Raw genomic sequence first — 55,703 nt, 5'->3', positions numbered from 1 at the left:
GGGGTGGAGGTGCCCAACCAGTTTGCCGACGGCTTTCCGGTGCTGGTGGCCAGCGAGGCCTCGATGGACAGCCTCAACGAGCGCCTGGCCGCCGCCGGCCACGCGCCCGTGGGCATCGAGCGCTTTCGCCCCAACGTGGTGCTTGCCGGCGTGGAGGCGCACGACGAGGACCGCGTGGACCAGATCCGCATCGACGCCGAGGGCGGCGAGCTGCAGCTGGTGCCCGTCAAGCCCTGCGCGCGCTGCCCCATCCCCGACATCGACCCCACCACGGCCGAGAGCACCCCGGTCGTGGGCGACACCCTGCGCAGCTACCGCCAGGACAAGCGGCTCGATGGCGCGATCACCTTCGGCATGAACGCCATCGTGCGCCAGGGGGCGGGCCAGATGCTGCGCGTGGGCCAGCGCGTGGCGGCCGATCTGCGCTTCGATTGAGGGCTTGTCCGGGGTGCGTGGAGTGGGGTGCGCGGCGGGCCCGTAAAATCGGGGTTTGTCTCCCGAATTCCAGAAAGCCCTGCCATGAGCCTCCAATGCGGCATCGTGGGCCTGCCCAACGTCGGCAAGTCCACCCTCTTCAACGCGCTGACCAAGGCCGGCATCGCCGCCGAGAACTACCCGTTCTGCACCATCGAACCCAATGTGGGCGTGGTCGAGGTGCCCGATCCGCGCCTGGCCCAGCTGGCCAGCATCATCACGCCCGAGCGCATCGTGCCGGCCATCGTCGAGTTCGTGGACATCGCCGGCCTGGTGGCGGGTGCCAGCCAGGGCGAAGGCCTGGGTAACCAGTTCCTGGCGCACATCCGCGAGACCGATGCCATCGTCAACGTGGTGCGCTGCTTTGAGGACGACAACGTCATCCACGTGGCCGGCCGCGTGGACCCGATCTCGGACATCGAGGTCATCCAGACCGAGCTGTGCCTGGCCGACATGGGCACCGTGGACAAGGCGCTCAACCGCTACAGCAAGGCCGCCAAGTCGGGCAACGACAAGGACGCCGCCAAGCTGGTGACGCTGCTCACGCGCATCCAGGCCGCGCTCAACGAAGGCAAACCCGCCCGCTCGGTCGAGATCACCAAGGAAGAGCAGCCGCTGCTCAAGTCGCTGTGCCTGATCACGGCCAAGCCCGCGATGTTCGTGGGCAACGTGAGCGAGGACGGCTTCGAGAACAACCCTTTCCTGGACCGCCTCAAGGAATACGCTGCCAGCCAGAACGCGCCCGTGGTGGCCATCTGCGCCAAGATGGAAGCCGAGATGGCCGAGATGGGCGACGAGGACCGCGACATGTTCCTGGCCGAGATGGGCCAGACCGAGCCGGGTCTGGCCCGCCTGATCCGCGGCGCCTTCAAGCTGCTGGGCCTGCAGACCTACTTCACGGCCGGTGTGAAGGAAGTGCGCGCCTGGACCATCCACATCGGCGACACGGCGCCCCAGGCGGCCGGCGTGATCCACGGCGACTTCGAGCGCGGCTTCATCCGCGCGCAGACCATCGCCTTCGACGACTACATCGCCCTCAAGGGCGAGCAGGGCGCCAAGGATGCGGGCAAGATGCGCGCAGAAGGCAAGGAATATGTCGTCAAGGACGGCGACGTGCTGAACTTCCTGTTCAACGTCTGACCCCTGGCAGATTCCCTGGCAGGCGCTCCTGGCTCCTGCCCCGCATCCCTGCAGTGCCCCGTGCCTTGCAGGGATTTTTTTCATATGCATCCGGCGATGCGCCGTGTGCCGATGCCTTGATGGACCCATGAACACCGGAATCCTCTACGCCAGCCTGGCCTATGTCGCCTGGGGCCTGTTGCCCCTGTACTTCCGCCAGGTGGCTGACGTGCCGGCGCTCGAAGTGGTGGTGCACCGCACCGCCTGGGCGCTCATGTTCCTGCTGGTGGTGCTGGGCCTGCGCCGGCAGTGGGCCTGGCTGCCGGCGCTGCTGCGCCAGCCGCGGGTGGTGCTGGCCTTCGGGCTGTCGGCGCTGCTGCTCTCGTCCAACTGGCTGACCTATGTGTGGGCGGTGCAGAACCAGCATGTGGTGGATGCCAGCCTGGGCTACTTCATCCTGCCGCTGGTCAACGTGGCCATGGGTTTTTTCTTCCTGCACGAGCGGCCGCGGCGCGGGCAGTGGGCGGCGGTGGCCGTGGCGGCCGCTGGCGTGCTGTGGCTCACCGTGCAGACCGGCCGCCTGCCGTGGATTGCGCTGGTGTTGGCACTCACTTTTGGTGTCTACGGCCTGCTGCGCAAGCTGGCCCCGCTGGGCGCGCTCGAAGGCCTGACGCTGGAGACGCTGATGCTCGCGCCGCTGGCTTTTGGCGCCATGGCCTGGTGGGGCTGGCAGGGCCAGGGCGTGCTGGTGCAGGGCGATGCCGCCGCCATCGGCTGGCTGGCGCTGGCGGGGCCGCTCACGGCCATCCCGCTGCTGCTGTTTGCCGCCGGTGCCCGCCGGCTGCCCCTGGCCACGCTGGGCATCCTGCAGTACATCTCGCCGAGCCTGCAGTTCGCGTTGGGGGTCTGGCTGTTCCATGAGCCCCTGCAAGCGTCCCGGCTGGCAGGTTTCGTGCTTATCTGGGCGGCATTGCTCGTCTACAGCCTGGAGGGCTGGTGGCAACTGCGCGTCGGCGCCGCCGTGGCGGCAGGCCGCTGATGCGGTCGCTACTGGAAAACACGGGGGTGATGGCGATAGGCTGTACCTAAAATACCGGGTCCCGTGATCGGGACCCTCGACTGGGGGGCGCGCGCCATAGGTGTGCGGCAAGCCCTGCTGGCTGTCCATTGACTGAAAAAACGAACGTTTCCAACCAAGTGTACAGACCACCATGGGCGCCACCTCCCCTTTCACGACGCTCTTCGGGCGCAAGAAGCCGCTGTTTGCCAACACGGACGCCTTTCCGCTGACAGATGCCATCCTGGAGTTCGATGACTCCAGCGACGAGACGGCCGCCGCACAGCGCCACCACTCGCGCCGCGAAATGGACCTCTCGGGCCAGCCGCGCGACAGCGCCGCCGCACGGCGCTGGTGGGTGGCCAGCGGCCTGATCGCGCTGTACTTCCTGGCCCTGTTGGGCTTTCATGCCATGGACCTGGTGCAGGCACGCACCGTGTTCGTCGCGCTGGCGCTGGTGGCCGTGTGCGTGCCGGGCTTTGCCCTGGCGTTTGCGCTGGGGCTGCACCACCGTGCCAGGGAAAAGCAGCTCAAGCTGCCCATTTCCATGGTGGCCTGCGCGGGCCTGCTGCTGATCTGCTACCTCGACCCCATCCTGCAGATCCTGATGGCGCCCTTCGCCTTCATCGTCGTGGCCTATGCCATGTACCGGGTGTCGGGCCGGGCGCTCATGGCCCTGGCCGGCATGCTGATGGGGGGCTACGCCCTGGTGATTGCCATGCACTATGCAGAGCAGGGCAACCCGGCGCTGCTGCGGCTGGAGCTGGCGCACTGGCTGGCGCTGGCGCTGGCGCTGCCGGCCTTCATCCTGCTGATCGGCAAGGTGCAGAAGCTTCACCGCGTGCTGCACCGCGCCAGCCGCAAGATCCGCAACATCCAGGAAGACGCCCAGCGCGACACGCTGGTGGGCTGCTTCAACCGGCGCTACACGGTGGCCGCGCTCGAAGAGCAAAAGCAGCTCGCCGATGAGAGCGGCATCCCGCTGTGCCTGGCGGTGATCGACCTGGACCATTTCAAGCGCATCAACGACGAGCTCGGCCACCTGGGCGGCGACGAGGTGCTGCGCACCTTCTCGCGCGTGGCGCAGGACAACGTGCGTGCCGGCGATATCTTCGGGCGCTACGGTGGCGAGGAATTTCTGCTGATCTTCCCGGGCACCTCGCTGCTGCCCGCGCTCAACACCTGCGAGCGCATCCGCGCCCACGTCGAGTCGCACGCCTGGACCGGCGCGCTCAAGAGCCGCGTGTCGGTGTCCATCGGCGTCACGCAGTACATCCTGGGCGAGTCGGTGCTCGAGTTCTTCTCGCGCGCCGACACCGCCATGTACATGGCCAAGGAAGGCGGGCGCAACCAGGTGGTGGTGGAGGAGCCCGTCTCCAAGGGCGACTCGTCCATCACGCCCCTGGGCACCGAGAAGGATTTCCTGGGCACCCCCGCGCCCTGATCGCTCGGTCGTTCGCTCGATCAGGTGCCGATCTGCCCCGGCATGAAGTGCAGCAGCACCGTGGTCATCACCAGGTAGCGCATGAACTTGCCCACGGCCATGTAGGCCAGGCAGGGCCAGAACGGCAGCTTGAGCCAGCCGGCCACGGCGCACAGCGGGTCGCCCACCACGGGCAGCCAACTGAGCAGACAGGCGCGGGCGCCGAAGCGTTCCAGCCAGGCCAGCGCGCGCACGTTGGTGGCATGGCCGCGGGCCTTGTCCACCGCCTTGTGGGCCCCGAGACCCATCCACCAGCTGACCCCGCCGCCCAGGGTATTGCCCACCGTCGCCACCAGAATGGCGGGCCAGTACATCTCCGGGTTCAGCTTGATGAGGCCGAACACCGCCGGCTCGGAGCCCAGCGGCAGCAGCGTCGCCGAGATGAACGAAACGACGAAGACGGTGCTCAGGCCGAACTGCGGCAAGGCCAGCCATTGCATCAGCTGGTGCATCCATATTTCCATGCACCAGAGTTTAGGGGCGCACCACGCACGATGAACCGGGTGAAGGTTCCGTCCTACACCGGTGCGCGCCATCGGCGCATGGCCCCTGGCGGGGGCTGTTTGTATCGTTCATGGACGCTACCGCTCAAGCAGGAGGCCCCCATGCACACCATCCCCCGCACCCCCACCGCACACCACCGCAGTCCCTGGCTGTCGCTGGCGGCGGCTGCACTGCTGGCAGCCTGTGTGCAGAGCCCGCAGGCGGCGGTGCCCCAGCCAGCGCCACCCGGCGCGGCCAGCGTGGTGCAGGAGCGTGGTTGCGGTGCCTCCGGCCAGCCAGCCGCCCTGCGCTCCCTGGAAGAAGGCCTCAAGGCCCAGGGCCTGGCACTCAAGGCGCAGTGCAATGCAGGCACCGGTGCCTGGGTGGTGCAGGTGGTCGTGGTCGACGGTCTGCGCGCCAGCAAGCTCGTGCGCGGCCCTCTGGCCGACGGTGGCGAGGTGGACATGGGCACGCCGTCCGGTGTGCTGACGGCGGCCACGCAGAACTTCTCGCCCGACGTACACCACAACCGCCAGTGGCTGCGCGCGCTGATGGCGCGCCACCAGTTCGACAACCTGCCCGACGCTTGGTGGCACTATGCCCAGCGCGGCCTGCCTGTGCAGGCTGGCGACACCGACCTCGCGGCCCGCTGACAGGGGCGTCCCCTGGGGGCAGGGGCGGTGTGTTGCACTGCAGCACAAGTCGGCGTCAAAAGTCGCGCAGATTTCATTTGCTGAAATTTTAAGCAGGTACAATCCTGCCTCCTTTTTCGGCAATCGCGACGTTCGCGCACTCCCCATCTTTCCATGCACATCGGCCACATTCCTTTGGCGAACCAGCTGTTCGTCGCCCCCATGGCGGGCGTCACGGACCGGCCCTTCCGCCAGTTGTGCAAGGCGCTGGGGGCGGGCTACGCCGTGAGCGAAATGGTCACGTCGCGCAAGGACCTGTGGAACAGCCTCAAGACCTCGCGCCGTGCCAACCACGAAGGGGAGCCCGGGCCGATCGCGGTGCAGATCGCCGGCACCGAGGCGCAGATGATGGCCGAGGCCGCGGTCTACAACGTGGAACGTGGCGCGCAGATCATCGACATCAACATGGGCTGCCCGGCCAAGAAGGTGTGCAACAAGTGGGCGGGTTCCGCCCTGATGCAGGACGAGGCGCTGGCCGTGTCCATCGCGCAGGCGGTGGTCGAGGCCTGTGCGCCGCACAAGGTGCCCGTCACGCTCAAGATGCGCACCGGCTGGTGCCAGGAGCACAAGAATGCCGTGGCGCTGGCGCGCCAGTTCGAGGCCGTGGGCATCCAGATGCTCACGGTGCATGGGCGCACGCGCGAGCAGGGCTATAAGGGCCACGCCGAATACGACACCATCGCCGCGGTGAAGGCAGCGGTGCGCGTACCGGTGGTGGCCAATGGCGACATCACCTCGCCTGAGAAGGCGCGCGAGGTGCTGGCGGCCACCGGCGCCGATGCGATCATGGTCGGCCGGGCGGCCCAGGGGCGGCCGTGGATCTTCCGCGAGATCGGGCATTTCCTGGCCACGGGCGAACACCTGGCACCACCGCTGGTGGCCGAGGTGCGGCGCCTGCTGCTCGAACATCTGCACGACCACTACCGCCTGTATGGCGAGCTGACCGGGGTGCGCAGTGCGCGCAAGCACATTGCGTGGTACCTGCGCAGCATGCCGGGCGGCGAAGCTTTTCGACAACACATCAACACCATAGAGGACTGCGCGGCCCAGTGGCAGGCGGTGGCGGACTACCTGGATGCCCTGGCGCAGCAGATGGACCGCTTTCCCGCCGCCAGCACATTGGCCGCCGACGCAGACCCCAGCGAAGAACAAGAGGGATTGGCTGCATGAGCAAGAAACATATTGAAGAATGCGTGCGCGAGAGTCTGCAGGGCTACTTTCGCGACCTGGGCGGCGAGACGCCCGATGGCATGTACGACATGCTGGTGCGCGTGGTCGAACGCCCGCTGCTGGAGGTCGTGATGCAACAGGCCGACAACAACCAGTCGCGCGCCGCGGAATGGCTGGGCCTGAACCGCAACACCCTGCGCAAGAAGCTGGTGGAACACAAGCTGCTCTGACCCGCTGTACCGGTGCTTGCCGGCGCCCTTTGCCACCAGTGCAGTTGCCGGCAACTGCACCCCACCCGATTCCAAACTCCCTTACCGACCTGCCATGAACGCACTTCTTTCCGTCTCCGACAAAACCGGCATCGTTGAATTCGCCCAGGCGCTGCATGCCCTGGGCATCAAGCTGCTGTCCACCGGGGGCACGGCCAAGCTCCTGGCCGACAAGGGCCTGCCCGTGACCGAAGTGGCCGAGGTCACGCAGTTCCCCGAGATGCTGGACGGCCGCGTGAAGACCCTGCACCCCAAGGTGCATGGCGGCCTGCTGGCGCGCCGCGAGCTGCCCGAGCACATGGCCGCGCTCAAGGCGCATGGCATCGACACCATCGACCTGCTGGTGGTCAACCTCTACCCCTTCGAGTCCACTGTGGCCAAGGCTGGCTGCACGCTGGCCGATGCCATCGAGAACATCGACATCGGCGGCCCCGCCATGGTGCGCAGCGCCGCCAAGAACTGGAAGGACGTGGGCGTGCTGACCGACGCCTCGCAGTACCCGGCCGTGCTGGCCGAGCTCCAAGCCGCGGGCAAGCTCTCGGACAAGCTGCGCTTTGCGCTGTCGGTGGCCGCGTTCAACCGCATCGCCCAGTACGACGGCGCCATCAGCGACTACCTCTCGTCCGTCAGCTTCGAGGAAGACAAGCTGTCCGAAACCTACGTGCCTGCGCGCGCCCAGTTCGCGGGCCAGAGCAACGGCATCTTCACCAAGGTACAGGACCTGCGCTACGGCGAGAACGCCCACCAGCAGGCCGCGCTGTACCGTGACCTGTACCCCGCACCTGGCTCGCTGGTCACCGGGGTGCAACTGCAGGGCAAGGAGCTGTCGTACAACAACATCGCCGATGCCGATGCCGCGTGGGAATGCGTCAAGAGCTTCGAGGCCCCGGCCTGCGTCATCGTCAAGCACGCCAACCCCTGCGGCGTGGCCGTGGGCCTGGACGCGCTGGACAGCTATGGCAAGGCCTTCCAGACCGACCCCACCAGCGCCTTCGGCGGCATCATCGCCTTCAACCGCCCGGTGGACGGCAAGGCCGCGCAGCAGATCTCCAAGCAGTTCGTCGAGGTGCTCATGGCCCCGGACTTCACGGCCGAGGCGCTCGAAGTCTTCAAGGCCAAGGCCAATGTGCGCCTGCTCAAGATCGCGCTGCCGGCCCACGGCGGTACGACCGACTGGCAGCGCGGCCGCAACGCCATGGATGCCAAGCGCATCGGCTCGGGCCTGCTGCTGCAGACCGCCGACAACCAGGAGCTGTCGCTGATCGACCTCAAGGTGGTGACCAAGAAGCAGCCCACGCTCGAAGAGATGGAAGACCTTCTGTTCGCCTGGAAGGTGGCCAAGTATGTCAAGAGCAATGCCATCGTCTTCTGCAAGGGCGGCATGACCATGGGCGTGGGCGCCGGCCAGATGAGCCGCCTGGACTCGGCCCGCATCGCCAGCATCAAGGCCGGTCATGCCAACCTGAGCCTGCAGGGCACCGTGGTGGCCAGCGACGCCTTCTTCCCCTTCCGCGACGGCCTGGATGTCGTGGTCGATGCCGGTGCCACCTGCGTGATCCAGCCCGGCGGCTCCATGCGCGACAACGAAGTCATCGATGCCGCGAACGAACGCGGCGTGTCCATGGTGTTCAGCGGCGTGCGCCACTTCCGCCATTGAGGAGCGCGGGAGGCCGCAGGCCTCCCGGCATGGATGCACCGCAATGCAAAAGGCCAGGGCCTGGAGGAAACTCCAGGCCCTGGCCTTTCTTCGTGGGCAGCTCTTTTCAGGTGCCGAAGTCCATCGGCAGCCCCACGTAGTTCTCTGCCAGCGCGGTGGATGCGGCGCGCGAGTGGATCAGGTAGTCGAGCTCGGCCTCCTGCATCTTCTGGCCGAACTCGCCGGTGTCCGGAAAGCGGTGCATCAGTGAGGTGAACCACCACGAGAAGCGCTCGGCGCGCCAGACGCGGCGCAGGCAGCGGTCCGAATAGGTGTCGATGCCGGCATCCGACTTCTCGCCGTAGTGGTCGGCGAAGGCATTCCACAGGTAGCCCACGTCGCTGGCCGCCAGGTTCAGGCCCTTGGCGCCGGTGGGCGGCACGATGTGGGCCGCGTCGCCCGCCAGGAACAGGCGGCCGAAGCGCATGGGTTCGGCCACGAAGCTGCGCAGCGGCGCAATGCTCATCTCCAGCGCCGGGCCGGTCACCAGGTTGGCCCGCGCCTCGGGGTCGAGGCGGTTGCCCAGCTCGGCCCAGAACTGGTCGATGCTCCAGTTCTCCACCTTGTCGGTATCGGGCACCTGCAGGTAGTAGCGGCTGCGCGTGGTGCTGCGCATGCTGCACAGCGCAAAGCCACGCTCGGTGTTGGCGTAGATCAGCTCGTGCGAGACGGGCGGCACGTCGGCCAGCACCCCCAGCCAGCCGAAGGGGTAGACGCGCTCGTAGGTCTTGAGCGCATCGGCCGGCACGCTGGCGCGGCACACGCCGTGGTAGCCGTCGCAGCCAGCAATGAAGTCGCAGCTGATCTCGTGCGTCTGGCCGTCCTTCTCGTAGGTCACGCGCGGCTTGCCGCCGTCGAAGTCGTGTACGCGGACGTTGCCGGCTTCGTACACGGTGACCAGGCCCGCGGCGGCGCGTGCATCCATCAGGTCGTGCGTGACCTCGGTCTGGCCGTACACCGTGACGCGGCTGCCGCCGGTCAGTGCATGCAGGTCGATGCGGTGGCGCTGGCCCTTGAACAAGAGCTCGATGCCGTCGTGCGGCAGGCCCTGGGCATGGGCGCGGGCGCTCACGCCGGCCTTTTCCAGCAGGTCCATGGTGACCTGTTCGAGCACGCCGGCGCGGATGCGGCCGAGCACGTAGTCGGCGCTGCGCTGCTCGATGATGACGGCGTCGATGCCGGATGTGTGCAGCAACTGGCCGAGCAGCAGGCCGGCCGGGCCGGCGCCGATGATGGCAACCTGGGTACGCATGGGTGAACCTCGCAAAGCTGGGGAAGTGAAGGCCCCGAGCACCGGCTCGAAGGCATGGCCCAAGCGTAGGTTGATGCAGGTCAACGCGGGGTGCCGCCCGGCCGGTTGCGTGCGATGTATGGACGCTTTGTGCGATCATCGCGCAATCCTTGCCGTGCTGATCGCTTTACCGACCATGACCTCCAGCGCCACCCCCATCGCCAAGGCCGACCTCATCGAGGGCATGGCCAAGGGCATGGCCGTGCTGGAGAGCTTCGACACCGAGCGCCAGCGCCTCAATGCCTCGCTGGCGGCGCAGCGCACAGGGCTCACGCGGGCGGCGGCGCGCCGGCACCTGCTCACGCTGGCGCACCTGGGTTATCTGGAGAGCGATGGCAGCTATTTTTGGCTGGCGCCCAAGGTGCTGCGCTTCTCGGGCAGCTACCTGGCATCGGCCCGGCTGCCGCGCGTGCTGCAGCCCACGCTCAACCGGCTGGCCGCGCAGACGCAGCAGTCCTTCTCGGCCGTGGTGCTCGACGGCAGCGAGGTGGTGATCGTGGCGCGCAGCGGCGTGTATGGCGCACCCTCGCGCGTGCTGGCCTATGGCCTGCACCTGGGGGCCCGGCTGCCGGCGCACCCCACGTCCACGGGGCGGGTGCTGCTGGCGGCGCTGCCGGCGGTGGCACTTACCGCCTGGCTCAAGGGCGCCACGCTGCAGCGGCTCACGCCGCATACCCTCACCCAGGTGGGCCCGCTGCGCCAGGCCATCGCGCGTGCGCGGCGCGACGACTATTGCCTGGCGGTGGAAGAGCATGAGCTGGGCGTGCATGCCCTGGCCGTGCCGCTGCGCAACCTGCAGGGGCAGACCGTGGCGGCGCTCAATGTGGTGGCCTCGCCCAGGCAACTGGACGAGGGCAGCCTGCAGAGGGAGATGTTGCCCTTGCTGCAGGAAGCCGCGCGCGAACTGCGCGGCCTGCTTTGAGTGCCTACTTCGCGAGAAGCTTGAACACTTCGCGCGCAGCCGCCACCGTGGCGGCGATGTCGTCCGCGCTGTGGGCCGCGCTCACAAAGCCGGCCTCGTACAGCGCCGGTGCTATATAGATACCGCGGTCCAGCAGCCCATGGAACAGCTGGTTGAAGCGCGCGCTGTCGGTGGTCAGCACCTCGGGGTAGCTCTGGGGCAGCGTGGGCAGGAGGAAGAAGCCGAACATGCCACCTTCGCTGTCGGCGCAAAAGGGCACGCCCTCGGCAGCGGCAGCAGCCTTGAGGCCATCCACCAGCGACTGGGTGCGCGCCGACAGGGCGTCGAAGAAGCCGGGCTTGGTGATCTCGCGCAACGTGGCCAGGCCGCAGGCCGTGGCCACCGGGTTACCCGACAGGGTGCCCGCCTGGTACACCGCGCCGATGGGGGCCAGGTGCTCCATGATGGCGCGCGGCCCGCCGAAGGCGGCCAGCGGCATGCCGCCACCGATCACCTTGCCCAGCACCGTGATGTCGGGCTTGAAGCCGGGGATGTCCTTTGCGTACACGCCCTGGGCACTCGTGAGGCCGACGCGGAAACCGGTCATCACCTCGTCCAGCACCAACAGCGCGCCGTATTCGGTACACAGCTCGCGGCAGCGCTGCATGAAGGGCACGCTGGCGCGCACGAAGTTCATGTTGCCGGCAATCGGCTCGATCATCAGGCAGGCCAGTTCCTTGCCGTGCAGGGCGAAGGCTTCTTCGAGCTGGGCGACATCGTTGTATTCCAGCACCAGGGTGTGCTGCACCACCTCGGGCGGCACGCCCGCGCTGGTGGCGTTGCCGAAAGTGGCCAGGCCCGAGCCGGCCTTGACCAGCAGCGCGTCGGCATGGCCGTGGTAGCAGCCGTTGAACTTGATGATCTTGCTGCGGCCCGTGGCGCCGCGCGCCAGGCGGATGGCGCTCATGCCGGCCTCGGTGCCCGAACTGACCAGGCGGATCATCTCCATCGAGGGCACCAGACCGATGATCTCCTCGGCCAGCTCCACCTCGCGCTCGGTCGGCGCGCCAAAGCTGAAGCCTTCGAGCGCCGCCTTCTGCACCGCCTCAAGCACGGCCGGGTGGCCGTGGCCCAGGATCATCGGGCCCCAGGAGCCGATGTAGTCGATGAAGCGCTGGTCGTTGGCGTCCCAGAAATAGGCGCCCTGGGCGCGCTTGACGAAGCGCGGCGTGCCGCCCACGGCCTTGAAGGCCCGCACGGGCGAGTTCACGCCGCCGGGGATGAGCGCCTTGGCGCGTTCGAAAAGGGGGATGTTGAGGTCAGTGCTTGGTGTCATGGGGGGGCATCACGAAGCCTTCGATGGCTGCTGTGTCGTCAATCGGTGCGTCATCGTCCCCGTCCTCGTCATCGGGCTGGGCCCAGAACATGCGGTCGGGCACGATGTGCCCCATTCCGGGGCGAAAACCGGCGTCCAGGCAGCGGTCCAGGTAGCCCAGCGCCTCGCTGGTGGCCTCGCCCAGGTCGTTGCCGCTGGCCACCAGGGCCGTGAGTGCGGCCGACAGGGTGTCGCCCGCGCCCGAGAACGTGGCGTCGAACAGCTCGAACTTGCCGCTGCCCAGCACCGTCTGCGGCGAGGCCAGCACGTTCTCGACGAATTGCTCGGGCAGGGGGATGCCGGTGACCAGGGTGTAGGGCACGCCCATCTCCGAAGCGGCCCGGGCAATGTCGCGCGCGGTGGGGCTGCGGTCGCTCTTCCAGTCCGGCAACAGCCAGCGCCACAGCGTACTGTGGTTTCCTACCAACACTGAGGTCTGCGGCAACAACAGCTCGCGGAAGGCGTCCAGGTACTCGTCGATCTGCTCTTCCGTCCACCAGGACAGGTTGGGCATGTACGCTATCACCGGGACTTCATCATAGTCTGTGGTTATTTCGGCGATGGCGCTGATGTTCTCCGGGCTGCCCACGAAACCCACCTTGATGGCCTGCACGGGCATGTCTTCGAGTACCGCCCGGGCCTGCTCGGAGACGGCCTCGTCGTCGAAGCTGAAATGGTCGAATATCTGCGCCGTATCACGCGCGTAGGCGCCTGTGACCACCGCGATGGGGTGGCCACCGACGGATGCGATGGTGGTGATGTCGGCCGTCAGGCCACCCGCACCGCTGGGATCGCTGGCGTTGAAAACGAGCACGCAGGCCGGGCTCGCTTCGTCGCCGGATTCGTCATCGGCGTGTTCGGTGTCGGGAGGGGGAAGTGCGGAAGATGTCATGGGCCAGTGGCAGCATAGGGGGTGGCAAGGAAGCCGCAGCCCGGGGAGATGACTAGATACAATCGTTGCATTCTATGTGAAGGCCCTTTAAGCTGTGATCGACTCTAAAACTTGGATGTGTTTGATCTGCGGGTGGATTTATGACGAGGCAGAGGGTGCGCCCGAGCACGGCATTGCCCCCAACACTCCATGGGACCAGGTGCCCATGAATTGGACCTGTCCTGAGTGTGGCGCCCGCAAGGAAGATTTCGAGATGGTTCAGATTTGATGCGCGGCTCGGGCCGCGCTGTTTGTTTTTCCATCGGGAGCATTAGCAATTGACTACAACAGGCGCATCTTTCAAAGTGCTCGTGGTGGATGACAGCAATACCATCCGCCGAAGCGCCGAGATTTTTCTCAAGCAGGGGGGGCACGAAGTCTTGTTGGCAGACGACGGCTTTGATGCTTTGGCGAAAGTGAACGATTACCAGCCGCAGCTGATTTTCTGTGACATTCTCATGCCCAAGCTCGACGGGTACCAGACCTGCGCGATCATCAAGCGCAATGCCCGCTTCGCAGATACCCCAGTGGTGATGCTGTCCTCGAAGGACGGCGTATTCGACAAGGCGCGCGGGCGCATGGTCGGCTGCCAGGAATATCTCACCAAACCGTTTACCAAAGACCAATTGCTGCAGGCTGTGCAGCAATTTGGCAATGCCCAACAAGGAGCGATGTAATGCCCATCCAGAAAGTTCTGGTCGTCGACGATTCGAAGACCGAGTTGATGTTTCTGACGGACCTGCTGCAGAAAAAAGGCATGCAGGTGCGCACGGCCGAAAATGCCGAAGAAGCCTTCCGCCGCTTGGCCGAAGACAAGCCCGACCTGATCCTCATGGACGTGGTGATGCCTGGCCAGAACGGCTTTCAGCTCACGCGTGCCATCACCCGTGATCCGCTGTACGCCGACGTGCCGATCATCATGTGTACCAGCAAGAATCAGGAGACCGACCGGGTCTGGGGCATGCGCCAGGGTGCGCGCGGCTACATCACCAAGCCGGTGGATCCCGCCGAGCTGCAGGCCAAGATTGACGCGCTGAACTGAGGCAGCGGCGCGTTCATGGCCAACCGCGAAGCCCTCCGCGAGCTACAAGTCCGACTGGCCAGCCGTCTTCAGGCCGCCAGGACGGAAGGCTTGTCCGTATCGTCCTGGCTGGCTGTCGAGACAGCAGGACAGAACTACCTTCTGCCTCTCGCCCAGTCGGGCGAGATTTTTCCTTGGGTCACCGTCCAGCCCGTGCCGTATACGCAAAGCTGGTTCCTCGGTGTCGCCAACCTGCGCGGCGGGCTGGTCGGCGTGGCCGACCTCGCCGGCATGCTCGGCACCACGGTCACGCGCACCGAGCAGGCACTGTCCGAGTCCAGCCTGCTGGCCTTCAATGCCGTGCTTGAGGTGAACGCTGCGCTGCTGGTGGACCGCCTGGCCGGTCTGCGCGGCACGGAGTCCTTCGTGTCGTCCGAGCCTCCTGCGCCGGAGTCTCCCGCATTCTTCGGCACCACCTACATCGATGCAGGTGGCGCGCGCTGGCAGGAGCTCAATCTGCAGATCCTGTCCCAACATCCCGCTTTCCTGAGCATCAGTGCTTGAGTTTTTCTGTAAGGCTGCACCATGTCCGTCGTCAATCAATTTGGAAAACTGTTCAACCGGAAACCCGGCACGCCGGACGCCGCAGCCGGCAACGGCGCGGCCGATGACGGTCAGGACGTGCTGGGGACCGGTTCGCTCGAGGCAGCAGCGCTGCGCGAGTACCAGAGCGACGCGATGAACAGCGTGCAGGGTGATCCCGGCGGCTACGCCCCGGAGCTCACCGAGCCCGATAGCGACGACGACCTGATCTCCCTGCCGGTGCTGGGCACCTCCACGGCGGCCGGCCACCAGCGCCGCCTGCTGGCCTTGCTGGCCATTGGCGTGGTGGTGCTGGGTGCGATTGCTTTCTGGGTGCTGCAGCAGGCAGACCGTTCCGCACAGCAGCTGGCGGCTACCGGCCAGTCCTTGATGCAGTCGCAGCGACTGGCCAAGTCGGTGTCGCAGGCCCTGGTGGGTAGCCCCCAGGCCTTCCCCGACGTGGTGGAAAGCTCGGGCGTGTTGGCGCGCAACGTGCGCGCCCTGACCGCTGGCGACAGCGAACTCAATGTGCAATCGCTGGGCGAACCCTACAAGCCCGACCTGGACGCCGTGACGCCGCTGATGGAGCGCGCCGAACGCAATGCCGGCGTGGTGATGGGCCAGCAAAAGATCCTGACCCAGGTGGGCGACGCTCTGCGCACCATCAACCGCCAGTCCTCCGACCTGCTGGAAATCGCCGAAACGGTGTCCTCGCTCAAGCTGCAGCAGAACGCCCCCGCCGCCGAAATCTCGGCCGCCGGCCAGCTCGTGATGCTGACCCAGCGCATCGGCAAGTCCGCCAACGAATTCCAGACCATGGAAGGCGTGAGCCCCGAGGCCGTGTTCCTGCTGGGCAAGGACTTGAACTCGTTCAAGGAAATCGCCCAGGGCCTGCTCGACGGCAGCCCCGAACTGCGCCTTGGCGCCACCAAGGACGCACAGACCCGCGAGCAGCTCGATGCCCTCGTGAAGCTGTACGAGCAGACCCGCACGCAGGCCAGCGCCATTCTGGGCAACCTGCAGGGCCTCGTGTCCGCCCGTGAAGCACAGTCCGCCATCATTGCCGACAGCGAACCGCTGCGCCGCCAGCTGGAAAACCTGCAGAGCAAGCTGTCGGCCCAGACCGGCCTGGGTGCTGGGCAGATCGGTGCCCTGGCGCTCGCCGGCCTGTTCGTGCTGCTGTGCGGTATCGGCATTTCGCGCGTCCAGCTGCTGGACAGCCGTGGCCGCCAGACGGCTGCCGAATCGCAGCAAAAGGACGCCAAGCGCCAGGAGCAGGAAGCCAAGCGCGTCAACGACGCCAACCAGGCCGCCATTTTGCGTCTGATGAACGAACTGCAGTCGGTCGCTGAAGGCGACCTGACCCAGGAAGCCACGGTGACGGAAGACATCACCGGCGCCATCGCCGACTCGGTGAACTACACGGTGGAAGAACTGCGCCAGCTGGTGGGCAGCGTGCAGAACACGGCGACCCGCGTGGCACAGACGACCGCCCAGGTGGATTCCACCTCGACCGAACTGCTGGCCGCCTCGACCGAACAGCTGCGCGAAATTCGCGAAACCGGCCGCTCGGTTCTCGACATGGCGAGCCGAATCAACGAAGTGTCCACACAGGCGCAAGAGTCCGCCACGGTGGCCCGCCAATCGCTGCAAGCAGCCGACTCCGGTCTGCAGGCCGTGCAGAACGCCATCGGCGGTATGAACTCCATCCGCGACCAGATCCAGGACACCTCCAAGCGCATCAAGCGCCTGGGCGAATCATCGCAGGAGATCGGTGAAATCACCGAGCTGATTTCGGACATTACCGAGCAGACGAACGTGCTGGCACTGAACGCCGCCATCCAGGCCGCATCCGCCGGTGAAGCCGGCCGCGGCTTCTCGGTGGTGGCCGAAGAAGTGCAGCGCCTTGCTGAACGCTCCGCAGACGCCACGCGCCAGATCTCGGCGCTCGTGAAAGCCATTCAGACCGACACCCAGGATGCCGTGGCCGCTATGGAGCGCTCCACGCAGGGTGTGGTGGAAGGGGCCCGGCTGTCCGACAGCGCCGGTACCGCACTGACCGAAATCGACCGCGTGTCGCGCCGTCTGGCCGACCTGATCGAACAGATCTCGTCCTCGACCTCTCGCGAAGCCGTTCTGGCCAACGAAGTGGCCGACAACATCCAGCACATTTTTGCCGTGACGGAGCAGACCGGAGAAGGTACCCGCACCACGGCCCAGCAGGTGCGCGAACTGTCGCACATGGCCGAAGAATTGCGCCAGTCTGTCGCCCGTTTCAAGATCGCTTAAGGCGATCCGTAGTCATCAACCAGCTGGCTCATTGCAGCCGGGGACGAACCCATGCCATCTATTGATGTCAAAAATGCACCGGCCGCAGACTGGACCCAGGGAGATCAGGACCTGGGTCCTTTGGCTTGGGTGCTCGACGAACTGCGCAAATCCCTGGGCGGGGCCGTCAAGTCGATGCGCCGCTTCGTGCGCGACGTGGAAACCGCGAGCGAATCCGACCTGGCCGCGCTCGACGCCGGTGCCCTGCGCATCGCACGGCAGCAACTGCACCAGGCCAGCGGTGCCCTCGAAATGGTGGGCATGGGCCCGCCAGCGCTCGTGCTGCGTGCCATGGAGGCTGCGGTGCAGCGCTTCGTGCAGCGCCCCGAGCTGTGTACCGACGACGCCACCAGCACCATCGAGAAGGCCAGCTTCGGCCTGATCGAATACCTGGAAAGCGTGCTGGCCGGCAAGTCCGTCTCGCCCGTTGCGCTGTTTCCCCAGTACCGTGACGCGCAGGCCCTGGCCGGTGCCGAGCGTGTCCACCCGGCCGACCTGTGGCCCGTGGAGCGGCGCTTTCGCGAACCCGAAGTCACCATTGCCGCCGAACCCCTGCCTTACGGCCCCCAGGCGCGCGGGCAACTGGACGCGGCCGTGCTGCGCATCGTCAAGACGGGCGACCTCAAGGCCGCCCGTGCCATGTATGAAACCTGCCTGGGTTTCGTCGCCGCCCAGCAAGACCGGCAATCGCGCGCGTTCTGGAAGATCTGCGCCGCCTTCTTCGAGTCCTTTGCCGGCGGCCTGCTGCCAGCGGACGTGTATGTGAAGCGCGTGGCCTCGCGCGTGCTCATGCAGTACGCCACCCTGGCCAAGGGCGACAACACCATCGCCGACCGCCTGGTCCAGGATCTGCTGTTCTTCTGCTCGCAGACCACCGTGCCCGCGGGCGCGGCCGCCAAATTCCCCGCGCTGATGACGGTGCGCCATGCCTTCAGCCTGGACCGCTTCAAGCCCGTGGACTACGACACCGCGCGCTTTGGCCGGTTCGACCCCGCTGTGTTGGCCCAGGCCCGAAAGCGCATTGCTGCCGCCACCGAAACCTGGTCGGCCCTGGCCGGCGGTGACCGCAACAAGATCAAGCCCGCCGCCGACCAGTTCAGCCTGGTCTGCGATTCGCTGCGCAAGCTCAGCCCTGGCAGCGAGAAGCTGGCCACGGCGCTCACGCACGTGATGGAATCCACCACCAAGTCCGGCGAGCCGCCATCGGCCGCGCTGGCCATGGAAGTGGCCACCTCCGTGCTGTACCTGCAGGCCGCATTCGAAGAGCTCGACGCGGCCGAGGACCAGATGGCCGAACGCGCTGCCCGCCTGTCCGAGCGGCTCGAAGCCGTGGGCGCCGGTGCCGAACCCGAGCCCCTGGAAGGCTGGATGGAAGAGCTGTACCGCCGTGTCAGCGACAACCAGACCATGGGCAGTGTGGTGGACGAACTGCGCGCGACCCTGGCCGAGGCCGAGAAATCACTGGACCTGTTCTTCCGCAACCCCAAGGATGCGACGGTGCTGGCCCCGGTGCCCGGGCACCTGGCGCAGATGCGTGGCGTGCTGTCCGTGCTGGGCCTGGACCAGGCCTCGCTGGCCGTGGTGCGCATGCGCGACACCGTCGACCGCCTGCTGATCAACGACATCCCCGAGGAAGAGCGCCAGCCCGCCTTCGAAAAGCTGGGCAGCAGCATGGGGGCCCTGGGCTTCCTGATCGACATGCTGAGCTACCAGCGTGCCATGGCGCGCAAGCTCTTCGTCTATGACGAGGAACTGGGCGAACTGCGCATCCTCACGGTCCGCACGCGCTCGCGTGTCACGGACAACACCCCGGAGGCCACGCCCGCCAAACTCGAAGAGCGCGCAGCGATTCCGCTGCCCGACGTCGTGCCCCGCTTCCCGGTCGAAGAGCCCGAGAGTGCCCCCACCGATTTCTCGCCCCTGCCCGGCGAATTTGCCGAGCCCGCACCCGCCCCGGCACCGGTGGAGCAAATGGCTCCCGACATCGGCTTTGGCCACCTGGGTGCTGCGCCTGCTCCATCACCCGTGCCAGCCCCGGCGCCAGCCGCCGCCTTGCCGGCCCCCGTGGTGCGCCCCCCGGTGGAAGTTGAAGACGAACTGCTCGAAATCTTCCTGGAGGAAGCGCGCGAAGTCGTCACCACCGGTCTGGCAGCCATCGCCACCCTGCGCAACGAGCCGGGTGAACTGAGCGAGCAGACCACGCTGCGCCGAGCCTTCCACACCTTGAAGGGCAGCTCGCGCATGGTCGGCCTCAACGACTTCGGCGAAGCCGCCTGGTCGATGGAGCAGGTGCTCAATGCCTGGCTGGCCGAGCAAAAGCCCATGCAGCCCTCGCTGCTGCAACTGTCCACCGACACCCTGCACGCCTTTGGCGACTGGGCCGACAGCCTGGCCTCGGGCAGCCCGACGCACTGGCAACCCGAGGCCTTCCGCAAGGCCGCGGAAGCCATGCGCCAGGACGGCACCCTGCTGCCCCTGACCTCGGGCGCCGCCGAACCGGCTGCTGCCGAGGTCGCCTCCCTGATCGAGGTGCCTGCCGACACCGTGGCTGAGGTACCCGCCGCGCTGCCCGAAGCCGAGCCCCAGCCGGTGGAGGACTTCGCGCCCGTGCCGGAACCGATCGATGTGTCCGCCGTGCCCGAAGCACTGCCGCAGGAAGACGAGGAAATCGTCCACGCCGACTTCGTGTCCACCGAAGTCCCGGAAGACGCCCTCGAGCCCGAGATCGTCGCGCTCGAAGCGCCCAGAGAAGTGCCCGATACCAGCTCCACGGTCACCGAGGAGATCGATTTCGCGGTGTTTGCCGAAGCCGTCGCCCAGGTGCCCGACAGCCCCGAAGCGCCGCCGGCCATCGAGCCCCCCGTTGCGGTCGAGCCGCTTGCCGCCACTGCGGTGGACTTCGACCTGCCGCTGCTGGACACCTTCGAGATCGCCGCCGAGCCCGCGCCGGCCCCCGTGCCCGAGCCGGTGGTGCAGGCGGTGTCCGACACACCGTTCGAATTCGCACTCGACGACCAGTTGCTGGATGCCGGCGCCCCGGCCCCCGCACAGCCCGAGGCGGTGCCCGAGCCCGAAGCCCTGCTGGCCTTTGCCCCCGAGCCCGAGGAACTGCAGGCGCCAGCCGCCGCTGCCGAGCCCGTGGAGCCCGAAGCCTTGCCGGAAGTTCTCCCCGAGGTGCTGCCCGCAGTGTTGCCAGAGGTCGCGGCAAGCCCCGTGGTGCCAGCCGTCGCTGCCGCGCCCGTGGTCGAAGAGGCCTCGTTCGACGAGGCCGTCAAGGTCATCGAGACGCTGCGCATCGGCATTCCGCTGTACAACGTCTACCTGAACGAAGCCGACGAATGGTCGCGCCGCCTCGTTACCTGCCTGCAGGAATGGTCGCTGGAACTGCACGAGCCCTTGCCGGACACGGCCGTGGCCCTGGCGCACTCGCTGGCGGGCAGCTCCGCCACGGTGGGCTTCACGGCGCTGTCCGAACTGTCGCGCGTGCTCGAGCATGCGCTGCAGCACGTGCAGTTGCAGACCCGCGGTACCAAGGAACAGGCCCAGGTCTTCATGGATTCGGCGGAAGACATCCGCCGCCTGCTGCACCAGTTCGCCGCCGGCTTCCTCAAGGAGCCCAGCCAGGACGTGCTGGAAGCGCTGCGCCTGATCCTGCAGACCGAGGTGGACAACACCCTCTCGCCCGAAGATGAGGACGAGGTGGAAGTCCAGGCGGTGGCAGAGCCTGAACCAGAGCCCCAACCCGAGCCCGAGCCTGAGCCCGAAGCGTTCGTGGCCCCGGTGGTGGTGCCCACGGGCCATGTGGCGCCCGCGCTGTCGCCCGTGGTGCACGATGACCAGGGCTACGAGCATGAACAGGATGTGGACGATGCCATCGCCCGCGCCGTGGAGCTGTCTTCCGACATCGATGACGACATCGACGCCATCGACGTGATCGATCCCGACCTCTTCCCGATCTTCGAGGAAGAGGCCCAGGAACTGCTGCCCCAGCTCGGCGGTGCCCTGCGCCAGTGGGCCTCGCGCCCCGACAACCTGGGTGCCCGCAGCGAGGTGCTGCGCGCCCTGCACACGCTCAAGGGCAGCTCGCGCCTGGCCGGTGCCATGCGCCTGGGTGAAATGGCCCACCGCCTGGAATCCGCCATCGAGCAGCTCGATGTGGAAACCGTCACCAGCGCCGAGATCGAGCCGCTGCAAGCCAACTTCGACGGCCTGCAAGCCAACTTCGCCGCCCTGAGCGCCATCGGTACCCAGGGCCCGGCCGACGCCGTCGTCGCACTGCCGGTGGCTGCGCCCGCGCCAGCCGCAGCGGCAACTGCCGCCGCAGCACCCGCCACCCCTGCGGCCGCTGCAACCGGCACGCCGGAACAACGGCCTGCCGCTGCCACTGTGGCGCCTGCCGCCCGCATGGCCGGCCCGTCGCAACTGGCCCCGCTGCGCGTGGCGGCCAACCAGTCGGTGCGCGTGCGTGCCCAGCTGCTGGACCGCCTGGTCAACCAGGCCGGGGAGGTGATGATCAGCCGCTCGCGCCTGGACGTGCGCCTGGGCCAGTTCCGCTCCTCGCTGACCGACCTGTCGGGCAACCTGGACCGCCTGCGCCTGCAACTGCGCGACATCGAGGTGCAGGCCGAATCGCAGATGCAGTCGCGCCTGGCCCTGTCCAAGGACTCGGCCGCCGGCTTCGACCCGCTGGAGTTCGACCGCTTCACCCGTGTGCAGGAACTGACGCGCATGATGGCCGAGTCGGTCAACGACGTGGCCACCGTGCAGCGCAACCTGCAGCGCACCATGGAAGGCGCCGAAGACGACCTGATCGCCCAGGGCCGCCAGGCGCGCGAACTGCAGCGCGACCTGCTGCGCACCCGCATGGTGGAGTTCGAAGGCATCGCCGAGCGCCTGTACGCCGTGGTGCGCCAGGCCTCCAAGGAAACCGGCAAGCAGATCAAGCTTGATATCACCGGCGGCTCCATTGAAATGGACCGTGGCGTGCTGGACCGCATGACCCCCGCCTTCGAGCACTTGCTGCGCAACTGCGTGGCCCACGGCATCGAGAACCCCGAAGCCCGCGTGGCCGCTGGCAAGCCCGCCTCGGGCACCATCACGGTGGACCTGCACCACGAAGGCAACGACGTGTCGGTGGAGTTCCGCGATGACGGCGCCGGCCTGAACCTGCCGCGCATCCGCGAGAAAGCCGTGGCCCAGGGCCTGATCGAGCCGGGCCTGGACCTGAGCGATGCCGACGCCGCCAACCTGATCTTCACGCCCGGTTTCAGTACCGCCAGCGAAGTCACGGGCCTGGCCGGCCGGGGCATCGGCATGGACGTGGTGCGCTCCGAGATCAACGCGCTGGGTGGTCGCATCGAGACCACGACCGAAACCGGCAAGGGCGCCGCCTTCCGCATGGTCCTGCCGCTGACCACGGCCGTGACGCAGGTGGTGATGCTGCGTGCCGGTGACCTGTCCATCGGCGTGCCTGCCAACCTGGTGGAAATCGTGCGCCGCACCTCGGTGGCCGACCTGCAGGAAGCCTACAAGGCCGGCCATTTCGACGATGGCCTGGAGCAACTGCCCTTCTTCTGGGCGGGTGCGCTGCTGCAGGCCTCGGCCCGCAGCCATGAATCGGTCGGCAAGACCCGCCCCGTGGTGGTCTTCCGCAGCGCTTCGCAGCGCATCGCCATGCACGTGGACGAAGTGCTGGGCAACCAGGAAGTCGTGGTGAAGAACCTCGGGCCGCAGCTGTCGCGCCTGCCTGGCCTGGCCGGCATGTCCGTGCTGGCCTCGGGTGCCGTGGTGCTGATCTACAACCCGGTGGCCCTGTCCACCGTGTACGGCGACCAGGTGCGTGCCGCCAGCGAAAACCTGCCCATGGTCACCGACCGGGTCGAGGCGGGTGGGGCGGGCGTTGCGCCGCTGCCATCGGGCATCAGCCAGGTGCCGCTGATCCTGGTGGTGGACGACTCCATCACCGTGCGCCGCGTCACGCAGCGCCTGCTGCAGCGCGAAGGTTATCGCGTGGCCCTGGCGGCGGATGGCCTGCAAGCGCTGGAGCGCCTGCAGGAGGAACGCCCCACGGTGGTGCTGTCGGACATCGAAATGCCCCGCATGGACGGCTTCGACCTGGCGCGCAACATCCGCGCCGACGGCGCCCTGCGCGACCTGCCCATCATCATGATCACCTCGCGGATCGCCGAGAAGCACCGTGAGCATGCGATGGAGCTCGGGGTGAACCACTACCTGGGCAAACCGTATTCGGACGAAGAGCTGCTCAGCCTGATCCAGCACTACGCCCGCATCGCCGCTGCCGCAGAGGCCTGACAAACCATCCGACGCCTGCATCCTTCACCGGTGCAGGCGTTAGTGTTTGTGGGGACTTGCGGCGTTTTTGTGTCTGTCTGCCTGACCAGAGGTACCGATGGAGTCGACTTCACCTGCCGGCGACAGCCGGCTGCTGGCCTGCCTGGCCTTGGTGGCGCGCGAAGGCGCGTCCGACCTGTTCCTGCTTGCGGGCGCTTCGCCCACGGTCAAGCGCCAAGGGTTGTACGTGCCCATCTCGCGCCAGGTGATGGGCCCCGACGACATCCGCATGATGGCCTACTCGGTGATGCGCAAGGCGCAGCGCGAGGAGTTCGAGGCCACAATGGAGTGCGACCTTTCGTACACCACGCCCGATGGCGAGCGCTTTCGCTTCAACATCCATATGCAGCGCGGCCAGGTCGGCATCGTGGTGCGGCACGTGGTCTCCAACATTCCGCAGCTCGACCAACTGGGCCTGCCGCCGGTGCTCAAGCAGCTGGCGTTCCTGAACGGCGGGCTGATCCTCACCGTGGGCGCGGCCGGTTCGGGCAAGACCACCACGCTGGCGGCCATGCTGGACCACCGCAACGAGCACGCCAACGGGCACATCCTCACCATCGAGGACCCGATCGAGTACCTGCACAACCACAAGAAATCCCTGGTGACCCAGCGCGAGGTGGGGCTCGACACCCTGTCCTACGACGAGGCCCTGCGCCGCGCCATGCGCGAGGCGCCCAGCGTGATCCTGATCGGCGAAATCCGCGACCGCGCCACCATGCAGCACGCCCTGCACTACGCGCAGTCGGGCCACCTGTGCGTGTCCACCCTGCATGCGCACAATGCCAGCCAGTCGGTGCAGCGCATCCTGAACTTCTTCCCCGAGACGGCCCACCAGCAACTGTTGATGGACCTGTCGCTGAGCTTGAAGGCCGTCGTCGCGCAGCGCCTGATCAAGAGCGTCAAGGGCACCCTCGTGCCCGCCACCGAGGTCATGCTGCTCACCCCCTTCGTGGCCGACCTGATCCAGAAGGGTCAGGTCGATGAGCTCAAGACCGCCATCATCCGCGGCACAGAGCAGGGCATGGGCAGCTTCGACCAGTCGCTGCTGGCCCTGGTGGAGGCCGGCACCATCACCCCGGCCGAGGCGGTGGCCAATGCCGACAACCGCACCGACGTGACCCTGCGCCTGCGCCTGGCGTCTGGCAACAGCCTGGCCATCGACGATGGCGGCATGCAGATGGCCGAAAAACCGCGCGACCCGATTTCGCGGTTCTGACAGGCGCCACCCCATCGGGGTGGCAGCGCCCTCACGCCGCCGTCTTCACCACGGCATAGCGTTCCAGCGTGCGCTGGCGCGCCACGTCGTGGTCCACGATGGGGTGCGGGTAGGTGCTGCCCAGCACCACGCCCGCCTCCTGCAGCTCCAGCGGCCTGGCCTTCCACGGGGCGTGCAGGGCCGCATCGGGCAGGCCGGCCAGTTGCGGCAGGTACTTGCGGATGAACTGGCCCTTGGCATCGAACTTCTCGCTCTGGCTCACCGGGTTGAAGATGCGAAAGTAGGGCTGTGCATCGCAGCCGCTGGAGCTGGCCCACTGCCAGCCGCCGTTGTTGGCCGCCAGGTCGAAGTCGTTGAGGTGGGTGGCAAAGTACGCCTCCCCCCAGCGCCAGTCGATACCCAGGTCCTTCACCAGAAAGCTCGCCACCACCATGCGCAGGCGGTTGTGCATGTAGCCCGTCTGGTTGATCTGGGCCATGGCCGCATCCACCAGCGGGTAGCCGGTGCGGCCCTCGCACCAGGCCGCGAACAGATCTTGGGCCTGGGGGCCGCTCTCCCAGCGAATAGCGTCATAGGCCGGCTTGAAGCTGTACTCCACCACCTGCGGGTGGTGCGCCAGGATCTGGTGGTAGAAATCGCGCCAGACCAGCTCGCTGAGCCAAGTGGCGGCGCCCGCGTTGCCCTTGGCGGCCAGGCCATGCGCCGTGCGCGCCAGCAGGCGCGGCGAGATGGTGCCAAAGCGCAGGTGTATGCTCAGGTAGCTCGGCCCCTTCACGGCCGGAAAATTGCGCGCATCCTCGTAGCGACCGATGCGCTGCCGGAAATCCGCGAACAGCGCCTCTGCTCCGCTTTCGCCGGCAGGCAGCGCCAGCCCCGCGGGTTCGAAACCCAGGGCCTGGAGTGCCGGCACGGCATGGGCGTGCGCCTGGGGCCGGGGCGCCAGGCGGTGCGCGTGGCGCTCCACGGGGTAGCTTTTGAGGTAGAAGGCATCCACCTTCTTGAGCCAGGCATTCTTGTAGGGCGTGAACACGCTGTAGGGCTTGCCCGTCTGGGTCAGCACCTCGTCGCGCTCGAAGACCGTGTGGTCCTTGTAGGTGTGCAAGGCGCGCCGCGCCGCCGCCAGCCGCGTGCGCACGCGCTGGTCGCGCGCCAGGGCCTCTGGCTCGTCGTCGTGGTTGGTGAACACCGCGTCCACGCCCAGCTCCTCGGCCAGGGCGGGAATTGCATCACCGGCCACCGCGTGCAGCACGATCAGCCCCCCCGTGGCGTGGCCCGACAGGGTGCGCAGGCGCTTGTCCAGCTCGACCAGCGACTCGCGGATGAACTCCACGCGCCGGTCCTTTCTGGGCAGTGGATCGAGGATTTCCGTATCGAAGACGAAGGCGCAATGCACCTTCTGGCAGGCGGTCAGCGCGTAGTACAGGGCCGCGTGGTCCGTGGCGCGCAGGTCACGCCGGAACCAGACGAGACCGGTGGAATAAGAGGGCTCCATGTTCACCGTTAAAATTGGCACATATGTCTATCGATTCTGCGCCCATCAACCTGACGCATCACTTCCTGATCGCGATGCCCGGTCTGGAGGATGAGTCTTTCGCGCGCAGTGTGGTCTACCTGTGCGAGCACAGCGAGCGTGGCGCGCTGGGGCTCATCATCAACAAGCCCACCGACATCACCCTCAAGGGGCTGTTCGACAAGGTCGACCTGTCCCTGCGCCGGGAGGATTTGCGCACCGCGCCCGTCTTCTCGGGTGGGCCGGTGCAGACCGAGCGCGGCTTCGTGCTGCACGAACCCATGCTCATGGACCGGGCCGAGACCGAAGAATCGGTCTACGCCTCCACCATGACCATCCCCGGCGGCCTGGAGATGACCACCTCCAAGGACGTGCTCGAAGCCCTGTCCACCGGCGCCGGCCCGCGCCGCGTGCTCATCACCCTGGGCTACTCGTCCTGGGGCGAGGGCCAGCTCGAATCGGAACTGGCCGAGAACGCCTGGCTCACCGTGGCGGCCGACCTGTCGGTGATTTTCGACACCCCCGTGACCGAGCGTTACGACCGCGCACTGGCCCTGTTGGGCCTGCAGGCCTGGATGCTCTCGCCCGAGGCGGGGCACGCATGACCGGCTTGCCCGTTCAGCCGGCCGTTCCTGCGCATTTCCAGACCTTTCTTGCTTTCGATTTCGGCCTCAAGCGCACGGGCGTGGCCACTGGCAACCGCCTGCTGCGCAGCGCCAGCCCGCAAGAGACCATCAAGGCCGAGGGCGACGCCCGCTTCGTGCAGGTGGCCCAGCGCATCAAGGAGTGGCAGCCCGACGCCCTGGTGATCGGCGTGCCCTTCCACCCCGATGGCGCCCGCCACGAGAACACCGAGCGCGCCCTCAAGTTCGGGCGCCAGTTGCGCGGCCGCTTCGGCTTGCAGGTATTCGAGGTGGACGAGCGCTACAGCACCACCGAAGCCCTTGCCGGTGGCGCCAAGGATGCCGACGCCGCCTCGGCCTGCATCATCCTGGAACAGTTTTTGAGGAATCTTCCATGACGACGACCCCACACGCCTCCTCCGGCGCGCCCGGCGGCAGCCTGGTGCTCGACGCCGAGGCCCTGTACCGCGAGCTGCTGCGCGGCGTGCGCAGCATGATGAACAACCCGGGTGGCACCCACCTGGCGGGCATCGCCTCGGGCGGTGCCTGGCTGGCCGAGCGCCTGCAGAAGGACCTGGGGCTCGATGGCGCCCCTGGCGTGCTCTCGTCGGTGATGCACCGCGACGACTTCGCCCAGCGCGGCCTGGCGGCCGGCGCGCAGACCACGCTGCCCTTCGACGTCAATGGCGCCGACATCATCGTGCTCGACGACGTGCTGTACACCGGCCGCACCATCCGTGCCGTGCTCAACGAGCTGTTCGACTACGGCCGTCCCGCCAGCGTGCGCCTGGCCGTGCTGGTGGACCGCGGCGGGCGCGAGCTGCCGGTGCATGCCGAGTTTGCCGCCGCCCGCGTGGCGCTGCCGGCCACCCAATCGCTGGCCCTGGCGCGCGACGAGCAGGGTGCTTTCCAATTCCAAGTCCAACAAGCCCGGGAGGCCTGACCGTGCTGCACAAGCGCAATCCCCAACTCAACGGCCATGGCGAGCTGGTCCACCTGCTGTCCATCGAAGGGCTGCCGCGCGACATCGTCACGCACATCCTAGATACCGCCGCCAACTTCGTGAGCGTCAGCGACCGCGAGGTCAAGAAGGTGCCCCTGCTGCGCGGCAAGAGTGTGTTCAACCTGTTCTTCGAGAACAGCACCCGTACCCGCACCACCTTCGAAATCGCGGCCAAGCGCCTGTCGGCCGACGTCATCAACCTTGACATCGCGCGCAGCTCGGCCAGCAAGGGCGAATCGCTGCTCGACACCATCGCCAACCTCTCGGCCATGGCGGCCGATTTGTTCGTGGTGCGGCACAGTGAATCGGGCGCGCCCTACCTCATCGCCCAGCATGTAGCCCCCCACGTACACGTGATCAACGCGGGCGATGGCCGGCATGCCCACCCCACGCAGGGGCTGCTGGACATGTACACCATCCGCCACTACAAGAAGGACTTCAGCAACCTCACAGTGGCCATCGTCGGCGACGTGCTGCACTCGCGTGTGGCACGCTCGGACATCCACGGCCTGACCACCCTGGGTTGCGCCGAAGTGCGCGTGGTGGGCCCGCGCACCCTGGTGCCGTCCGACATGGCGCAGATGGGCGTGCGCGTGTGCCACACGCTCGAAGAAGGCATCAAGGACGCCGACGTGGTGATCACCTTGCGCCTGCAGAACGAGCGCATGAGCGGCGCGCTGCTGCCATCGAGCCAGGAGTATTTCAAGAGCTTCGGCCTCACGCAGGAAAAGCTGCAGCTGGCCAAGCCCGACGCCATCGTCATGCACCCCGGCCCCATCAACCGCGGCGTGGAGATCGACTCCGCCGTGGTCGACGGCCAGCAAAGCGTGATCCTGCCGCAGGTCACTTTTGGCATTGCAGTGCGCATGGCCGTCATGTCCATCGTCGCAGGAAATGAAGCATGAAGATACTGATCCAGAACGGCCGGGTGATCGACCCCGCATCCGGTTTTGACCAGACCTGCAGCATCGCGCTGGCGGCGGGCCGCATCGTCGGCATCAACCGCGTGCCGCCCGACTTTGCCCCCAACCGCGTGATCGACGCCGCCGGCTGCTACGTGCTGCCCGGCCTGGTGGACCTGGCCGCGCGCCTGCGCGAGCCCGGCCACGAGCACGAAGGCATGCTCGAATCCGAAATGGCCGCCGCCGTGGCCGGCGGCGTGACCAGCCTGGTCTGCCCGCCCGACACCGACCCCGTGCTCGACGAGCCCGGCCTGGTGGAAATGCTCAAGTTCCGCGCCGAAAAACTGCACCAGAGCCGCCTGTTCCCGCTGGGCGCGCTCACGCGCAACCTGGCCGGCGAGGTGCTCACCGAAATGGCCGAACTCACCGAGTCCGGCTGCGTCGGCTTCAGCCAGGCCGAGGTGCCGCTGGCCAGCACCCAGGTCACCCAGCGCGCGCTGCAGTACGCCGCCACCTTCGGCTACACCGTGTGGCTGCGCCCGCAAGAGCTGCACCTGGGCAAGGGCGTGGCCGCCAGCGGCCCGCTGGCCACGCGCCTGGGCCTCTCGGGCGTGCCCGTGGCGGCCGAGACGATTGCCCTGCACACCATCTTCGAGCTGCAGCGCAGCACCGGCGCGCACGTGCACCTGTGCCGCATCAGCAGCGCCGCTGGCGTGGAGCTGATCCGCCGCGCCAAGGCCGAGGGCCTCAAGGTCACGGCCGACGTCAGCATCAACTCGCTGCACCTGACTGACGTGGACATCGGCTTCTTCGACAGCCGTGCCCGCCTGTCGCCCCCGCTGCGCCAGCAGCGCGACCGCGACGCCTTGAACGCCGCCCTGGCCGACGGCACCATCGACGTGCTGGTGTCCGACCACACCCCCGTGGACGAAGACGCCAAGACCCTGCCGTTCGCCGAGGCCGAGCCCGGCGCCACTGGCCTGGAGCTGCTGCTGAGCCTGGCCTTCAAGTGGTCGCAGGACAGCGGTGTGCCGCTGCAGCGCGCCCTGGCGGTCGTCACCAGCGAGCCCGCACGCGTGCTCGGCAGCGCCCTGGGCACCCTGCAGGCCAGCGTCGGCAAGATCGCCGAAGGCGGCGTGGGCGACCTGTGCATCTTCGACCCCGCCGCCGCCTGGACGGTGCAGGGCGACGCACTGCGCAGCCAGGGCAAGCACACGCCCTTCCTCGGCTACGAACTGCCGGGCCGCGTGCGCACCACCCTGGTCGGCGGCCAGGTCGCCTTCGACCGTGGCGGCTGAGCGAGCGAGCCAGTGAACCAGCCATGAAGGCCCTGCGCGCCGTCTGGCGCCTCGTGCGCATGCTGGGCCATATCCTCAAGGGCATGGCCATCGTGGCGCTGCGCTTTCCGTCGCTCTCGCCCGACCAGCAGCACGCCCGCGTGCAGGCCTGGTCCATGGAGCTGCTGGCCAAGATCGGCATCTCGCTGCGCCTGCAGGGCCAGCCCCCCGTGGCCGGCCCGGTCATGCTGGTGGCCAACCATATCTCCTGGCTGGACATCCCGGTGATGCATGCGGCACGGCACTGCCGCTTTGTCTCCAAGTCCGACGTCAAGGCCTGGCCCCTCATCGGCGGCCTGGCGACTGCCGCCGGCACCCTGTACATCGAACGCGCCTCGCGCCGTGACGCCCTGCGCATGGTGCGCACCATGCAGGAGTCGCTGGAGCGCGGCGAGGTGCTGGCCGTGTTTCCCGAAGGCACCACCGGCGACGGCCGCGACATCCTGCCCTTCCACGCCAACCTCATCCAGGCCGCCGTGGTGGCCAACGCCCCCGTGCAGCCCGTGGGCCTGCGCTTCGTCGACCGCACCACCGGCGAACTGAGCTTCGCCCCCAGCTACATCGGCGACGAAACCCTGGTGGGCTCCATCTGGCGCACCCTGAGCGCCCCGGCCATCGAGGCCGTGGTGCACTATGGCGAGGCGGAGTTGCCTGCGGGGCGGGATCGGCGGGTGTTTACGCAGGATTTGCAGGGGGCGGTGGATCGGTTGCGGCGCAGCTGAGTGCGGGCGCTGTGCCTGCCTCGCGGCTATGCCCATCGTCGTCTGGTGAAAGGCGCCCACCCGACTCGGCAGCCGCTGTGGGGGGACTGGCAAACTGGCGTTGTGTAAGACAGGTCAGCGGGCTAGACTTTCGTTCTTGAGCCTATTCACCACCCACCACCTTTCTTTCGTCCGGCGACTGGCAGTGCTCGCATTCCTGATGCTGGGCCTTGCCGGAGGTGCCTGTGCATGCTCTTGCATCAGCTCTGTTTCAACGCAGGAACGCGTGGCAAATGCAAGCTTCATCTTTGTGGCCCAGGTCATCGCGACGGATGCCACCGATGACATGAAAGAGCCTCAGGGCTGGCCAGGCTTCGTTGCCCGCTACAGGCTGTTGGAGCTTGTCAAATCTGCTGTTCCGCCGCCCGCCCAGGTTTATTCTGGAATGGGAACCGGGGACTGCGGCTTGCGCCTGATCCCCGCAATCTCCTACGTCTTCTTTGCAGGGCCGGAGGGGAATGTCAACATTTGCTCTGGCTCCGTGATCTTCTTCGCTGGCAACAAATTCTCGGAGGACTATTTGTCTTACGTGCGTTCTCTGGCAGGTCGGACTGCGCCCTTGAGGCCCCCTCCATTGGAGGTCAACGATGATTGGCTCGACGTGGAAATCAACGTGGCATTCAAGGCACTTCGTTTTGATTAGAACGGAGCTGAGACGGCTAGCCTCTGGGGGCGCGAACATCCGAGTCGTGACGGATGCCGTTTTCGTCAATGCGGCAGCACCATTTGGCAGCGCTTGCCCAGGCCACGCCTTCCGGCGTTCTTTCTACTCTTCCCTGTGCAATTAGGCTGTCGGGCAGCCCGTCATCACTTGCGTCGGGTTCGTAGATGTAGACAAGCAGTCCTTCTCTCAAATGCACCGTCTTTCCAGAGGAGTCCTGCCGTGAGTCGGTTTGAGACAGAAGTACCAAATCGGCGTCCAACATCTCGTTGAAGTCCACGGGAATGCGGTGTTGTTGTTCCATTTTCGGGTCCTTGTCTGCGGATTGCTCGCGGCACGTAATCCGGTACCGGACTAAGGCCTTCCCGACCGCCAAATAGCCCAAAACGAGAGCCCCGATATCGCCCCCAGCACAACATATAGTGTTGTTGTTTGAATATTGGCGCTCTGTAGGGAGGTCGTACAAAACAGGGCCACTGCCCCCACGAGTCCGCCAGCGATCAGCGCAGACCACCAAGCAATCAACCCCCACTTGCGCAGCAGGAGCAGCAGTGGAAGCGCAAGAACCAGTGTAGCGGCCGTGGAAAAGTACAAAAAAACAAAGAATGAGCCAACGATGGCAGACCAGCTGTCAGGCGACAGCGGAAATGCTATCGCTAGGTAGGCGGCCGGAAGCATCGCGGCTGTGATTAATCCCGTGACCATGGCCTGTGTTTTTGTCATGCGAACCCTTATGTTATTTCCTTGTCCAATGACAACAATGAGAGAGCCGGGGTGCAGGGAAGTGCTCGCCGTCTTTCCCGAAGGACCACCGGAGGCGACCGCGCAATCCTGCTCTTCCATGCCAACTTCATCCACGCCGTCGCCGCGCCAACACCCCGTGCAGCCTTTGGGCTTGCGGTTCGTCGATTCAGCGCAGGCTGAGCGCCCAGAGCATAGAGGCCCTGTGCGCTATGGCGAGCTGGGGCTGCTTTCGGCTCGGGGTGTTTACCCATGCCTGTAAGCCACGGTTAACCGCCTGAGCTGCCCTCGCAGTGCGATGGTGGTTAGAGGTAGGAATCTTCGGGGCAAATGGGACGTTGTCCGACTTGTGTTGGCTGTAGTGCGCGCCACACTGGGCCTCCCTCCAAGGAGACAGCTATGCGATTTATCCGACAGATGGGCATTTGGATGGTGCTGACGCTAAGTTCAGTGGCCGCCGTGGCCCAAGGAGTCAACACTCCCGCCATCGTGCCCGGGCTGCGGCCAGCCATTCCACCGGCATCTTCCCCGTACCAGCCTCCGGCGCCAACGACCAGCACCACGCCGCAGCAGACCCCTGCGCCCGGGCCCAGCTTAACCCCGGCCCAGACGCCGGAGCCGCCGCCCTCCCAATCACCCTCCGAGACTCCGCGCGAGCCGGTGGCTGCGCCGCCTGTGCAGGGCTGATCGAGTCCCTGTCTGCGCCATGCCGTGCAGACGGCGTGCGCGTGCGGTTGCCTATCCATGCGCGCCGCATATCGCTGCTCGCGCCGGACAGCCGGAGTAGCCTGCCCGCCCGAAACCGTGCATATTCCACGTTTGCGGCGCCATGGGTTTGTGCACCTGCGTGCAAGTGCTCCCAATTGCCTTATCGTCCGCACCAGTTGAAAGCCTGCCTGCATCCCATGTCGAGGGCGCAAGGCTCCACTCACACTGCCGGGAGGGCACGACCATGAACCTGATCGAACGCGTCAAGAGCATTCTTCTCAAACCCCAGGAGACCTGGGCCACCATCGAGTCCGAGCCGGCCGATGTGGCGGGGCTGTACACCCAGTACCTGATGATCCTGGCGATCATCCCTGCGGTCTGTGGCTTCATCGGCATGTCGCTGATCGGCTTTGGCGGCTTCGGCTTCACCATGCGGGTGCCCATCTTCTCGGGCCTGATCAACATGGTGATCTCGTACGTGCTGAGCCTGGTGGGCGTGTTCGTGCTGGGCCTCATCATCGATGCGCTGGCCCCCACCTTCGGCGGCCAGAAGAACTCCATCCAGGCGCTCAAGGTCGCGGTCTACGGCAGCACGGCGGCCCTGCTGGGTGGCATCTTCAGCCTGCTGCCGGCCCTGGCCATGCTGGGCTTCGTCGCAGCCCTGTACTCCATCTACCTGGTCTACCTGGGCCTGCCGGTGCTGATGCGCAGCAACCCCGACAAGTCGATCGCCTACACGGCCGTGGTGATCGTCGCGGGCATCGTGGTGGGCGTCATCATCGGCGCCGTGAGTTCGCTCTTCATGCCCCGTGGCGGCGCCATGTTCAGCGGTGCCGATGCCCCTGCGATCTCGGTGAACACCCCCGGCGGCAAGGTCACCATCGACACTGCGGGCCTCGAAGCCGCCAGCAAGAAGATGGAAGAGGCCGCACGCCAGATGGAAAAGGCCCAGAAGAGCCAGGACCCCGCCGCCATTGCCGCGGCCAACAGCGGCGCCGTGGCGGCAGCCGCCGGCATGATGGGTGGCGGCCAGGCCGTGGCGGCCCAGTCGCTCAAGGCCGCACTGCCCGAGCAACTGCCTGGATTGCCCCGCACGGGCTTCGACGTGCAGGACGGCGCGGCCCTGGGCCTGCCCACCAGCCAGGCCAGCGCCTCTTATGGCAGCGGCGACAAGCGCGTGCGCATCGAGATCATCGACATCGGCGGCCTGGGCCAGATGGCGGCCCTGGCCATGGGCATGGGCCAGGGCGAGAAGGAAGACCAGAGCAGCGCCGAGAAGACCTGGCAGGAAAACGGCCGCACCCTGCACCAGAGCTACCGCAAGGACGGCAGCCGCGCCGAGTTCAAGACCGTGCTCAAGAACGGCCTGGTGGTCGGCATCGAAGGCGACCGCGTGGGCGTGCAGGACCTGCGCGGCATGCTGTCGCAGGTGGATCTGAATGCCCTGGAAGGCCTGCAGCGCAAGCCAAAAGGTTGAGACACACCCTCATGGGCATGGGCGGGCTGCGGCCCGCATTTTTTTGCCCGCTGCAATGCTCCGGGTAGACTGACCGCACACTGGCTTTTGGCCCCCATCCCTGCCGACGCACCGCTCCATGACCTCCACCGCATCCCCTGCTGCCACACCCGCCACGCTTTACCAGCGCGTGATGGGCGGCGAGTTCGACCGGCTGTCGTCGCCGGTGGCGCGTTTTCACAGCCTGGCGGGGGCGCAGGTGTTGCACGGCCAGGTGCAGGTGCAGGCCCCCGCATCGCTGCTGGGCCGCTTGCTGGCCTGGGGGCTCGGGGCGCCGCAGCAGGCGGGGCAGGGCGCCATCCGCTTCGAGCTCGATGCCACGCCCGGCACCGAGGTCTGGACGCGCATCTTCCCCACCCGCACCATGCGCTCCACCCTGCGCGAGGCGCCGGGCTTTGTCGAGGAGCACATGGGCGCGGCGCGGCTGCTGTTCGGCCTTGCGGCGGTGGAGGGCGGCCGGCTGGAAATGCGCCTGGTGCGCATGCGTTTCATGGGCGTTCCCTGCCCGCGCTGGCTGCAGCCCGCCATCGTGGCGCGCGAGACGGGGCAGGGCGATGACCAACTGCACTTCGAGGTGCAGGCCAGCGTGCCCTGGATCGGCCGCGTGGTGGCCTACCGGGGGCATCTGCAGGTGCCTGCCGACGCCCAGTGCGCATGATCGTCGTCTTCGACGCGCGGACACCATGATTGTCGTCTTCGACGCCCGGATCCCATGATCGTCGTCTTCGACGCCAAGTGCCTGCTGTGCAATGGCTGGGTGCAGTTCCTGCTGCGCCACGACCGGCAGGGGCGCATCCGCTTTGCCTCCATCCAGGGGCACGAGGGCCTGCGCCTGCTGCGCGAGGCGGGCTTGCAGGTCGATGGCCTGCAGACACTGCTGGTGGTGCAGGGTGGTCGCACCTGGCAGCACACCGCCGCCATCCTGCGCATCCTCCATGCCCTGGGCTGGCCGTGGCGCCTGGCCTGGGTGGGCTGGCTGGTGCCGGCGCCGCTGCGCGATGCGCTGTACCGCTGGGTGGCGCGCAACCGCTACCGCATCTGGGGGCGCTCTGAGGTCTGCATGGTGCCCGCGCCCGAGCACGCAGGGCGTTTTCTGGATTAGATTCGCGCCTTGACGTGGAAGAGGGCGGTGCGGCCCTCGGTATCGGGGCTGGGTGCAAAGCTGTATTCCAGCGGCGCACTGGCATCGCGCGCAATCGTCAACAGGCCCAGGCCGGCGCCCTTGCTCAGCGTGTCGGTGGCGCTGTGGTCGGGGTTGCGCAGTTGCTCCCGGTAGCTTTGCTTGATCTCTTCGAGGCTCATGGCGCGCAGGGCGTCGAGCTTGTCGGTCAGGCGTGGCACATGGGCCGCGTCCACGGCATTGCTGCAGACGATCCAGTACTGGGCGGGGGTTGCCGCCTCGGCCGCCTGGCCTTCGCCGGGCGGCAGGTCCTTGCCCACGCCGATGGCACCCTTGGGGCCGAAGGCGGCGGGTTCCGCTGCGTCGGCCGGCGGCGCTGCGCTGCCATCCTCGGGCGGCACCGCATAGTGCAGGATGTTGTGCGCCATCTCCACGAAGGTGGAGAACAGCTTGCGCTTGGCCGGGCCCGAGGCGTCTTCGGTGGCCAGGCGCTGCTTGAGCGAGTCGGCCGCCGCGGCCACCACGGCCGGGGTGAACTCACCGGCGTAGTAGAACAGCACGCCGCAGTCCTGCGCGTTGGCTTGGAAGCGTTCGAAATCGGGGCCGTTCATGCAGCGGCTCCGCGCGAAAAGAGGGGGGCGGGGGAGGCGCGGACCCCTGTGGCCGGGCACCTGTCGAGGAAAGGCATGCGGGAAGAACCGATGGTGATGCTACAAATTGCAACCGATTCTTGCCGCCTTGCATGACGGCGCCGTGACGCTTCGCTTTCGGCGACGCGGCTCAGCCGCTCAGGCCGCCGGGGCCTCGATTCCGGCCGGGGTCTCGCGCGGGAAGGTCACCACATCGCCGGGGCCTCGATTCCGGCCGGGGTCTCGCGCGGGAAGGTCACCACATGGTCCGCTTCGGCGCGGATGCCGATCCACTCGCCCACGGCATGGTTGTGGTGGCTGGGCACATGCGCCACCACGGTCTGTCCACTTGCCAGGCGCAGGGTGTACAAGAACTCCGAGCCGCGGAACGACTTGCGCACGATCTGCGCCTGCACCGGGGCTGCGTCGTCGTGCACGATGTCGTCGGCGCGCAGCAGCACATCGCATTCGCCGCCCGGGTAGCTGGTGGGCAGAGGGCATTCGGCCAGGTCGGTGAGTTCGCCCACCGGCGTCTGCGCCACCACGTTGTCGCCGCGCTGCACCAGCGTGGCGGGGGCGAAGACGCCATGGCCGATGAAGTCCGCCACGAAGCGCGTGGCCGGGCGGTGGTACAGGGTGTAGGCATCGTCCCACTGGTGCAACTGGCCCTCGTGCATCACGCCGATCACGTCGCCGATGGCAAAGGCTTCGAGCTGGTCGTGCGTGACGAACAGGGCCGTGGCGCCCGCCGCCTTCAAGATGCCGCGCACCTCGTGCGCCAAGCGCTCGCGCAGGTCCACGTCGAGGTTGGAAAACGGCTCGTCCAGCAGCATCAGCTGCGGGCGCGGTGCCAGGGCGCGGGCCAGCGCCACGCGCTGCTGCTGCCCGCCCGACAATTCGTGCGGAAAGCGCTGCTCGCTGCCCTCAAGGCCCACCAGCGCCAGCACCTCGGCCACGCGCGCCGCCTGCTCGGCACGCGGCAGGTGGTGGATGCCGAAGGCCACGTTGCGCCCCACCGACAGGTGCGGAAACAGCGCATAGTCCTGGAACACCATGCCAATGCGCCGCTGCTCGGGCGGCACGCTCACGCTGGCGCTGCTGACCACCTTCTGCGTCAGGCTGATCTGCCCGCCCGACACGGGTTCGAGCCCGGCCACGGCGCGCAGCAGGGTCGTCTTGCCGCAGCCCGAGGGGCCGATTAGCACGCCGATATCGCCCGCGCGCAGGCCCAGGGACACGTTCTGCACGGCGGCGCGGGGGCGGCCGGCATAGCGCACTTCAAGTTGGGAGACCTCTAGGAACATGGCTCCATTTTAGGTGGATGGGCTCGAATGCTTAAAATTCGCATTTGCATTTCCGAACTTCCCTGCTGCCCCGGGCGCGGGGCCGGCATGCCCTGACCCCTTTGCCGAGCCCTTTTGCCTTGCGCCGCACACCGTTTCGCTTCTTCCACACCATCCCCCTGGTCCTGCTCGCCGGCATCCTGGTTCTGCCCGTGCTGGCGGTGCTGGCTTCGTGGCTGCCGTTCGGGCAGACCGATGCGCTGGCCGGCCCCATCCTGCGCGAGATGGCGTCCACCGTGCTGCCCGGCTATGTGTGGACCACGCTGTGGCTGAGCCTGCTGGTGGCGCTCGGCGCGGCCACCGTAGGCACGGCGGCGGCCGCGGCGGTGACGCTGTTCGACTTCCCGGGCCGGCGCACCTTCGAGTGGCTGCTGCTGCTGCCCCTGGCCATGCCGGCCTATGTCACGGCCTACGCCTACACCGACTTCCTGCAGTTCAGCGGCCCCCTTCAGGTGGGGCTGCGCGCCACCTTCGGGCTTGAAGGCCGGCTGCTGCCCGAGGTGCGCAGTCTGGGCGGCGCGGTCTGGGTGTTCATCTTCTCGCTGTACCCCTATGTCTACCTGCTGGCGCGCACGGCGCTGGGCGAGCGCGCCGCCCACCTGATGGAGGCCGCGCGCCTGCTCGGTGCGCCGCTGCCCCGGCGCATCCGCGCCGTGGCGCTGCCGCTGGCGCGCCCGGCCGTGGCCGCCGGAGTGGCCCTGGTGCTGATGGAAACGCTGGCCGACTTCGGCGTGGCCAGCTACTTTGGCATCCAGACCTTCACCACCGGTATCTACAAGGCCTGGCTATCCATGGACAACCGGCTCGCCGCCGCCCAACTGGCCACCATGCTGCTGGTGGTGGTGATGGCCCTGCTGCACCTGGAGCAGCGGGCCCAGAAGCGCATGCGCTTTGCCGGCGGCCTGGGCCGCGCCGGCTCGGCCGAGGCCCAGCCCCTGGCGCTGCGCGGCGGGCGCCGGGTGCTGGCCTGGGCCGTGTGCAGTGTGCCAGTGCTCATGGGCTTCGTGGCCCCGGTGGTCTTCATGCTGCGGCCGCTGGCGGCCGACTGGTCGGTGCTGCCCTGGGGGCGCTTCATCGAGTGGGCCTGGAACAGCGTGCGGCTGGGCGGCATCACCGCCGCGCTGGCCGTGGTGGTGGCCCTGTCCCTGGCTTTCGCCGTGCGCCGCAGCGCCGATGCCGTGACCCGGGGCGTGGTGCAACTGGTCAGCCTGGGTTATGCCGTGCCCGGCGCCGTCATCGTCGTGGGCCTGCTGCTGCCCGTGGGCTGGCTGCAGGCGGCTGTGCCACAGTGGGGCGTGGGTGCCTTGGTCACGGCCACGGCCGTGGGCATCGTCTGGGCCTACCTGGTGCGCTTTTGCGCCGTGGCGCTGCAGTCCATGCAAAGCGGGTACGCGCGCATTCCGCAAAGCCTGGACGACTCGGCGCGCATGCTGGGCACGGGCAGCGCCGGCCTGCTGGCGCGTGTGCACTGGCCCTTGCTCAAGCGCTCCACCGCCGCCGCCGCGCTGCTGGTCTTCGTGGACGTGATGAAGGAGCTGCCCGCCACCATGGTGCTGCGCCCCTTCAACAGCGACACCCTGGCCGTGGTGGCCTACCAGTTGGCCCGTGACGAGCGCCTGGGCGAGGCCGCACTGCCCTCGCTGGCCCTGGTAGCGGTGGGGCTGGTGCCGGTGATATTGCTCAGCCGCACGCTGAGGTCGAGCAAGCGCTAGGAGCGTGCGCGGCAGAAGGAGCATCGGCTGCAACGCCCGACAAACCGGTCTCGCCGGGTATCACCTCCGGCGCCCAGGGGGCCACCCTGGGCTTGTCGGTACTACCCAGCGATCCTCGGTTTTCGGACGTTTCGCTTCGATGCCTTCTGCCGCGCACGCTCCTAGCAGTCCGCTGGTCGCAGCACTTGGCGGCAAACCGGGTAACCTGCGCGCATGCACGCCCGCGTTCTCCGCTACCTCGACGAAGTGGTCCGCCGCGGTTCCATCCGCAAGGCGGCCGAGCACCTGCACGTGGCGCCCACGGCAGTCAACCGGCAGATCCTCGACCTGGAGGCAGAGCTGGGTGCGCCGCTGTTCGACCGCATCCACAACCGGCTGCGCCTGACGCCGCTGGGCGAGATGGTGCTGGCCCATGTGCGCAGCACCCTGCGTGAGCATGCGGCGTTGCGCGAGCGCATTGCGGAGTTCAAGGACGAGCGCCGTGGCGAGATCACGGTGGCCACCACGGCGGGGCTGGCGGGCTCGCTGCTGCCCTCGCTGGTGCACGATTTTCGCCAGCGCTACCCAGGCATCGCGGTGCGCGTCATCGACCTGCCGATTGCCGAGATCCCGGCCGCCGTGGAGCGTGGCGATGCCGAGCTGGGCCTGGGCTACGACCTGTCGCTGAAAGCCGCGCTGCGCACCCTGTCGGCCAGCGAATGGCCCATCGGCGCCGTGGTGCCGCCCAAGCATGCGCTGGCACGCCAGTCGTCCGTGCTGCTCAGCGACTGCATCGGCCACGCGCTGATCCTGCCGGCGCCGCAACTGACCATCCGCACACTGCTCGACGAGGCCTTCGAGCGCAACGCCATCAAGGTCACGCCCGTGGCCGAATCGACCTCGATGGCACTGATCCTGCGCCTGGTGGTGCTGGGCGAGGGCATCGCCCTGCTCAACCCGCTGGACGTGATGGAAGAGCGCGCCCGCAACGCCCTGGTCTTCGTGCCGCTGCGCGACACCCACCTCGCGCGCCAGACCCTGGTGCTGGCGGCGCGCGCCAAGGGTCAGCTCAGCCCCGCAGCCGAGCTGATGGCGGCCAACATCGGCGACGCGCTGGCGCGGCTGTTCGCTACCGCGCGCTAGCCAAGGTCTTCCAGGTGTCCACATTTTGTGGACACCCCGGGCGCAATTCGGCGCTATCGCAGATGCATTGCCGTTCCTAGACTGGCGCCATCGAATCTGCGAAAAAACGAGAAGCCACCCCATGACCACCCTGATAGCCCTGAACGCCGATGTCCTCGTCACCATGGACGCGCAGCGCCGCGAGATCCGTGATGGCGCCCTGGTGGCCGATGGCCCCTCCGTGCAGTGGGTGGGCCCCACGGCCGAGCTGCCGCTGCACTACCGCCGCATGGCCGACGAGGGCACGGCCCGGGTGCTCGACATGCGCGGCCGGGTGCTGCTGCCGGGCCTGGTCAACACCCACCACCACATGTACCAGAGCCTCACGCGCGCCGTGCCCGCGGCGCAGGATGCGGAGCTGTTCTCGTGGCTCAACAACCTCTACATGCTGTGGTCGCACCTCACGCCCGAGATGGTGCACGTCTCCACGCAGACGGCGATGGCCGAGCTCATGCTCTCGGGTTGCACCACCACCAGCGACCACCTGTACCTGTACCCCAACGGCGCGCGCCTGGACGATGCCATCGCCGCCGCGCAGCAGATGGGCATGCGCTTCCATGCGGCGCGCGGTTCCATGAGCCTGGGCCGCAGCAAGGGCGGGCTGCCGCCCGATGCGGTGGTGGAGGAGGAAGAGGCCATCCTGCGCGACAGCCTGCGCCTGATCCAGCAGTACCACGACGCCTCGCGCCACGCCATGCTGCGCGTGGTGCTGGCGCCGTGCTCGCCGTTCTCGGTGACGCGCGAGCTGATGCGCGAGTCGGCCCTGCTGGCGCGCGCGCACGGCGTGTCGCTGCACACCCACCTGGCCGAGAACGACAACGACGTGGCCTTCTCGCGCGAGCAGTTCGGCCTCACCCCCGCGCAGTACGCCGAGAGTTTGGGCTGGGTCGGCCGCGACGTGTGGCATGCGCACTGCGTGAAGCTCGACCCCGAGGGCATCGCCCTGTTCGCACGCACCGGCACGGGTGTGGCGCACTGCCCCTGCTCCAACATGCGCCTGGCCTCGGGCATTGCGCCCGTGCGCAGCATGCGCGATGCCGGCGTGCCCGTGGGTCTGGGCGTGGATGGCAGTGCGTCGAACGACGGCGCCCACATGCTGGGCGAGGCGCGCCAGGCCCTGCTGCTGCAGCGCGTGGGCCATGGCCCGGCCACCATGGGCGCGCGCGAGGCGCTGGAGATCGCCACGCTGGGCGGTGCCCGCGTGCTCAACCGCGACGACATCGGCGCGCTGGCGCCCGGCATGTCGGCCGACTTCGTGGCCTTCGACATGTCCGCCGTCGGCTATGCGGGTGCGGGCCACGACCCGGTGGCGGCCCTGGTGTTCTGCACGCCGGCCAATGCCGACACCAGCGTCATCAACGGCCGCGTGGTGATCGAAGGCGGCCGCCTGCTCACAGCCGACCTGCCCGTGGTGCTGGGCCGGCACAACGCACTGGCGCAAACGCTGTTCGAGCGGGCCGCAGCAGGCCACTGATTTCCTTTCCTCATCCAACCGCCCACCACCGGACTGCCCTTTCGCGGGCGGGCCGGGTTCGCCCTGGGCGCACGCCGCCCACCACCGCACGCAAGGAGCCACGGCAACGCGCCAACCAAGTGACCGCATTCCTCACATGACGACAAGTGCCTTTGCAAAGGCCAACGGACAAGGAGACAAAGACAATGGAACAACTGCTTTACAGGGTGGAAGACCGCCCACCCCTGATGGCCACGGCGGTGCTGCTGTCGCTGCAGCACCTGCTGGCGGCGCTGGGCGGCATCATTGCCGTGCCCCTGGTGATCGGCGGCGCACTCAAGCTGCCGGCCGACCAGATCGTGGCCCTGGTGAACGCCGCGCTGCTGGGCTCGGGCATCGTCACCATCATCCAGTGCCGGGGCGTGGGGCCGGTGGGCATACGCCTGCCCTGCGTCATGGGCACCAGCTTCGCTTTCGTCGGGGCGGGCATCAGCGTGGGGCTGGAGCATGGCGTGGCCGGCATCCTGGGCTCATCGCTCGTGGGCTCGCTGGTGATGATCGTGGGCAGCTTCTTCATGCCGTTGATACGGCGCTTCTTTCCGCACACCGTGACCAGCGTGGTCGTGACCATGATCGGCCTGTCGCTCACGCCCGTGGCGGTGGACTGGGCGGCCGGCGGCGTGGGCGCCAGCGACTATGGCGCCGTGGGCCACCTGGCGATTGCCGGCTTCGTGCTCGCACTGGTCATAGCCTTCGTGCAGTGGGGCAAGGGCATCGTCTCGGCCAGCGCCGTGGTGCTGGGCATTGCCAGCGGCTATGTGCTGTGCCTGGCGCTGGGGCTCATCGACTTCACCCAGGTGCGCGAGGCGCCGGTGTTCGCCATCCCGCAGCCGCTGCACTTCGGCATGGCCTTTCCGGTCGCGGGCATCATCGCCATGTCCATTGCCTTCCTGGTCACCATCGTCGAGACCACGGGCACCTTCATGGCCCTGGGCGCTGCCACGCAGACCCCCATCCCCAACAAACGCCTGGCCAGCGGCATCCTGTGCGACGGCGTGGGCTCGGCTTTTGCGGCGGTGATGTCGAGCCCGCCGCTGTCCACCTTCGCACAGAACGTGGGCGTGGTCTCGCTCACCGGGGTGGCCAGCCGCCATGTGGTGATGCTCACGGGTGTGATGCTGCTGCTGGCCGGGCTGTTCCCGGTGCTGGGCGCGCTGGTGGTGACCATTCCGCAGCCAGTGCTCGGCGGCGCGGGGCTCATGATGTTCGCGATGATCGTTTCGGCCGGCATTCGCATGCTCGCCAGCAGCGCGCCCTCGCGCCGCAACAGCCTCATCATCGCCGTCTCGCTGGGCTGCGGCCTGGCCGTCACGGTGCGGCCTGACCTGCTGGTGCGCATGCCGGCCTTCGTGCGCGAAGTCTTCGGCTCGGGCATCACCGTGGGCGCGCTGGTGGCCGTGGTGCTGAACCTGGTGCTGCCGGGGCGCGAGCGCGAGGAAGACGAGCCTGCTTGAACGACTTGCCCCGCCGGGACCGCGCTAGCCTGCGGCGCTGGACTTGCGCGCGCCATGGGGGCGCCACGGCCGCACCAGCCGTCGCCAGCCCACCACCACGCCCGTGACGCTCAGCACCCCGCCGCCCAGGCTCAGCACGATGAGCAGCGCATCCCACAGCGGGCGATGCGCCAGCAGCGGGCCCCAGTCCCAGCTGTGCAGCAGCGCAAACAGCCAGCGGCTGGCGCGGCGGTGGCTGTCGCTCCTGTCGAGCACGGCGCCGGTGTGCGGGTCGATGTGGACCCAGGTGGCATGGGCATCGGCAAACACCACGCGCAGCACGGGCAAAGGCTTGTCGCCGCCGCCCGTCATGGTGTGGGCGGCGCGGCTGTAGTAGTGCAGGTCGTAGCCGCGCAGCAGCTCGGTGCGCGCCACCGGGTCGGGCAGCAGGCGCGCGGCAGCGGCCAGCAGTTCGGCCGGGTCCGGGGTCTGGGGCTGGGCCGTGGCGGCATCGCGCACAGCGGGCGCGCCCGTGGGGCTGGCCGCCAGCACCAGCGTGTGGCCGGCGTGGCGCACCCAGCGCAGTTCGCGCGTGTTGGGCGATGCCGCCGCCAGCAGGGCCTGCACGCGGGCCGGTTGCGCGGGCAGCGCCAGCGGGCCGCCGTGCATGGCATGGCTGCGCAGGGCGGGGGCGCCGCTGTCGAAAAGCTTCCAGGGGTTCATCGACATCAGGCCGGAAAAGATCCAGGTCAGCGTGACGGCGGCGAACAGCAGGCCGAAGACATGGTGCCAGCGCATCATCAGCCCCCGGTAGGGCGAGCGCGAGCCGCTCTTGTAGCGCCGCGTGAAGCGCCAGCGCAGCACGCCCACCACCGTACCCGTGATGGTGAGCACGATGCCCGCGATGGACAGCCCGTTCACGATGTCGGCCCACCAGCCGTCGAAGGCATTGCCGCGAAAGGCGTAGAGCCAGTGGATCCAGGCGCCCAGGTAGTTCCAGCCGCGCTCGCTGCGCGTGGCGTCGCGCACCACCTCGCCCGTGGTGCCCGACACATAGACCTGCGTATCCGCCGCATCGCCCAGCGCAAGGCGGTGCAGCGGGCGGTGCGCATCGAGCGCGCGCGAATGGGTGAAGGCGTCCTCGTCCAGCGTGCCCAGGTTGCGCGGGGCGCTGTCCGGCATGCCGGCAAAGGCCCGGGCCGATGCCGTGGCCCGGGCCGCGTCCACGCTGCGCAGCACCTCGCCGGTGGCGGCATCGACCACGGTGGCCGGCCGGCGCCTGGGCGCGCCCTCGGGCTGCACCAGGTAGACCGCGCGCCCGCCGCTGGCCACCGCCAGGCGCAGGTCGGCCAGCGGCTTGCCGGCCATGCCCGCGGCGCGCAGCGCATCGGCGGGCTCCAGCGCGATGGCGGCCGTGCGCAGCGGCGCCAGGTGCTCCAGGCGCTCGGCGGCAGTGAGCTTGGGGTAGCCCACGTACATCATCACCACGCCCGAGACGAACCACATGGCGAAGAAGGCGCACAGCACCACGCCCGCCCAGCGGTGTACGAGGTAGAGCCAGCGCTTGGCGTGCTGCTGCATGCTGCGGCCCCCGTCAGAACGCGGTGTGCAGCGTCAGGTCCGCCGTGCGCGGCGCACCCAGGTAGACCTGGTCGCGCACCTCGGCCGCGTAGGTGCGGTCGGTGGCGTTGCGGATGCGCGCGGTGAGCGTGGTGGCGGGGCTGAGCTTCCAGCCCAGGCCCAGGTCGAGCAGCGTGTACGACGGCCAGTATTTCGTGTTGGCCGCATTGCCGTACACCTTGCCCACATGGCGCAGGCCCGCGCTGGCCGTGACGGTGGGCGTGATGGCGTACGACACCCAGAGGTTGGCCACGGCCTGCGGCACCAGGGCCGGCACCTTGCCCGCCATGGACACACCGCCCTGCACGAAGTTCTCGTAGCGTGCGCGCGTGAGCGCCAGGTTGCCCTGCAGCTGCCACTGGGCGCTGGGGCGCAGGCCGGCCGACAGCTCGATGCCGCGCGAGGACTGCTCGCCGACCAGCAGCGTGAGGTTGGGGTTGGCCGGGTCCTGCGAGGCGATGTTCTGGCGCCGGATCTCGTACACCGCCACCGTGGCGCTGCCCTTGCCGTCCCAGAAGTCGAACTTGCTGCCGACCTCGACCTGGCGGCCCGTGGTCAGCTCGCTGTTGTTGCGCACGTCGGCAAACGAGGCCGAGGCCAGCGAGCCCGAGGGCGGGTCGGCCGCGTTCGAGGCCTGGGCATACAGGTTGGCGCCGGGCGCGATGTCCCACACCACGCCCAGGCGGCCGGTGGTGGGGTGGTAGTCGCGGCGGAAGCTGGCGGGCGCGGCGGCCGTCACGGCGCGGCGGTTCACCAGGTCCAGGCCGATGCGCTCGTGGCGCAGCGCGGTGACCAGGTTCAGCCCGGCCACCAGCGCCGTGCGGTTCTCCAGGTACAGGGCGGTGGTGGTGGCCTTGTTGTCCTTGTCGGCGCTGTAGACCGGTGACAGGCCTGGGATGTCGAAGAAGTTTTCGGTCGTGAAGCGGGTCGGGTCCACCGTGCTCACCGTCATGGCCGGGCCTTGCGGAAAGCGCGTCTGCTTGTTCACGCTCACGTCCAGGCCGAAGGCCCAGTCGCTTTTGCGGCCCGCCAGCTGGCCCTGGTACGTGCCTTCGATGCGGTTGCCCAGCAGCGTCTGGTCATGGCGCTGCAGGAAGGGCGCGCTGCGCGCCACGGCCGTGTTGGCGGGGTTGAAGGTGTAGATCTCCACATTGCGGTAGTCGCGCAGTGCGTCGTAGGCATAAAAGGTGTTGCGCAGCTGCAGCGCGTCGGACACGCGCCACTGCGCCACCGAGCGCAGCCACTGCGCGCGGTGCGCGTACACGCCGTCGGCGCTGTTGTAGTTGGCAAAGCGCGTGCCCGGGGCTATGCGCAGCGCGCCCACGGCCGGGTTGAGCACCGGCGTGCCCCAGTAGGGCCGGTCCACATGGTCCTTCTGGTATTCGTAGGCCAGGGTGTGCGTGAAGCCACCGCCCAGGTCGGACAGCAGCGAGGTGGCCAGCTGCGTGGCCTGGGTTTGGGTGCCTGTGGTCCAGCTGCCCGCGTCGCGGTGGTTCAGGTCGATGCGTGCGAAGTGCGCGGGGCCGGCCCCGTCGCTGCTGCCGGCGCTACCTGCGATCTGCCGGTTCAGCCCCACCGACGCTTCCTTGAGCCCGTAAGAGCCCAGCCGCAGCTGGCCTTCGGCGAAGTTGCCGCGCTCGGCCGTCTTGGTCAGGTAGTTGATCGAGCCGCCCACGCCGCCCGAGCCGTAGAGAAAGCTCGACGCCCCGCCGATGGCCTCCACCCGGTCGTAGATCCAGCTGTCCACCGCGCGCGTGGCGCTGCCGTACTGCGGGTTGATACCGTTGTACAGCTGCGCCACCGAGTTGGCGGTGAAGCCGCGGTAGCTCGCGGCCATGGAGCCGGGCGCGTTGTGCGCGCTGACGCCGGGCACGGCGCGCAGGATCTCCTGCGTGTCCTGCGCGCCGCGCGCGTCGATGGTGGCGCGGTCCACCAGCGTGACGGAGGCCGGCGTCTCGCGCACCGTCAGGCCCAGGCGGCTGCCGGTGGCCACGGGGGTGTCGAGCTGCAGCCGGCCATTGGGCTGCGGCGCGGCGTCGGTCACCTCGACGGCCTGCAGTGTGGGTGCGGCCTGCTGGGCGGCCGCGCACAGGGGCACCAGGACGAGGAAGAGGGCCGCATGCAGCGGCGACAGGGGGAACAACAGGGCGGGTGCGGCAACACCGGCCGAAAGGGAACGGGACATGGCAGGACTCTCTGGCGGACGGCGGCACCTGGCGGCAAGACAAGCGGCAGGTGCGCACTGCCCGCAACACGGACAGGAAGGCCACGCAGCCCTGGCGTCCAGGGGCCTGCGCGAGCGGCGGTCGGGTCAGAGAGCGGTGGGGGGCCCGCGCGCGGGCAGCGGTGCCGCGGTGATGGCGGCAATGCGCGCCGCCTCCACGGGCTGCACGGCATGCGCCAGTGGCTGCGGCAGGGGGATGAAGGCCGTGGGCACCGAAGGCGGGGCGCCCACGGTGCTGGCGCACAGCGGGCAGTCCATGCCCATGCTGCCCATCTCGACGGTGCCGTCGTCGGTCTGCACCAGGAGCTTGATGGTGCCGGCGCCCGAGCAGATCACCTCGATGGGCTGCGGGTTCACCAGGGGCGAGGCGATGGCCACGCCCATGGACGCCATGAACCAAGCCAGCACCAGGAGGCGCAGGGCGGCAAAGGTTCGAAGGGCGTTCATGGGTCGCAATTATGCCTGCTGGCCCCCCAAAGCGAATCGGGCGCCGATGGCGCCCGAGGGATCTGCGTCAAGCCTGGATGGACCAGGCCTGCAGGATCACGCTTGTGTATACGCCGTCTTCACCGTGGTGTAGAACTCGGCGGCATAGCGGCCCTGCTCGCGCGGTCCGTAGCTGCTGCTCTTGCGGCCGCCGAACGGCACGTGGTAGTCCACGCCGGCCGTGGGCAGGTTCACCATCACCATGCCGGCCTGGGCGTGGCGCTTGAAGTGCGTGGCGTATTTCAGGCTGGTGGTGGCGATGCCGCTGGCCAGGCCGAAGGGGGTGTCGTTGGCCAGGGCCAGCGCTTCGTCGTAGTTCTTCACGCGCTGCACGCTCACCACCGGGCCGAAGATCTCTTCGCGGTTGATGCGCATGCCGGGCGTGGTCTCGGTGAACAGGGCCGGGCGCAGGTAGTAGCCGGGCGCGCCGTCGGCGTTCTTCTCCAGGGCCTCGCCGCCGTAGGCGAGCTTGGCGCCCTCCTGCCGGCCGATGCCGATGTACTCGAGGTCCTGAGCCAGTTGGCGGTCGTCCACCACGGGGCCGATGTCGGTGCCGGCCTTGCGCGCGTCGTCCACTTTCAGGGTCTTCAGCTTCTCGATCACGGCGGCCACGAAGCGGTCGTGGATGCCATCGGTCACGATCACGCGGCTGCTGGCCGTGCAGCGCTGGCCGGTGGAGAAGAAGCCGCTGTTGACTGCAGCGCCCACGGCCACGGCCAGGTCGGCGTCGTCGAGCACCACGAAGGGGTTCTTGCCGCCCATTTCGAGCTGCACCTTGGCGCCGCGCGGCACGCAGGCCGCCGCCACGCGCTGGCCCGTGCCCACCGAACCGGTGAAGCTCACGCCGGCGATGCGATCGTCTTCCAGCAGCACCTGGCCCACGTCCGAGCCGCGGCCCATCACCAGGTTGAACACGCCGGCCGGCAGGCCCGCGCGGTGCAGGATGTCGGCCAGCGCCCAGGCGGAGCCGGGCACCACCTCGGCGGGCTTGAACACCACGCAGTTGCCATAGGCCAGCGCCGGGGCGATCTTCCAGGCCGGGATGGCGATGGGGAAGTTCCACGGCGTGATGATGCCGATCACGCCCAGGGGCTCGCGCGTGATTTCGATGCCCACGCCGGGGCGCACCGAGGGCAGCACCTCGCCGCCGGGGCGCAGCGCCTCGCCGGCGAAGAACTTGAAGATGGCGGCCGCACGGCCCACTTCGCCAATCGCCTCGGGCAGGGTCTTGCCTTCTTCGCGGGCCAGCAGGTCACCGAGCTCGGCCTTGCGCGCGATGATCTCGTTGCCCACGGCGTCCAGCACGTCAAAGCGCTGCTGCGGGGTGGACAGGCTCCACGCCGGGAAGGCCGCGTGCGCTGCCGACACGGCCTCCAGCGCCTGCTCGCGGCTGGCCACGGCGTAGTCGCCGATCACGTCGCGGGTGTCCGAGGGGTTGGTGTTGCGGTAGCCGCGGACGCCGTCGGTCCAGGTTCCGCCAATCAGGTTTGCATGCATGGTGTGGTGCAGGTAGTGGGAAAGTGGTGGCAACAGTGCCGAATGGGCCGCCGGCCCGCCGCACGGGCCTGGCCGCAGCAACAAGGCGCCTGCGCGGAGCAGTGCATTGTGCAGCGGTTGCCGGTGTGCGGTGGCAGGGGACCCATTCTGGCGTGCTCAGAGCTTGTTTGCGACCTATCCGGTCCTGGATAGATCGTAAACATGCGCTTAGAAAGCCGTGCGCACGCCGACCTGCGTGACGCTCTTCTGGCTGATGAAATCCTTGAGTCCGCCGGTGGATTGCGAGGCCGACGCATACAGGAAGGTGTTCTTGGACAGCGCATAGCGCGCACCCACGGCTACCTTGCCCAGGGTGTCGTTCTGGCCGGCCGCGTTGGCGTACTTCACGCGCGTGTAGTTGGCGCCCAGCAGCACGAAGGAGCCCACGGGCACCTCCACGCCGATGGTGGTGCCGTCGCTGTGGTCCATGGCGAAGGTGCTGGTGCCGGTCACGGTCAGGTTGTTGCCCGTGAAGGCGCCGTTCACCGAGGTGGTGGCCAGGTCGCGGTTGCGCTGCACGCCGCCGAGCACCTTGACCACGCCGAAGTTGTAGTTGGCCGCCACCGTGAGCGACTTGTTCACGTTGTCACCCGTGGTGCGCGAGCGGTTCCACTCGTACGACAGCGCGCTGTTGAAAGGGCCCTGGCCGTAGCTCAGCTTGATGCCGTAGAAGCGGTCAGCCGTACCCTCGCCGGGGGCCACCTGGGCCGCTGCCTGGAAGCCGCCGTAGTTGATGGTCTGCACCTGCAGCACGTTGTCGGCACGCGGGGCGTTGAGCCACAGCGGCAGGGCCTTGCCGGCATTGGTCACGCCGGTGCCGGGGTTCAGCGTGAGGGCGTTGGTGAAGGGGTTGCTCAGGCCCATGACCGAGTCTTCCAGGATGTACTGGCGGCCCAGGCGCAGTTCGCCCACCGTGGAAGACGACAGCCACACGAAGCCCTGGCGCCCGAAAGCCCGGCCGCCCTGGCCAAAGGTGCCGTTGTCGGCGTTGAAGCCGTTTTCCAGCAGCACGCCGGCCTTCAGGCCGCCGCCCAGATCCTCCACGGTGCGGATGCCCCAGCGCGAGCCGTTCAGGCCGTTGGTTGTGCCATCGTTCATGGCCGTCACGCTGCCGCCGCCCGAGCGCGAACCCGCGCTGTAGTGGCTGACGTTGAGGTCGACCAGGGTGAACAGCGTCACGCTCGATTGGGCCTGGGCGGCGGGCGCGGCGGCCAGCAGCGCCGCGCAGGCGGCCAGTGACAGGTTGGAAATTTGCGTCTTCTTCGTCATGGTTTTTGTCTCTCTCTCGTTCTCGTCTCTTGTTTTCTTCAGGGTTGATGAAAGCGGGGATGGAATGGAATGGGCGGTGGGGCTCCTCGGAGGTGGATGGGCAGGGCAGGGCAGCGCGCCGGCTCGGCGCGGTCAGGGGCTGTCGTGGTGCAAGGGGCGGCCCGGGGCCGCAGGGTGCCGAAGTGCTCAGCGCCCGGTGGCGAATGCCATCGGGGTGGGCAGATGTCTGACCTCACAAGGTCCCATGCCGGTCGGCGGCGCGCATTTTGGTGAGGTCATGGACGAAGGCTCCCAGGCAATGAGGCGTGCGCTGGGGTGCGCCGGTGCCTTGGGGGCAGGGCGGCGGGCACAACGCGGTGTTTTGTTGTATGTCATCGTACAACAAATTGCGAGGGTGGGGATTCGGGTTAATACGGACAGGGCCCGCCGGGCCGTGTTGCCGGGCTGGCGCCGGAACGGCCTGCGGGGGCGGTGAGGGGGCGTTGGCCCCCGGGCGATCAGCCGGCCTCTGCCTGGGCGCGGCGGCGGCGCTCGCGGCTGTTGGCCAGGTGGGTGCGCATGGCGGCGCGCGCGCCATCGGGGTCCTGGCCGACGATGGCGTCGTAGATGCTTTCGTGCTCGCCGTTCACGCGCCGCAGGTACTGGCGCAGGTCGCTCTGGCTGTCGCCGGCCTCGAGCCGCGCACGCGGGATGATCATGCTGCCCAGCGTGCCCATGAGCTCCGCGAAATGGCTGTTCTGCGTGGCGCGCGCGATCTCCAGGTGGAACTGGAAGTCCGACGCCACCGCGTCGCGCCCTTCGTCCACGGCCTTGGTCACGGCGTCCAGCGCCACGCGCATGGCGGCGATGTTGGCGTCGGTGCGGCGCTGCGCAGCCAGCGCGGCGGCCTCGGTCTCCACGCCGATGCGCAGCTCCAGCACGGCGATCACGTCGCGCAGCGTGCTGAACTGGTCGGGCGTGATCTTGAAGCCCGGCGCCTGCCCCAGGCCCAGCACGAAGGTGCCGATGCCGTGGCGCGTTTCCACCAGGCCCGAGGCCTGCAGCTTGGAAATCGCCTCACGCACCACGGTGCGGCTGACCTCGAACTCCGCCATGATCGCCGCCTCCGTGGGCAGCTTGTCGCCCAGCGCCAGGCGCCCGTCGCGGATGCGGTCGCCCAGGGATTCAACCAGCTCCAGGGCCAGGGTGCGGGGCTTGCGGCGAAGGGCGATGGCGGTGTTCATTTCTCGGTGTTATCCCTATGTGATCGTGGGGCGCTTGGGAGTACATTGCATTCGCGTTGTACGACAACTGATGACGTGCAACGAAGCATACCGCCACTGTACCAAGAACCTCCTCGATTTCCATGCCTTGTCACCCGACACCGATCCGATTCAATCGCCTGTTGCTCACCGGTGCCGCCGGCGGTCTGGGCCGTGAGCTGCGCACCCGCCTCAAGGCCTATTGCACCAGCCTGCGCCTGTCCGACATCGCCGACCTGGGTGCCGAGGCCGCTGGCGAGGAAGTGCGCCCTGCCAAGCTGGAAGACGCCGCCGCCATCCATGAACTGCTGGCCGGTGTGGACGCCGTGGTGCACCTGGGTGGCGTGTCCACCGAACAACCCTGGGACGCCATCCTGCCGGCCAACATCGTCGGCGCGTACAACCTGTACGAGGCCGCGCGCAAGCAGGGCGTCAAGCGCGTGATCTTTGCCAGCTCCAACCACGTCACCGGCTTCTACCGCCAGGACGAGGTCGTGGGCCTTCGGGACCCGGCCCGGCCCGACGGCCTGTACGGCCTGTCCAAGGCCTTCGGCGAAGACCTGTCGCGCTTTTACTTCGACCGCTACGGCATCGAGACCGTGTGCCTGCGCATCGGCTCCTCCTTCCCCGAGCCGCGCAACCGCCGCATGCTGGCCACCTGGATGAGCTACGACGACCTGGAGCGCCTGGTCGTCGCCAGCCTCACCGCACCCGTGGTGGGCCACAGCACCATCTACGGCATGGGCGACAACACCACCACCTGGTGGGACAACACGCTGGCGCGCCACATCGGCTACCGCCCGCAGGACAGTTCCGAACCGTTCCGCGCCAAGGTGGAGGCGGCTGACCCCACGCCCGACATGAGCGACCCGGCCGTCATCTACCAGGGCGGCCCCTTCGTGCGCACCGGTCCGTTCGAGTGAGCACCCCCGCCATGGAACTGCTGCTGCCCGACCACCGCGACCAGGTGGGCGAAAGCCCGCTGTGGTCTGCCACCGAACAGGCCCTGTACTGGGTGGACATCGAAGGCCGCGCCCTGCGCCGCCTGCGCTGGGCCGACCGCCAACTAACCAGCTGGGCCACGCCCGAGCGCCTGGCCTGCATCGCCCTGCATGCCGATGGCGGGCTCATTGCCGGCATGGACACGGGCCTTTTTCACCTGCGCCCGGCCGACGACGGCACGCTGGCCTGCACCCTCATCTCGGCCGTGCAGCACCCGCAGGAAGGCATGCGCTTCAACGATGGCCGCTGCGACCGCCAGGGCCGCTTCTGGGCCGGCACCATGGTGCGTGACATGGCCCTGGCCCAGCCGGCCGGCGGCCTGTACCGGCAGGATGCGCGCGGCCTGTCCGTGCCCCAGGTCGAAGGCCTGGTCACGCAGAACGGCCTGGCCTTCAGCCCCGACGGCGCCACCATGTACCTGAGCGACAGCCACCCCAGCGTGCAGAAGGTCTGGGCGCTGGACCTGCACGACGATGGCAGCCTGGGCCCCAGGCGCCTGTTCGTGGACATGCGCGAGCTGCCCGGCCGGCCCGATGGCGGCGCCATCGACACCGACGGCTGCTACTGGATCTGCGGCAACGATGCCGGCGTGGTGCACCGCTTCACGCCCGATGGTGTGCTCGACCGCTCGCTCAGCGTGCCGGTCAGCAAGCCCTCGATGTGCAGCTTTGGCGGGCCCGACCTCGACCTGCTGTTCATCACCTCCATCCGCCCCGGCCAGCCCCAGGGCAACGATATCGCCCACGGCGGAGCGGTCTTCGTGGCCCGCCCCGGCGTGCGCGGGCTCGCAGAAGCCCCGTACCGCGCGGCCTGAGCACCGCAGCACCGCACCCCCCTTTCAACCCAGGAGACAACCACCATGAACGTTCCACACCTCATCGGCCGCGTGGCGCTGGCCGCCGGCATGCTGATTGGCAGCCTGGCCGCGCAGGCCACCGAATTCCGCTCGTCCGACATCCACCCCGAGGACTACCCCACTGTGCTGGCCGTGCGCCACATGGGCGAGACCCTGTCCAAGGCCACGGGCGGCAAGCACAGCATCAAGGTCTACGCCAAGGGCTCCCTGGGGATCGAGAAGGACACCATCGAGCAGACCAAGCTGGGCGCCATCGCCATGACGCGCGTGAACGTCGCGCCCATGAACAACATCTGCCCCGCCACCATGGTGCCCACCATGCCCTTCCTGTTCCGCGACAAGGAACACATGCGCAAGGTGCTCGATGGTGCCATCGGCGACGAGATCTTGAAGGACTGCGAATCGCAGGGCTTCGTGGGCCTGGCCTTCTACGACAGCGGCGCGCGTTCGATCTACACGGTCAAGAAGCCCGTCAAGACCCTGGCCGACGTCAAGGGCCTGAAGGTGCGCGTGCAGCAGAGCGACCTGTGGGTCTCGCTGCTCGAAGCCATGGGCGCCAACGCCACCCCCATGCCCTTCGGCGAGGTCTACACCGCGCTCAAGACCGGCCTGGTGGATGCTGCCGAAAACAACTACCCCAGCTACGAGAGCTCGCGCCACTTCGAAGTCGCCAAGTACTTCAACAAGACCGAGCACTCCATGGCGCCCGAGATCCTGCTGTTCAGCAAGCGCGTGTGGGACACGCTGAGCGCCGATGAGCAAAAAGCCATCCGCGCCGCCGCCAAAGAGTCCGTGGGTTTCATGCGCAAGATCTGGGACGAGCGTGAAGAAAAGTCCCTGGCCACCGTGAAGGCCGCTGGCGCGCAGATCGTGGAGATCGACAAGGTTGCCTTCAAGACCGCCATGAAGCCGGTGTACGACAAGTTCCTCAAGGACGCCAAGCTGCAGGACATGGTCAAGCGCATCGACGCCGTGCAGTAAGAAAGAGCAGAGCCCTGAGGGCAGGCGGTACGGGGACGCAAGCGCCCGCCGCCTGCCCCTTTCCAGTTGTTGTTATTGAATGTCCACTATGTACACGCGACTCTGCGCTTTCATTGCGCGCACCTGCCTTCAACTCGGGGTGGGAGGGCTCGTCCTGCTGGTTTGCGCCGTGCTCTACCAGGTCATCGGCCGCTACGTGTTCAACGACACACCCACCTGGGCCGAGAGCGGCGCCGTGCTGCTCGTGCTCTACGTGACTATGCTCGGCATGGCAGTAGGGGTGCGCGATGCGGGCCACATCGGCCTCGAATCCTTCCTGGTGCTGGCGCCCGACTGGCTGCGCACCAAGCTCGAACTGCTGATCCACGCGCTGGTGCTGCTGTTCGGCGTCGTCATGGCCTGGAACTGCGGTGTGCTGGCCGAGTCGGTCGCGCCCTACAAGATCCCCACGCTGGGTATCTCCGAAGCCTTCAAGTACGTGCCGCCCGCCCTGGCCGGCGTGCTGGTGGCCATGTTCTCGCTGGAGCACATCATCGCCATCCTGCGCGGCGTCGAAGTCGAGCCCGCCTGGCACTAAGAGACTGGGAATCCTTCGCCCATGCCCGCCTTGCACGCCACAACACCCCGGCTCGTCGTTGCAAATGCTCGCCATAGCACGGGCTATGGCTGCGCTTTGCGCCTAGACCCGGAGCGTCGTGGCGCACCTTTCGGGCACGGCCAAAGAATTCCCAGCCTCTGAGCTTCCCTTTGCACCCTAACGTCCTCACAAAGATTCCACCACCATGGCGTTGACCATCCTCTGCGTGACCTTCACGCTCCTGCTGCTGCTGGGCGTGCCCGTGGCCTTTTCGATCGGCCTGTCGTCGCTGGCCACCATCCTGTACGAAGGCCTGCCCCTGGCGGTGGGCTTCCAGCAGATGATTTCGGGCATGAACCCGTTCTCGTTCCTGGCCATCCCGTTCTTCATCTTTGCCGGCGAGATCATGATGTACGGCGGCATCGCCGACCGCATCGTCAACTTCGCCAAGAGCGTGGCGGGCCACGTGCGCGGCGGCCTGGGCATGAGCAACGTGCTCGCCTGCACCCTGTTCGGTGGTGTCTCGGGCTCGCCCGTGGCCGACGTCTCGGCCATGGGTGCCGTGCTCATCCCGCAGATGAAGAAAGAGGGCTACCACGCCGACTACGCGGTGAACGTGACCACCCATGCCTCGCTGGTGGGCGCGCTCATGCCCACTTCGCACAACCTGATCATCTTCACGCTGGCCGCTGGCGGCAAGGTGAGCATCGCCGCGCTGATCCTCGCCGGCATCGTGCCCGCGCTGCTGCTCACGGTCTGCAACCTGGCAGCCGCCTACCTCGTGGCCGTCAAGCGCGGC

General features: G+C 67.9%; 50 protein-coding genes (2 of these 50 only partly in view). 35 read left to right on the top strand and 15 right to left on the bottom strand.

Features of this window, described 5'->3' with window-relative positions:
* The 4 genes from AC0IZS_RS03895 to AC0IZS_RS03880 form a co-directional block, all read left to right on the top strand.
* A protein-coding gene (locus AC0IZS_RS03895; RefSeq protein WP_471634442.1) for an MOSC domain-containing protein crosses the window boundary here: on the top strand, positions 1 to 435 show its end. 435 nt of this gene lie to the left of the window's left edge; only the last 435 of its 870 coding nucleotides appear in the window; its start codon lies off the left edge, out of view; the stop codon is at positions 433 to 435.
* Between the two features lie 84 nt (positions 436 to 519).
* Positions 520 to 1,614: a redox-regulated ATPase YchF gene (ychF, locus tag AC0IZS_RS03890; RefSeq protein WP_471634441.1), complete on the top strand. Its 1,095-nt coding sequence runs from the start codon at positions 520 to 522 to the stop codon at positions 1,612 to 1,614.
* A 127-nt stretch (positions 1,615 to 1,741) separates the two neighbouring features.
* Complete coding sequence (rarD, locus tag AC0IZS_RS03885) at positions 1,742 to 2,632, top strand: EamA family transporter RarD (protein ID WP_471634440.1); 891 nt, start codon at positions 1,742 to 1,744, stop codon at positions 2,630 to 2,632.
* A gap of 172 nt (positions 2,633 to 2,804) precedes the next feature.
* Complete coding sequence (locus tag AC0IZS_RS03880) at positions 2,805 to 4,094, top strand: GGDEF domain-containing protein (RefSeq protein WP_471634439.1); 1,290 nt, start codon at positions 2,805 to 2,807, stop codon at positions 4,092 to 4,094.
* A 20-nt stretch (positions 4,095 to 4,114) separates the two neighbouring features.
* On the opposite strand, the gene AC0IZS_RS03875 is transcribed toward AC0IZS_RS03880, so the two are convergent.
* Complete coding sequence (locus tag AC0IZS_RS03875; protein WP_471634438.1) at positions 4,115 to 4,585, bottom strand: YqaA family protein; 471 nt, start codon at positions 4,583 to 4,585, stop codon at positions 4,115 to 4,117.
* A 153-nt stretch (positions 4,586 to 4,738) separates the two neighbouring features.
* Between AC0IZS_RS03875 and AC0IZS_RS03870 the strand changes: the two genes are divergently transcribed.
* The 4 genes from AC0IZS_RS03870 (at position 4,739) to purH (ending at position 8,404) form a co-directional block, all read left to right on the top strand.
* The gene (locus AC0IZS_RS03870; RefSeq protein WP_471634437.1) at positions 4,739 to 5,269 is read left to right on the top strand and encodes a D-Ala-D-Ala dipeptidase; all 531 of its coding nucleotides are present in this window, start codon (positions 4,739 to 4,741) and stop codon (positions 5,267 to 5,269) included.
* Positions 5,270 to 5,422: 153 nt separating this feature from the next.
* A complete protein-coding gene (gene dusB / locus AC0IZS_RS03865; RefSeq protein ID WP_471634436.1) occupies positions 5,423 to 6,478 on the top strand; it encodes a tRNA dihydrouridine synthase DusB in 1,056 nt (351 codons plus the stop codon).
* Positions 6,475 to 6,708 (top strand): Fis family transcriptional regulator, encoded by a 234-nt coding sequence (locus AC0IZS_RS03860; RefSeq protein ID WP_015015597.1) that lies wholly within the window; start codon positions 6,475 to 6,477, stop codon positions 6,706 to 6,708. The genes dusB and AC0IZS_RS03860 overlap by 4 nt, the downstream gene beginning before the upstream one ends.
* Positions 6,709 to 6,802: 94 nt before the next feature.
* Positions 6,803 to 8,404 (top strand): bifunctional phosphoribosylaminoimidazolecarboxamide formyltransferase/IMP cyclohydrolase, encoded by a 1,602-nt coding sequence (gene purH, locus AC0IZS_RS03855; protein ID WP_471634435.1) that lies wholly within the window; start codon positions 6,803 to 6,805, stop codon positions 8,402 to 8,404.
* Positions 8,405 to 8,510: 106 nt separating this feature from the next.
* Here purH and pobA read toward each other — a convergent pair whose 3' ends face one another.
* Positions 8,511 to 9,695: a 4-hydroxybenzoate 3-monooxygenase gene (gene pobA, locus AC0IZS_RS03850; RefSeq protein WP_471634434.1), complete on the bottom strand. Its 1,185-nt coding sequence runs from the start codon at positions 9,693 to 9,695 to the stop codon at positions 8,511 to 8,513.
* A gap of 175 nt (positions 9,696 to 9,870) precedes the next feature.
* On the opposite strand from pobA, the gene AC0IZS_RS03845 reads away from it, so the two are divergent.
* On the top strand, positions 9,871 to 10,656 hold the full coding sequence (locus tag AC0IZS_RS03845; RefSeq protein ID WP_471634433.1) for an IclR family transcriptional regulator domain-containing protein: 786 nt from the start codon (positions 9,871 to 9,873) through the stop codon (positions 10,654 to 10,656).
* Positions 10,657 to 10,660: 4 nt separating this feature from the next.
* Here the strand turns inward: AC0IZS_RS03845 and hemL are convergent, their stop codons facing one another.
* Together hemL and thiD are read right to left on the bottom strand one after the other, a co-directional pair.
* The gene (gene hemL, locus AC0IZS_RS03840) at positions 10,661 to 11,971 is read right to left on the bottom strand and encodes a glutamate-1-semialdehyde 2,1-aminomutase (protein ID WP_471634432.1); all 1,311 of its coding nucleotides are present in this window, start codon (positions 11,969 to 11,971) and stop codon (positions 10,661 to 10,663) included.
* Positions 11,955 to 12,902 (bottom strand): bifunctional hydroxymethylpyrimidine kinase/phosphomethylpyrimidine kinase, encoded by a 948-nt coding sequence (thiD, locus tag AC0IZS_RS03835; protein WP_471634431.1) that lies wholly within the window; start codon positions 12,900 to 12,902, stop codon positions 11,955 to 11,957. The genes hemL and thiD overlap by 17 nt, the downstream gene beginning before the upstream one ends.
* A gap of 94 nt (positions 12,903 to 12,996) precedes the next feature.
* Here thiD and AC0IZS_RS03830 point away from each other — a divergent pair, with 94 nt between their 5' ends.
* From AC0IZS_RS03830 to AC0IZS_RS03800, 7 genes are all read left to right on the top strand, one after another.
* A complete protein-coding gene (locus tag AC0IZS_RS03830; RefSeq protein ID WP_082604130.1) occupies positions 12,997 to 13,170 on the top strand; it encodes a rubredoxin in 174 nt (57 codons plus the stop codon).
* Between the two features lie 49 nt (positions 13,171 to 13,219).
* Positions 13,220 to 13,618, top strand: a complete 399-nt coding sequence (locus AC0IZS_RS03825) for a response regulator (RefSeq protein ID WP_034692846.1) — start codon at positions 13,220 to 13,222, stop codon at positions 13,616 to 13,618.
* Entirely contained in the window at positions 13,618 to 13,983 is a 366-nt protein-coding gene (locus AC0IZS_RS03820; protein ID WP_007853160.1) for a response regulator, read from the top strand. Before AC0IZS_RS03825 ends, AC0IZS_RS03820 begins: the two co-directional genes overlap by 1 nt.
* Positions 13,984 to 13,998: 15 nt before the next feature.
* The gene (locus tag AC0IZS_RS03815; protein ID WP_322596228.1) at positions 13,999 to 14,526 is read left to right on the top strand and encodes a chemotaxis protein CheW; all 528 of its coding nucleotides are present in this window, start codon (positions 13,999 to 14,001) and stop codon (positions 14,524 to 14,526) included.
* A gap of 21 nt (positions 14,527 to 14,547) precedes the next feature.
* Positions 14,548 to 16,833, top strand: a complete 2,286-nt coding sequence (locus tag AC0IZS_RS03810) for a methyl-accepting chemotaxis protein (RefSeq protein ID WP_471634430.1) — start codon at positions 14,548 to 14,550, stop codon at positions 16,831 to 16,833.
* Between the two features lie 51 nt (positions 16,834 to 16,884).
* Positions 16,885 to 23,184: a hybrid sensor histidine kinase/response regulator gene (locus AC0IZS_RS03805; protein ID WP_471634429.1), complete on the top strand. Its 6,300-nt coding sequence runs from the start codon at positions 16,885 to 16,887 to the stop codon at positions 23,182 to 23,184.
* Between the two features lie 97 nt (positions 23,185 to 23,281).
* On the top strand, positions 23,282 to 24,439 hold the full coding sequence (locus AC0IZS_RS03800; RefSeq protein WP_471634428.1) for a PilT/PilU family type 4a pilus ATPase: 1,158 nt from the start codon (positions 23,282 to 23,284) through the stop codon (positions 24,437 to 24,439).
* Positions 24,440 to 24,470: 31 nt separating this feature from the next.
* Here AC0IZS_RS03800 and AC0IZS_RS03795 read toward each other — a convergent pair whose 3' ends face one another.
* Complete coding sequence (locus AC0IZS_RS03795) at positions 24,471 to 25,931, bottom strand: cryptochrome/photolyase family protein (RefSeq protein ID WP_471634427.1); 1,461 nt, start codon at positions 25,929 to 25,931, stop codon at positions 24,471 to 24,473.
* A 23-nt stretch (positions 25,932 to 25,954) separates the two neighbouring features.
* On the opposite strand from AC0IZS_RS03795, the gene AC0IZS_RS03790 reads away from it, so the two are divergent.
* The 7 genes from AC0IZS_RS03790 (at position 25,955) to AC0IZS_RS03760 (ending at position 31,218) form a co-directional block, all read left to right on the top strand.
* Positions 25,955 to 26,554, top strand: a complete 600-nt coding sequence (locus AC0IZS_RS03790; RefSeq protein WP_471634426.1) for a YqgE/AlgH family protein — start codon at positions 25,955 to 25,957, stop codon at positions 26,552 to 26,554.
* On the top strand, positions 26,551 to 26,970 hold the full coding sequence (ruvX, locus tag AC0IZS_RS03785) for a Holliday junction resolvase RuvX (protein ID WP_471634425.1): 420 nt from the start codon (positions 26,551 to 26,553) through the stop codon (positions 26,968 to 26,970). Before AC0IZS_RS03790 ends, ruvX begins: the two co-directional genes overlap by 4 nt.
* Positions 26,967 to 27,515, top strand: a complete 549-nt coding sequence (gene pyrR, locus AC0IZS_RS03780) for a bifunctional pyr operon transcriptional regulator/uracil phosphoribosyltransferase PyrR (protein ID WP_471634424.1) — start codon at positions 26,967 to 26,969, stop codon at positions 27,513 to 27,515. The genes ruvX and pyrR overlap by 4 nt, the downstream gene beginning before the upstream one ends.
* A 2-nt stretch (positions 27,516 to 27,517) precedes the next feature.
* Positions 27,518 to 28,480, top strand: a complete 963-nt coding sequence (locus tag AC0IZS_RS03775; RefSeq protein WP_322596220.1) for an aspartate carbamoyltransferase catalytic subunit — start codon at positions 27,518 to 27,520, stop codon at positions 28,478 to 28,480.
* On the top strand, positions 28,477 to 29,775 hold the full coding sequence (locus AC0IZS_RS03770; RefSeq protein ID WP_471634423.1) for a dihydroorotase: 1,299 nt from the start codon (positions 28,477 to 28,479) through the stop codon (positions 29,773 to 29,775). The genes AC0IZS_RS03775 and AC0IZS_RS03770 overlap by 4 nt, the downstream gene beginning before the upstream one ends.
* 23 nt (positions 29,776 to 29,798) lie before the next feature.
* Positions 29,799 to 30,536 carry a lysophospholipid acyltransferase family protein gene (locus tag AC0IZS_RS03765; protein WP_471634422.1) on the top strand — a complete coding sequence of 246 codons (738 nt, stop codon included), beginning with the start codon at positions 29,799 to 29,801 and terminating at the stop codon, positions 30,534 to 30,536.
* Between the two features lie 136 nt (positions 30,537 to 30,672).
* Entirely contained in the window at positions 30,673 to 31,218 is a 546-nt protein-coding gene (locus tag AC0IZS_RS03760; protein ID WP_471634421.1) for a hypothetical protein, read from the top strand.
* Between the two features lie 16 nt (positions 31,219 to 31,234).
* On the opposite strand, the gene AC0IZS_RS03755 is transcribed toward AC0IZS_RS03760, so the two are convergent.
* Both AC0IZS_RS03755 and AC0IZS_RS03750 read right to left on the bottom strand, forming a co-directional pair.
* Positions 31,235 to 31,540 (bottom strand): hypothetical protein, encoded by a 306-nt coding sequence (locus AC0IZS_RS03755; protein ID WP_471634420.1) that lies wholly within the window; start codon positions 31,538 to 31,540, stop codon positions 31,235 to 31,237.
* Positions 31,541 to 31,590: 50 nt separating this feature from the next.
* Positions 31,591 to 32,079 carry a hypothetical protein gene (locus AC0IZS_RS03750; RefSeq protein ID WP_471634419.1) on the bottom strand — a complete coding sequence of 163 codons (489 nt, stop codon included), beginning with the start codon at positions 32,077 to 32,079 and terminating at the stop codon, positions 31,591 to 31,593.
* Positions 32,080 to 32,929: 850 nt separating this feature from the next.
* Between AC0IZS_RS03750 and AC0IZS_RS03745 the strand changes: the two genes are divergently transcribed.
* The 3 genes from AC0IZS_RS03745 (at position 32,930) to AC0IZS_RS03735 (ending at position 35,303) form a co-directional block, all read left to right on the top strand.
* Positions 32,930 to 34,162: a Yip1 family protein gene (locus AC0IZS_RS03745; protein WP_471634418.1), complete on the top strand. Its 1,233-nt coding sequence runs from the start codon at positions 32,930 to 32,932 to the stop codon at positions 34,160 to 34,162.
* Between the two features lie 118 nt (positions 34,163 to 34,280).
* Positions 34,281 to 34,859 carry a DUF4166 domain-containing protein gene (locus AC0IZS_RS03740; RefSeq protein WP_471634417.1) on the top strand — a complete coding sequence of 193 codons (579 nt, stop codon included), beginning with the start codon at positions 34,281 to 34,283 and terminating at the stop codon, positions 34,857 to 34,859.
* Between the two features lie 54 nt (positions 34,860 to 34,913).
* Positions 34,914 to 35,303: a thiol-disulfide oxidoreductase DCC family protein gene (locus AC0IZS_RS03735; RefSeq protein ID WP_471634416.1), complete on the top strand. Its 390-nt coding sequence runs from the start codon at positions 34,914 to 34,916 to the stop codon at positions 35,301 to 35,303.
* Here AC0IZS_RS03735 and AC0IZS_RS03730 read toward each other — a convergent pair.
* Together AC0IZS_RS03730 and AC0IZS_RS03725 are read right to left on the bottom strand one after the other, a co-directional pair.
* Positions 35,300 to 35,932, bottom strand: a complete 633-nt coding sequence (locus AC0IZS_RS03730) for a SiaB family protein kinase (protein WP_471634415.1) — start codon at positions 35,930 to 35,932, stop codon at positions 35,300 to 35,302. The two genes, AC0IZS_RS03735 and AC0IZS_RS03730, sit on opposite strands and share 4 nt — an antisense overlap.
* 224 nt (positions 35,933 to 36,156) lie before the next feature.
* Complete coding sequence (locus tag AC0IZS_RS03725; protein ID WP_471634414.1) at positions 36,157 to 37,254, bottom strand: ABC transporter ATP-binding protein; 1,098 nt, start codon at positions 37,252 to 37,254, stop codon at positions 36,157 to 36,159.
* A 119-nt stretch (positions 37,255 to 37,373) separates the two neighbouring features.
* Between AC0IZS_RS03725 and AC0IZS_RS03720 the strand changes: the two genes are divergently transcribed.
* The 4 genes from AC0IZS_RS03720 (at position 37,374) to AC0IZS_RS03705 (ending at position 43,133) form a co-directional block, all read left to right on the top strand.
* Positions 37,374 to 39,005 (top strand): ABC transporter permease, encoded by a 1,632-nt coding sequence (locus AC0IZS_RS03720; protein ID WP_471634413.1) that lies wholly within the window; start codon positions 37,374 to 37,376, stop codon positions 39,003 to 39,005.
* Between the two features lie 213 nt (positions 39,006 to 39,218).
* Positions 39,219 to 40,127 (top strand): LysR family transcriptional regulator, encoded by a 909-nt coding sequence (locus AC0IZS_RS03715; RefSeq protein ID WP_471634412.1) that lies wholly within the window; start codon positions 39,219 to 39,221, stop codon positions 40,125 to 40,127.
* Positions 40,128 to 40,248: 121 nt separating this feature from the next.
* A complete protein-coding gene (locus AC0IZS_RS03710; RefSeq protein WP_471634411.1) occupies positions 40,249 to 41,640 on the top strand; it encodes an 8-oxoguanine deaminase in 1,392 nt (463 codons plus the stop codon).
* 185 nt (positions 41,641 to 41,825) lie between these two features.
* A complete protein-coding gene (locus AC0IZS_RS03705; RefSeq protein WP_471634410.1) occupies positions 41,826 to 43,133 on the top strand; it encodes a nucleobase:cation symporter-2 family protein in 1,308 nt (435 codons plus the stop codon).
* Positions 43,134 to 43,157: 24 nt separating this feature from the next.
* Here the strand turns inward: AC0IZS_RS03705 and AC0IZS_RS03700 are convergent, their stop codons facing one another.
* From AC0IZS_RS03700 to AC0IZS_RS03675, 6 genes are all read right to left on the bottom strand, one after another.
* Complete coding sequence (locus AC0IZS_RS03700; protein ID WP_471634409.1) at positions 43,158 to 44,693, bottom strand: PepSY domain-containing protein; 1,536 nt, start codon at positions 44,691 to 44,693, stop codon at positions 43,158 to 43,160.
* Positions 44,694 to 44,706: 13 nt separating this feature from the next.
* On the bottom strand, positions 44,707 to 46,917 hold the full coding sequence (locus AC0IZS_RS03695) for a TonB-dependent receptor (protein WP_471634408.1): 2,211 nt from the start codon (positions 46,915 to 46,917) through the stop codon (positions 44,707 to 44,709).
* A 126-nt stretch (positions 46,918 to 47,043) separates the two neighbouring features.
* Positions 47,044 to 47,403: a DUF2946 family protein gene (locus AC0IZS_RS03690; RefSeq protein ID WP_471634407.1), complete on the bottom strand. Its 360-nt coding sequence runs from the start codon at positions 47,401 to 47,403 to the stop codon at positions 47,044 to 47,046.
* 96 nt (positions 47,404 to 47,499) lie between these two features.
* The gene (locus AC0IZS_RS03685) at positions 47,500 to 48,939 is read right to left on the bottom strand and encodes an aldehyde dehydrogenase family protein (RefSeq protein ID WP_471634406.1); all 1,440 of its coding nucleotides are present in this window, start codon (positions 48,937 to 48,939) and stop codon (positions 47,500 to 47,502) included.
* Positions 48,940 to 49,146: 207 nt separating this feature from the next.
* The gene (locus AC0IZS_RS03680; RefSeq protein WP_471634405.1) at positions 49,147 to 50,247 is read right to left on the bottom strand and encodes a porin; all 1,101 of its coding nucleotides are present in this window, start codon (positions 50,245 to 50,247) and stop codon (positions 49,147 to 49,149) included.
* Positions 50,248 to 50,744: 497 nt separating this feature from the next.
* Complete coding sequence (locus tag AC0IZS_RS03675) at positions 50,745 to 51,470, bottom strand: FadR/GntR family transcriptional regulator (protein WP_007853081.1); 726 nt, start codon at positions 51,468 to 51,470, stop codon at positions 50,745 to 50,747.
* 122 nt (positions 51,471 to 51,592) lie between these two features.
* Here AC0IZS_RS03675 and AC0IZS_RS03670 point away from each other — a divergent pair, with 122 nt between their 5' ends.
* From AC0IZS_RS03670 to AC0IZS_RS03650, 5 genes are all read left to right on the top strand, one after another.
* Complete coding sequence (locus tag AC0IZS_RS03670; RefSeq protein ID WP_471634404.1) at positions 51,593 to 52,411, top strand: NAD-dependent epimerase/dehydratase family protein; 819 nt, start codon at positions 51,593 to 51,595, stop codon at positions 52,409 to 52,411.
* A gap of 11 nt (positions 52,412 to 52,422) precedes the next feature.
* Positions 52,423 to 53,304, top strand: a complete 882-nt coding sequence (locus tag AC0IZS_RS03665; RefSeq protein ID WP_471634403.1) for an SMP-30/gluconolactonase/LRE family protein — start codon at positions 52,423 to 52,425, stop codon at positions 53,302 to 53,304.
* A 45-nt stretch (positions 53,305 to 53,349) separates the two neighbouring features.
* Positions 53,350 to 54,327, top strand: coding sequence for a TRAP transporter substrate-binding protein (locus tag AC0IZS_RS03660; protein WP_471634402.1), 978 nt, complete (start codon positions 53,350 to 53,352; stop codon positions 54,325 to 54,327).
* A gap of 88 nt (positions 54,328 to 54,415) precedes the next feature.
* Positions 54,416 to 54,904, top strand: coding sequence for a TRAP transporter small permease (locus tag AC0IZS_RS03655; protein WP_471634401.1), 489 nt, complete (start codon positions 54,416 to 54,418; stop codon positions 54,902 to 54,904).
* A 205-nt stretch (positions 54,905 to 55,109) separates the two neighbouring features.
* Positions 55,110 to 55,703 carry the beginning of a TRAP transporter large permease gene (locus tag AC0IZS_RS03650; RefSeq protein ID WP_471634400.1) on the top strand. The gene runs 699 nt beyond the window's last position, so only the first 594 of its 1,293 coding nucleotides appear in the window; it begins with the start codon at positions 55,110 to 55,112; the stop codon falls past the right edge of the window.

It is taken from the genome of Acidovorax sp. AC410 (genome assembly GCF_979253235.1).
The sequence above is the reverse complement of the archived record's forward strand: the minus strand, read 5'-3'. Positions and strand labels throughout refer to the sequence as shown.

Excerpts from the sequence above, each read along its gene's own strand:
- ychF (WP_471634441.1), top strand. The coding sequence starts at position 520 with ATGAGCCTCCAATGCGGCATCGTGGGCCTGCCCAACGTCGGCAAGTCC.
- rarD (WP_471634440.1), top strand. The coding sequence starts at position 1,742 with ATGAACACCGGAATCCTCTACGCCAGCCTGGCCTATGTCGCCTGGGGC.
- AC0IZS_RS03880 (WP_471634439.1), top strand. The coding sequence starts at position 2,805 with ATGGGCGCCACCTCCCCTTTCACGACGCTCTTCGGGCGCAAGAAGCCG.
- AC0IZS_RS03875 (WP_471634438.1), bottom strand. The coding sequence starts at position 4,585 with ATGCACCAGCTGATGCAATGGCTGGCCTTGCCGCAGTTCGGCCTGAGC.
- AC0IZS_RS03870 (WP_471634437.1), top strand. The coding sequence starts at position 4,739 with ATGCACACCATCCCCCGCACCCCCACCGCACACCACCGCAGTCCCTGG.
- dusB (WP_471634436.1), top strand. The coding sequence starts at position 5,423 with ATGCACATCGGCCACATTCCTTTGGCGAACCAGCTGTTCGTCGCCCCC.
- AC0IZS_RS03860 (WP_015015597.1), top strand. The coding sequence starts at position 6,475 with ATGAGCAAGAAACATATTGAAGAATGCGTGCGCGAGAGTCTGCAGGGC.
- purH (WP_471634435.1), top strand. The coding sequence starts at position 6,803 with ATGAACGCACTTCTTTCCGTCTCCGACAAAACCGGCATCGTTGAATTC.
- pobA (WP_471634434.1), bottom strand. The coding sequence starts at position 9,695 with ATGCGTACCCAGGTTGCCATCATCGGCGCCGGCCCGGCCGGCCTGCTG.
- AC0IZS_RS03845 (WP_471634433.1), top strand. The coding sequence starts at position 9,871 with ATGACCTCCAGCGCCACCCCCATCGCCAAGGCCGACCTCATCGAGGGC.
- hemL (WP_471634432.1), bottom strand. The coding sequence starts at position 11,971 with ATGACACCAAGCACTGACCTCAACATCCCCCTTTTCGAACGCGCCAAG.
- thiD (WP_471634431.1), bottom strand. The coding sequence starts at position 12,902 with ATGACATCTTCCGCACTTCCCCCTCCCGACACCGAACACGCCGATGAC.
- AC0IZS_RS03820 (WP_007853160.1), top strand. The coding sequence starts at position 13,618 with ATGCCCATCCAGAAAGTTCTGGTCGTCGACGATTCGAAGACCGAGTTG.
- AC0IZS_RS03815 (WP_322596228.1), top strand. The coding sequence starts at position 13,999 with ATGGCCAACCGCGAAGCCCTCCGCGAGCTACAAGTCCGACTGGCCAGC.
- AC0IZS_RS03810 (WP_471634430.1), top strand. The coding sequence starts at position 14,548 with ATGTCCGTCGTCAATCAATTTGGAAAACTGTTCAACCGGAAACCCGGC.
- AC0IZS_RS03805 (WP_471634429.1), top strand. The coding sequence starts at position 16,885 with ATGCCATCTATTGATGTCAAAAATGCACCGGCCGCAGACTGGACCCAG.
- AC0IZS_RS03800 (WP_471634428.1), top strand. The coding sequence starts at position 23,282 with ATGGAGTCGACTTCACCTGCCGGCGACAGCCGGCTGCTGGCCTGCCTG.
- AC0IZS_RS03795 (WP_471634427.1), bottom strand. The coding sequence starts at position 25,931 with ATGGAGCCCTCTTATTCCACCGGTCTCGTCTGGTTCCGGCGTGACCTG.
- AC0IZS_RS03790 (WP_471634426.1), top strand. The coding sequence starts at position 25,955 with ATGTCTATCGATTCTGCGCCCATCAACCTGACGCATCACTTCCTGATC.
- ruvX (WP_471634425.1), top strand. The coding sequence starts at position 26,551 with ATGACCGGCTTGCCCGTTCAGCCGGCCGTTCCTGCGCATTTCCAGACC.
- pyrR (WP_471634424.1), top strand. The coding sequence starts at position 26,967 with ATGACGACGACCCCACACGCCTCCTCCGGCGCGCCCGGCGGCAGCCTG.
- AC0IZS_RS03770 (WP_471634423.1), top strand. The coding sequence starts at position 28,477 with ATGAAGATACTGATCCAGAACGGCCGGGTGATCGACCCCGCATCCGGT.
- AC0IZS_RS03765 (WP_471634422.1), top strand. The coding sequence starts at position 29,799 with ATGAAGGCCCTGCGCGCCGTCTGGCGCCTCGTGCGCATGCTGGGCCAT.
- AC0IZS_RS03755 (WP_471634420.1), bottom strand. The coding sequence starts at position 31,540 with ATGGAACAACAACACCGCATTCCCGTGGACTTCAACGAGATGTTGGAC.
- AC0IZS_RS03750 (WP_471634419.1), bottom strand. The coding sequence starts at position 32,079 with ATGGAAGAGCAGGATTGCGCGGTCGCCTCCGGTGGTCCTTCGGGAAAG.
- AC0IZS_RS03745 (WP_471634418.1), top strand. The coding sequence starts at position 32,930 with ATGAACCTGATCGAACGCGTCAAGAGCATTCTTCTCAAACCCCAGGAG.
- AC0IZS_RS03740 (WP_471634417.1), top strand. The coding sequence starts at position 34,281 with ATGACCTCCACCGCATCCCCTGCTGCCACACCCGCCACGCTTTACCAG.
- AC0IZS_RS03735 (WP_471634416.1), top strand. The coding sequence starts at position 34,914 with ATGATCGTCGTCTTCGACGCCAAGTGCCTGCTGTGCAATGGCTGGGTG.
- AC0IZS_RS03730 (WP_471634415.1), bottom strand. The coding sequence starts at position 35,932 with ATGAACGGCCCCGATTTCGAACGCTTCCAAGCCAACGCGCAGGACTGC.
- AC0IZS_RS03725 (WP_471634414.1), bottom strand. The coding sequence starts at position 37,254 with ATGTTCCTAGAGGTCTCCCAACTTGAAGTGCGCTATGCCGGCCGCCCC.
- AC0IZS_RS03715 (WP_471634412.1), top strand. The coding sequence starts at position 39,219 with ATGCACGCCCGCGTTCTCCGCTACCTCGACGAAGTGGTCCGCCGCGGT.
- AC0IZS_RS03710 (WP_471634411.1), top strand. The coding sequence starts at position 40,249 with ATGACCACCCTGATAGCCCTGAACGCCGATGTCCTCGTCACCATGGAC.
- AC0IZS_RS03705 (WP_471634410.1), top strand. The coding sequence starts at position 41,826 with ATGGAACAACTGCTTTACAGGGTGGAAGACCGCCCACCCCTGATGGCC.
- AC0IZS_RS03700 (WP_471634409.1), bottom strand. The coding sequence starts at position 44,693 with ATGCAGCAGCACGCCAAGCGCTGGCTCTACCTCGTACACCGCTGGGCG.
- AC0IZS_RS03695 (WP_471634408.1), bottom strand. The coding sequence starts at position 46,917 with ATGTCCCGTTCCCTTTCGGCCGGTGTTGCCGCACCCGCCCTGTTGTTC.
- AC0IZS_RS03690 (WP_471634407.1), bottom strand. The coding sequence starts at position 47,403 with ATGAACGCCCTTCGAACCTTTGCCGCCCTGCGCCTCCTGGTGCTGGCT.
- AC0IZS_RS03685 (WP_471634406.1), bottom strand. The coding sequence starts at position 48,939 with ATGCATGCAAACCTGATTGGCGGAACCTGGACCGACGGCGTCCGCGGC.
- AC0IZS_RS03680 (WP_471634405.1), bottom strand. The coding sequence starts at position 50,247 with ATGACGAAGAAGACGCAAATTTCCAACCTGTCACTGGCCGCCTGCGCG.
- AC0IZS_RS03675 (WP_007853081.1), bottom strand. The coding sequence starts at position 51,470 with ATGAACACCGCCATCGCCCTTCGCCGCAAGCCCCGCACCCTGGCCCTG.
- AC0IZS_RS03670 (WP_471634404.1), top strand. The coding sequence starts at position 51,593 with ATGCCTTGTCACCCGACACCGATCCGATTCAATCGCCTGTTGCTCACC.
- AC0IZS_RS03665 (WP_471634403.1), top strand. The coding sequence starts at position 52,423 with ATGGAACTGCTGCTGCCCGACCACCGCGACCAGGTGGGCGAAAGCCCG.
- AC0IZS_RS03660 (WP_471634402.1), top strand. The coding sequence starts at position 53,350 with ATGAACGTTCCACACCTCATCGGCCGCGTGGCGCTGGCCGCCGGCATG.
- AC0IZS_RS03655 (WP_471634401.1), top strand. The coding sequence starts at position 54,416 with ATGTACACGCGACTCTGCGCTTTCATTGCGCGCACCTGCCTTCAACTC.